Source organism: Pseudarthrobacter sp. B4EP4b (genome assembly GCF_006680095.1).
Taxonomy (GTDB): domain Bacteria; phylum Actinomycetota; class Actinomycetes; order Actinomycetales; family Micrococcaceae; genus Arthrobacter.
In genome coordinates, this window is the sequence record NZ_VHIJ01000022.1 from 1 (window position 1) to 56,835 (window position 56,835).

The window sequence follows — 56,835 nt, forward strand, 5'->3', positions numbered from 1 at the left end:
CAGTACCGGTGGCGGTGGTCCCTGAGGTGCCTGCAGGGATCGGACCGGTGGGGGTTGTGGTGGTGCGGGGGTTGGTGGCGGTGTTCATGACGGTGCTGAGGTGTTCGAACTGGTCCGTGCTGGCGAAGATTTCGATGTGGTGCAGGCCGTGGCGGGGTTTGCGGATGAAGGCGCCTTGGGTGTGGCGGAGGGCTTCTTCGCTGGGTTCGGTGCCGTCGGCGTCGATGGTGTCGGCCCAGCGGCGGGCGACGCGGGTGAGGAAGTCGGGGTCGGCTGTGGCCGCGGTGGTGGTGAGGTTTTCTTCGATCAGGGCCAGTTGTTCGGGTGTGGTGAGGTGCTGGAGCCGGTTCAGGGTCAGGGCGATGATCGTCCCGGTCCGGGACGAGACCGCCGGGCAGGCAGCGGCTGTGCCCTGCAGTCCGTCGCCGGCGCCCCCGGTGTCCTCGCTGCCGGGGCCAGTGCTGTCGTCGGTGCTGGTGCTGTCCTCGGTGTTGGGAGTGTCCGTGCTGGTGTTGGTGAGTGTGGGGTGAGGGCGGTGGCGAGGTGTTGGCGGGGTGCGGGGATGGTGTCGCCGGTAAGGGTGCTGGCCGGGAGGATATCTTTTGCCAGGGCGAGTCGGCGGTTGGCTTCGCTTTTGCTGATCCTCAGCCGCTGGCGGAGGAACTCTGCTGTATTGGCGCAGCCGTCATCGGCCGGTGAGGTGATCACCCGGTTCCGGCCGTCGGTGACACTCATGGTCCCGGTGTCACAGGGTGCAGATCCGGCGGGCCAATGGGCGTCTGTTTCGTTCAGGGTTTCGATGCCGTTGTCCCAGCCGGTGACCCAGCCTGTGACCCAGCCCTTGCCGGTGCCGGTGCGGGACCGGTTGGCGCGGGCGGTGTCCGCGGCGGCGATGGCCTGGGTGCGGGTCCGGTCCACGGTCCCGGCGGAGAGGACCTGTAGGTACTCCATGGTCCGGGAGAGATTCTCCACGTCACCGGCGTATGTGGCGGCTTCAAGGTAGCTGGCCCCGGCGAGTATCGACGGCGCGACCGCAGCAGCCTGCGCCACCAGCCTCCCGAGCTCCGCCAAACCCAGCGGCTCCCCGGCCGGCGAGGAATCTGCCGGAACCGGCCCTGTCGCCGGCCCGGTGAGTGCTGACGCAGCCTCTGCGGGTCCGGTCGGTGCGGAGTCAGTGTCCGCGGACGCGGCTGGTTCGCCATCAGCCGGCGTGGGCTCGGAGGGTACAGCGTGAAGGGGCCAGCCGGGACTAAGCGGGATGCCGTCGTAGTCAGCGTTGGCGTGGGGACTGGAAGCGGTGAAGGAACCGGAACCGACCGCCACGGGACCGTTGAAGCCCGAAGGGGTACCAGGGGTGGTAACCCCGGCCCGCCCGAGCACAACGACGTTACCGCCGTACTGCTCTGGCCGTTCCCCAATGGCTTCCATAGGTCAACTCTGCCAAAGGGCACTGACAAAAGTGGCTGGAACGGATGCTATGTGGAAAACTCCCGGGCGAACGCCACCCGCAGCACTTTCGGTCCAAGTTCCAGGCCAGGGAAGATGCCAGTAAAGGGCCCAGCCACTTGAATACACCCACCAGTTGAATACACCCACCAGTTGAAAACACCAATCGGGTTAAACGCCGCCGGCCGCCGCGTCCCCCAAGGATCGCGACGGCCAGCAAAACCATCTAGTTGTAGCACATGAGCGTGGCTCCTCCCTTGTCACACGGGGAATGCCACGTCATGAGCAGGCGCGTTGGCTACGCCTTGGACTGCGCTTCGCCGCTGGAGGTATCCAGGTTGAGCGTTTCCGGGTGCGTGCTGTGCGCCGGGATGTGGCTGTCGTCAAGGCCCTCGGCCGAGGCAGGAGTGCCTGCGGCACCAGCCGTGCCTGCCGCAGAAGCAGTCCCGGTGGTACCCGACGTGCCAAGCCCGCTGGAAGTGCCGGCGGGAGCACCTGCTGTGGTGCCGGCGTCGGACGTTGAGGACTTGACGTCGCCGGACGAGCCGTCACGGTGCATCGCGGAGCCGATCACGGTGCCTGCGCGGCGGGCCGCTTCAGTCAGCTGATCCGCGACTTCAGGGGCCTTTTCCTTGATGGCTTCGGTAGCAACGGTCACCTTGTCCTGGACAGGCTTGCTGTCCCAGATGCCGGCAGCCCGCGCCTTCAGCTTGTCGTAGGCTGCCCGGCCGGACCGGGATCCGAGAACGTACCCGGTGGCGATCCCGATACCCAAAAGAAGTTTGTTTTTCATGATGAACTCCTGCTCCGTGAGAAGGTTTTCAGTTCCGGCCTCGGAAACCCAGAAGCCGGGAAAGGGAAAACCGGCCCAGGGATGATGTCCCCAGGCCGGTTTCCCTGGCTTGCGCTCCGCTTAGCGGCGCGCGCCGCGGTTCGTGACCAGGCCGTAGACCAGCAGCACGATGAGTGCGCCGCCGATGGCCAGCAGCCACGTCTGCAGGGAGAAGAACTCCTGCAGTCCGCTGCCGAAGATCATTCCGCCGATCCAACCGCCGAGGAGTGCTCCAACGACGCCCAGGACGAGCGTGACGAGCCAGCCGCCACCCTGCCTGCCCGGAAGGATCGCCTTAGCGATCGCACCAGCAATAAGTCCGAGAATCAGAAATGCAATAAATCCCATTTTTCGTTCCTCTTCCTAAGTAAAGGAGGCCTCCGGATCCCGGAAGCACTTCATCCTTCTGCCTCAATAGTAATCATGCTTACTATCTGTTTGCCAACCCCGAAGATAACGAAAAGCGCAGTTCAGGCCTGTTTCAGTGCCCCGTCACGTCGGAATCATTGCCTGCCCCCGGCCCCTCGTCGAGGATGGCTAATTCCGCGAGATCCTGCGGATCCAGGGCGAAATCGAAGATGTCCAGGTTCTCGCTCATCCGGTCCGGATTCGCCGTTTTCGGAATCGTTACAAGTCCGTGCTGAATATGCCACCGCAGGACCAGTTGACCAGGTGTTTTTCCATGTTTTTCGGCCAGCTGGGACAGGATGGGAGCGCCGAGCAGGCCCGCCCCGGACCCACCCAGCGGGCTGTAGGACTCCGTGACAATTCCGTGCTTTTCGTGGAACTCCCGCTCGGCCGTCCGGGTAATGGCAGGGCTGAGCTGGATCTGGTTCACCGCCGGCACCACCTCGGTTTCGGCCATAAGCCGCTCAAGGTGGGCCGGCTTGAAGTTGGAAACGCCGATGGAACGCACCTTGCCCTCCGCCTGCAACCGCTCGAACGTCTTCCACGTGGACACGTATTCATCGCGCTGGGGGAGCGGCCAGTGGATCAGGAGCAGGTCCACGTAGTCGAGCCCCAGCCGCTCCAGCGCACCGTCCAGCCCCTCAATGGCGCGGTCGTTGCCCTGGTACTGGCCGTCCAGCTTGGTGGTGATGAACAGCTCTCCACGGTCCACGCCGCTGGCCCGGACACCGTTCCCCACACCACGCTCGTTGCCGTATTTCACCGCGGTGTCGATATGCCGGTACCCGGCTTCCAGGGCTTGTACGACGGCGGTGGCCGCCTGATCGTCGTCCAGCGGCCAGGTGCCAAGGCCCAGTTGGGGGATGGAGTTACCGTCATTGAGTTTGATCACGGGTGCAAGTGTCATTCCAACAGTCTCTCCCTTATCGGCTGAACCTAGCCCCCAAACGCCCGCAGAATATTTTCGGCGTTGTACGTCAGGGACACGCGGGCGGTGTCGGACACCTTGTCCGGGCCCTTCTGCTGGCCCAGGAAGTCAACGAAGCGCTTCAGCGCCTGCGATGCCTTGCCGGCATCGCGGTCTTCCACTGCTTTCGCCGCCTGCTGCACGCTCGCAGCCAGCTGGCTGCCCACCGGGCCGGCCACGTCTCCAGAGTCTACGAGGTCTTCCAGCACGTGCTGCAGTGCCTTTACGCTGCCGGGCAGCCAGGCCGCGCGCAGGGGAACTTTGCCGAAGTCCATGTCGGAGGCAAAGTAGAAATCCGTGTAGGCGGGCTGGTTGTAGGTGGTGTTTTGCCGGGCCACCTCTGCCCGGTACTGGGGGTCGTGCATCAGCGTGTAGAGCTTGTGGTTGGTCACCTCGGTGCTGAGGTACATCCGCAGGGCGGAGCTGTCCGCGGTCCGCACCAGCAGTTCCTCGCGCCAGTCGCCCACTACATCCGCCACCAGGCTCGGTGTGCCCTTGGTGCCGTTGTTGGTGCGGGTGTCCGTTGCGGTGAGGAGCCTGCCGCGCTTCCAGTCATCGATGGTGGGCGTCTGGTCCCCGGCGCCGTTGACGATCTGAGTGGTCATGTCCGCGGCCCATTTAATGCTCATGTTGGTGCCCGGAGTGGACGTGGAGAGCTTGTCGCCGTCGGCGGACTGCATGCCGATGGCCCAGTTCTCGATGCCGGGAACGGTGGGATCAACGTCGCCGATCATGCCGCGTCCTGTGTCCTTGCCGGAGTAGGCGCCGAAGAGGACCACACCGGTGGCGGCATCGCGCATGGCATAGCCGTAGGGGGCGAAGGCGGCACCTTCGTGAACAGTGAAGATTTCCTTGCCCGGACGGGCCGGGTCGATGTCCGTGACGTGCATGGCATCGCCGTGGCCCAGTCTCGCCTCTTCGCCGGGGGCGGCGCTGCCGGCCGGCAGGGTGTCGAACGAGCTGTACAGCAGTGACCCGTCGTCGTCGATTGTGGCCGAGCCGTAGACAATCTCCTGCTTGCCGTCACCGTCCACATCAGAGGCACTCAGCGAGTGGAAGCCTTGGGTGGTGAGCTTGCCGAACTCGGGATCGGTGCCGTCGCGGCCATGCGGGGAATCGTTGAACGGGTTGGTCATGGGCGTCCAGCCTGAATCCACATTCCACACGGGTGCGAGGTCTGACCCGTCCCAGGTGTAGGCAGCGAGCGTGCTGCGCGTGTAGTAGCCGCGGGCGAAAACCGCGGCCGGCTTCTTGCCGTCCAGGTAGGCGACGCCTGCAAGGAACCGGTCCACGCGGTTGCCCGGCTCGATGCGGGCCATGGCATAATCGCCCCACATCAGTCCGTCGTCGTGCCGGCCCGGCTTGTAGGCGACCGTCTTCAGTTCCTTGCCCGTGGCGCCCTCGAACACCGTGAGGTACTCGGGCCCGGAGACGATGAAGCCTTCAAAGGCGCGCAGGTTGTTCCGGGTGCTGCGCGACGGGGCGTAGACGTCCATGAAGTAGTCCGTCAGGGCTTCGGCGTCGGCCTGGGACAGCGGGTACTGGTACTTCTTCGCGATACCGAACGCTTCTTCGAGCGTGGCGGGCCAGTGTCCGGCCTTGACTTCGGGGTGCTCGGTCCAGCCCTGGAATGTCTTGACCATGTGCTGGTAGTAGTCGGCGGCGCTCATCCGGTAGTCGTCAGAGTTTGAGTAGCCGGCGTTGATGTCCTGCTGCAGCAGTGAAATGAAGTTCTCTGAGGCAACACTGCCGTCGGCGTTGAAGTTGGTGCTCTTGGTCCCGGGGGCGGTCTTCATCATCATCTCGGCCCGGCCGTCGCCGTCGAAATCGTTGACGAGCAACTGGGTGTAGTGCGCGCCCGAGCGGATGTTCACGCCCAGGTCGATCCTGTGGAGCAGGGTGCCGTCAGCTTTGTAGGTGTCCACGTAGGTGTTGCCGGTGTAGCCCACCTGCGAGACGTCCTTGGAGTTGTTCGGGTCCCATTTGACGACGAATTCGTACTGGCCGTCGCCGTCCACGTCGCCGATGGAGGCATCATTGGCGGCATACGTGTAGGCCTGGCCGGCGGGCGTGACGCCGTCGGCCGGCTTCTTCAGCGGAATGTCCTTGAAGTTGCCGCCCCAGGACGTGGCGGTGGCGCTGCGGTCCAGTTCAACGCCGCCGACGACGGCACGAACCTGGTACTCGGACGTCGCGGTTCCAGCCGTGTCCTGGAAGTTGGTGCTGTCCGTGACGGTGGCCAGCTTTTGGCCGTCCCGGTAGACATTGAAGTCCGTGCCGGTGACGCCCGTGGCGGAGGAGCCGGTGGCTTCGTGGCCGAGCAGGCGCCAGCTGAGGAACACTCCTTCTGATGTCTTGGCGGCCACCAGGCCGCGGTCCAAATGGTCCAGCTGGACGCCGGGCGTGCCCGGCTTGGGAGAGTGGCCGACGGCGGACGCCGGGGCTGCGAGGCAGCCGAACGTGAGGGCAATTCCGACGGCGGCGACGGACAGGAGGCGCGCAGGGGTACGGGTTGGATTCATCAGTGAATCCTTTCAATTCTTGAATGGGAAAACGCTTCCCCAGTAACCTAGTAGGAGGGGTACGCAGAAAACAAGCCCTTGCGGGCCGGCGCAAAAGGCGGTATTTAGAACGTTGTAGATCCAGTGCAAAAGCTCAGGTGCCGAGGCCAGTGGCGTGGATGCTCAGGCCCCGTCGCGGGCCCAGCCGGTCAACCGGTCGCTGAGGTCCATAAATTTCTGGTCCACCACCTGGAGATCAGGGTTGTGGTCATACCAGTCCACGATCTCGCGGGCCCCGTCAGCAAAGGGGATGGTGGCGCAGTAATCGGGTACCAGGGATTTGATTTTGGTGTTGTCGAAAATGACCGAGTGGGAGCGGTCGCCCAGGAGATTCGGGCCCAGCTCTTCGCTGTGGACGGCAATGGTTTCCGAGGCGACGTGGACCAGTTCCGGTTCCGGAACTCCAGCTGCGCGGGCAAACAGCTGGTAGATCTGGTTCCAGGGCAGGTATTCGTCCGAGGTGATGGTGTAGCTCTCGCCCACCGCTTGCGGGCGGCCCAGCAGCCCCACGAACGCCTTGGCGAAGTCCTTGCTGTGGGTCAGCGTCCAGAGCGAGGTGCCGTCGCCGTGCACCATGACCGGCAGTCCGGCACGCATCCGGTGGATGTCCGTCCAGCCGCCCACCATGGCGATCTTGGTCCGGTCATAAGTATGGGACGGCCGAATCACCGTGAGCGGAAAATCCTGCTCACGGTAGGCCTGGAAAAGCAGCTCCTCGCAGGCGATCTTGTCCCGCGAATACTGCCAGAACGGATTCTTGAGCGGCGTGGATTCCCTGATCGGCAACCGGGTTGGGGGCTTCTGGTAGGCGGACGCGGAACTGATGAAAACGTATTGTCCGGTGCGGCCGGCGAACAGGTCCAGGCTGGCCTTGGCCTGGTCGGGGGTGTACGTGATGAAGTCCGCGACGGCGTCGAACTCCCGGCCTGCCAACGCCTCCCGGACCGCTGAGGCGTCGCGGACGTCCGCGGAGAGGGTCTCCACCCCTTCCGGGACCGGCCTGGTGGACCGGCCCCGGTTGAGGATTGTCAGCCGGTGGCCCAGCGCGGCGGCGCGTTGTGCCGCCGCCGCGCTGATAACGCCGGTGCCGCCGATGAAAAGGATGCTTTTCGGCGCCACAGTATCGGCCTCGCGAACGAGTGGGTTCACCACGCGTAGTCTTCCGGCGCCGTCTTATGCCCGGGGAAGATGTCATCGAGCCGCTTGAGGGCATCGGCGTCGAGGGTGACGTCAAGGGCCCGGATCGCGGCGTCGAGCTGTTCCTGGGTCCGCGGCCCAACAATGGGGGCCGTGACGGCGGGCTGGTGCAGCAGCCAGGCGAGGGCGATGTCGCCGGGTTCCTGGCCCAGCTCATCGGCAAAATCCTCGTACTGCTGGATCTGGTCCCGGTGCTTTTTGAGCGTTTCGGCGGCACGGCCCTCGCTTCGCCGGACGCCCTGCTGCTCCTTCTTCAGGACGCCGCCCAGGAGTCCGCCCTGAAGCGGGGACCAGGGGATGAGTCCCAGTCCGTACTGCTGGGCGGCCGGGATGACTTCCAGCTCAACCTGCCGCATGAACAGGTTGTAGATGGATTGCTCGCTGACCAGTCCGGTGTAGTTCCGCCGCCGGGCAGCTTCCTGGGCCTGGGCGATGTGCCACCCGGCGAAGTTGCTGCTCCCTGAGTACAGGATCTTCCCCTGTTGCACGGCGACCTCGATGGCCTGCCAGATCTCGTCCCAGGGTGTGTCCCGGTCAATGTGGTGGAACTGGTAGATGTCGATGTAGTCCGTCTGCAGCCGCTTCAGGCTCGCATCCAGGGCACGGCGGATGTTCAGCGCGGACAGCTTTGATTCGTTGGGCCGGTCCGTCATTGTGCCGTACAGCTTGGTGGCCAGGACGGTGTGCTCGCGGCGCTCCCCGCCCTTGGCGAACCAGCGGCCGATGATTTCTTCGGTCCAGCCGCGGTGCCCGGCACCGCCGTACACGTTGGCGGTGTCGAAAAAGTTGATGCCGTTCCCGTGCGCGGAGTCCATGATGCTGTGGGCATCGCTTTCTTCGGTCTGCGGACCGAAGTTCATAGTGCCCAGGCAGAGCCGGGAGACTTTCAGGCCGGAGCGGCCGAGGTGGGTGTACTGCATGGGAAGTCCTTTGGTTAGGCGCTGCTACAGCTGGGTGAAGGAGGCGACGGCGGGATCGGAGCCAAGGCGTGCTCCGGACTCCAGGGCGGTGATCGACGCGATCTCCTCGCTGGAAAGCGTGAGGCCTGAAGCGGCGAAGTTTTCCCGGATCCGTTCTGCCCGGCTGGATTTCGGGATCACGATGTTCCCGGCGGCCAGGTGCCAGGCGAGGACCACCTGGGCAGTGGTGGCGTTGTGGGCATCGGCGATGGTGGTCACGGCATTGCCGTTCAGGTCCGCGCCGCGGCCCAGGGGACTGTAAGCCTCGACGGCGATGCCCAGGTTCCTGCACTTGTCTGCCAGTTCCGCCTGCTGGTAGCTGGGGTGGAGTTCGATCTGGTTCACGGCCGGAACAATTTCTGCGGACTCCAGCAGCTTGTCCAGGTGTTCGGCGAGGAAGTTCGAAACACCGATGGCGCGGATCTCGTTGTTTTCGTACAACCGCTCCATTTCCTTCCAGGCCTGGACATACAGGCCCTGTGAAGGGACCGGCCAGTGGATGAGGTACAGGTCCACGTAGTCCAGGCCGAGGGCTTTGCGGCTGTTCTGGAAGGCCGCCTGCGCCCGGTCCTGCTCGCCGTTCCGGAGCTTGGTGGTGATGAAGATGTCCTCGCGCGGGATGCCGGCGGCCGCGATGGCAGCCCCTACGCCTGCTTCGTTGCGGTAGGCCGCGGCTGTGTCGATGTGGCGGTATCCGGCTTCGAGGGCGTCCTCGACGGCCCGCTGGGTGTCCTCCGGCGGCACCTGGAAAACACCGAAACCAAGTTGGGGGATGGTGATGCCGTTGTTCAGTGTCAGCTCTGACATGGGGGCTCCTTGAATGATTCTCGGGTGGGTGCCGTGGACTCGACCATGAGAAAGCGGTTTCCGCCGGGCTCGCTATTGAGCCTATGCACTTTTGGCTGCCGTGTCAGTAAGCAAGGCTGATCTTGTTTTTCCTAGGACTGCCAGTCCTACCTTCGTTGTAGAAAGTGGGTGGCCTGCAGTAGAACCGGTCGGACTGCGCGGGTCACAATGGTCTGCATGGGTCAAAGCGCCGAGTTCGGAAAATTCCTCAAAGCCATGCGGTCCCGGCTGAGCCCGGAGGACATCGGGGCGGGGAGCACGTCCGGTGCCCGGAGGGTGCCCGGACTGCGCCGCGAGGAGGTGGCCCGGCTGGCGGGAGTCAGCACGGACTACTACGTCCGCCTCGAGCAGGGCCGGAACATCCACCCCTCACGCACGGTACTGGATTCCGTGTCCCGGGCTCTCCGGCTTAGCAGCAGCGAGCATGCGCACATGATGGACCTGCTGGAGAACTGCGCCGCGGCACCGCGGGCGGGCGGGCAACCGGCGCAGGCAGTCCGCCCGGCGCTGCGTCATCTGCTGGAAGCGGTGGGTGACGTGCCGGCCATGGTGCTGGGGCGCCGCAGCGATGTACTGGCCGGGAACCGGCTTGCCTTCCTCCTCTTCGCGGATTTCCCGGCGCTGCCGGCGGCGGAACGGAATCTCACCCGCTGGCTCATTCTCGACCCCTCCGCCCGGGAGCTGTTCCGCGACTGGAAGACGGTGGCCGCCGAAGCCGCCGGGGCCCTCAGGCTCGACGTCGGCCGGCATCCGAATGACCCGCAGGCCAACCAGCTGGTGGGCGAACTCGCGGTCAACAGCGAGCACTTCCGGCAGTGGTGGGCGGGCCACCGCGTGGCCAGCCGGTCGGCCGGGACCGTCCGCCTGCATCATCGCGCCGTGGGGGACCTCGAACTGAACTTTGAAAACCTTGTCCTCCCGGACGACCCCGACCAGACGCTCAGGGTCTATTCCGCCCGGCCCGGCTCGCCGTCGTCGGACGCCCTGGCCTTGCTGGGCAGCCTCGGCGCCGCAGACACCGGGGACGGGGACGGGCAGTCTCATTTTCCGCTGGCGGAGGCCCCGGCCGCCGTGGTGGAAACGGGCGAGTAAAAAGTCGCTGTACATTTGGCCAGCTCCGCCCGCTGATTCTGGCCAGGAGCCCATTGGGAAGCTGTTACCGCTTTCCTAGGCTGGAAGCACGAACTGCTTACCCAAGGATGGTCTCAACGATGAAACGCATCGCACTGCTCAAGGAACGCCAGGCCTCGCCCGCCGGCAATCCCTCCACCGCCACCGGCTCACACTGCCCCGTGTCCGGTCTCTGGAGCCCTGACCACGACCCCCACACGGTGCTGTCCTTCTTCGAAGGCCACGTGTTTCCGGCGTTCGACGGCGTCCCCACCGTGTGGCGTCGGCGTGCAGCCGGCACTGTCTCGGCCAACTAGTCCTGCTTAAACCCCAACTGACCCGCAGTTAACGTCCCCATTTCGGGTTTTCGCGACGTTTACTGCGGGTCAGTTGTGTGGAAATTACTGTTCTTCGAGCCGGAAGCCGAGCTTGATGGTCACCTGCCAGTCGGCGATCTTGCCTTCTTCGAGGTGCCCCCGGATTTCTTTCACTTCGAACCAGTCAAGGTTGCGCAGGGTCTGGGAGGCCTTGGCGATACCGTTGCGGACGGCGTCGTCCACTCCCTGATCCGACGTGCCGACAATTTCAGAAATGCTGTACGTGTGGTTGGACAAGTTCGCTCCTCGTGATTGCCTTGGGGCTCCCGGTTGCGGGCCGTTCTTGAAGACTAGTAGCAGTTCAAGAACGTTGGCCAGCCTTTATCCCGATGTTCCGTTGAGAACCGTCACGTTGGAGAAGGACACGTTACTGCCGGTGGTGCGCAGGACGTTGCCGCCTTGCGGGGTGTCTGACGTGACGGTCAGGTCCTTGATAACGGCGTGGTCAGCAGCCACAAGCAGGGTGACGCCCTCGCTGTTGGTCAGCACCACATCGGTGGCATTTCCGGTGACTCCCGCCAAGGTGACGTTGCGCCTGTCTCCCCAGATCACGGCTGGCTCGCGGTACGTGCCAGGCCGGATCAGCACCGTAACCGGACCGGGGTTGCGGGACGGGACCGCCCCGACGGCCGCCCGGATGCTTGCGTAATCACCGGTGCCGTCCAGCGCCACGGTGATGACGCGCGCGGCCACAGGTGCCGTCCCGCCCAGCGGCCCGGCAAAGCTGCGGACGAGTGAAGGCACCGCCGCTGTTGGCGTGAGCTCGTAGGAATACGCCGCCGATGGATCGAAGGCGGTCCCGCGCTCCTGGCCGGTGTTGCCGGTACACGCTTCAAAAATGTTGTCCCGCGCCACCAGTTCACCGCCCGCCCCCTGGTGATGGAGCGGATTCCGCACATCCCGGAAGTAGTTGCCCTCCACCACCAGCAGGGCCGCGTTGCGCCCCAGCATCCCGTAACTGGAAATGTCCTCCAGGTAGTTGTTGTAGACATGGGACGCCGCGGTGTTGTCCAGGCTGGCGTTGCGCTGATGGGTGTTCCGGATCCAGTTGTGGTGCAGGGTGAGCCGGGTGACCACGTTGGAGGTCCACCCTTCGCCCAGTGCTTTGTTGTGGTCCGAGAAAACGTTCCAGGACAGGGTGACGTTGTCACAGTCCTTGCGGATGTCCACCAGGCCGTCGCCCAGCCGGGTGAAGTGCATGTGGTCCACCCAGACGTGCGTTGAGGTGTCCATCTGGATCCCGTCCCGGTCATTGTCGGGGCGTTTTCCCTCGAAATCGCCCGCAATGTAGGAATCCCGCACAGTGAAGTTCCGGAACACCACGTTGGAGACGTTTACCAGCTTGAACCCGGCATTCACCACCGCAGTTCCAACGCCAGCCCCCAGGAAGGACTTGTTGGACGTCACCATCAGCTTCTCGTACTGCGGGAAGGCCAGTTCGCCGTGCAGGATCACCACCAGCGGGTCAGGGCTCTTGGCGAAGGTGCGGAGCTGGTCCGGGGTATAGGCGTGGACCAGCGCCCCTCCCGTCCCGCCGGTAGCGCCTTCGCGGCCATGGGCTGCGACGCCGGCATAGCCGGTGGGTGCTCCGGCCCAGGCGTTGCCGCCAAGAGCTTGGCCTACCGGAAGCCCGGCTTCGGCAAAGCCGTTGGAGCCGACGCCAGCATCCAGTCCCACAGGCCCCGCGGCCTTTGCAGCCGGGCCCAGCAGGCCGGACGCAACCACAGCGCCACCTGCCAGGCCGGCCGCGAGGAGGCTCCGCCGTCGGACGCTCATTCCTGATGCTTCAGCCATCTCAACCACGTCCCGCCGGGGTCCAGTCGCCGAGGAAGGTTTCCACGGTGAATTTTGCGGCCTCTTCCGGGCTGAGCTGCGGATGGAATTCATTGACGTAAGCGCCCGGGCCGGTGTTGTTGAATTCGGCGAACCTGCCTTCGGTCCAGGCATGTCCGCTCATGTCGGCCCAGCCGCGGACCGCGATGTGGCTGCCCAGCACGGAGTCCCGGATGACGGCCATCGGGTGAGCGTCCGGATCGCTGCTGGCGAACCAGGGGCGCCCGAGGCTGACGGTGCCCGGAGCGGCATCGGAGGTCAGGGTGCTGTTGGCGATCAGGATGCCGTACGGGTTGGAGTTCTTGGTGCTCGGGGCCACGATGTACCCGTTGTTGGTGTCGCTGCCGCGGTTCAGGGAATGGATAGTGCAGCCGTCCAGTACTGCAGTGCCGCGGCCGTAAATGAAGTCCACGTCGCCTTCGATGTAGCAGTTCTTGAGGTAAGTGCGGGCGGTGGCGTCGCGGCCGGTGGTGTCCGCCAGGTAGGTGTCCTGGTTGCCCAGGAAGCGGGTGCCGTCGAAGGATACCCGGTCGGCCACCGTGCGAACGGCGAGGGCCTGGCTTCCTCCGTTCGCGGCCTCGTCATAGGCGTTTTCCACGGTGAGGTTCCGGATGGTGGTTCCCTCGGCGAGGACGTTGAGCGTGGCACTGCCGCCCGCGCCCCAGGTGCCGCCGAAGAACTTGACGCCGTTGGCCGGCAGGTCGTAGCTGATCACGACGTCGGCCGGGTTGGCCGTTGCGCCCTGGATGGTGAGGTTCGGGCGGTCGGCCCAGATGTTCACCGATTCGCGGTAGGTGCCGGGTTTGACGGTGATGGTGCGGGGGAGCGTGCTGCCGCTGGGGATGGAGCCGATAGCGGCCTGCAGGCTGCCAAAGTCGCCGGTTCCATCAAGGGCAACGGTGATGTTGGTGGTGTTGTTCGGGGCATTGTTCTCCCGCGGCCCGGCACCGGCGGCAACGATCTCCGGAACGCGGGCAGCGTCGTCCTTCTGGTAGCTGTAGTTCTGCGATGGGTCAAAGGCGGCCCCCACGTTGTCCTTCCTGCCGCGGGTGCCGTTGAAGATGTTGTCCCGGTTGACCACTTCGGTGGCGGGATCCTTGGCCACAATCGGGTCCTGGACGGTGCTGAAGCTGTTGCCTTCCAGGACCACCTTGGCGGCGTTGCGGCCCATCATCCCGTACTGGCCGATGTCCTGCAGATAGTTGTTGTAGACGTGCGCCGCGGCGGTGTTGTCGAGGCTGAAATTCCGCTGGGTGGTGTTGCGGATCCAGTTGTGGTGGATGGTCATACGGGTTACGGCGTTGGCTGTCCAGCCCACGCCCAGGGCCTTGTTGTTGTCCGCGAACACGTTCCAGGAGTAGGTGACCAGGTCCGAGTCCTTGCGGGTGTCAATCAGGCCGTCGCCCATGCGCTGGATCTTCATGTGGTCCACCCAGACGTGGTGCGTGGTGTCCAGCTGGATGCCGTCGCGGTCATTCTGTGGGGTCTTGCCGTCCCAGTCGCCTGGAATATAGGCATCGCGGATGGTGAAGTTCCGGAAGATGACGTTGGAGGTGTTGATGAGTTTGAAGCCGGCGTTCACCACCTCCGCGCCCGCGCCGGTGCCGATGAAGCTCTTGTTGGCGGCCACCGGGATTTTGATGTAGTCCGTGGCTTTCAGGCTGCCGCTGATGAAGATGACCAGGGGTTCGGGTGCCGCGGCAAAGTCCTTGAGCTCCTGGATGGTGGACGCGGTGACAATCCGGCCCGCCTGCCCGCCCGTGGTTCCGGCCAGGCCGTAACCGGGCAGTGCGGCGAAGCCGTCCGGCGTCTGCTTCCACATCGCCTCGGCCGTGTTTTCAGCAGACGGGGCCGGGGTGGTGGGCAAGGCGCCTGATTGTTGCAGGGTGTTGGGCGGGGCAGCGGTGGCGGCGGGAACTGCCGCCAGGCTTCCCAGGAGGGCGACGGCGGTGGCCGCGCCGAGAAGGCGTCGCAAACTCATACAAAACTCCTTTGTTTTGTGCCCGGGCAGCCTCCAGCCCGGGCACGCGCAATCACGGATGGTTGATGTGCTGATGATGCATGCGGAGATGGTGCCGGACTGGCTTCAGTCCGTTGCCGGTTCGGATGGCGCTGCTGCAGGCCTGCAGTACTTCCGGCTGCCCTGCTTCAGGCCTGCATTACTTCAGGCCGGTGGTGGCGATGCCGTTGATGAGGTACTTCTGCCCGGCGATAAAGAAGCCGATGATGGGGGCAATGGACACCACGGACATGGCGAACATGGGACCCCACATGCTCTGGCCTTCGGAGTCCATAAAGGCCCGCAGTGCCAGGGGAACGGTGTAGAGGTCCTGGTTCTGGATGTACAGCAGGGGACCAAAGAACTCGTTCCAGGTGGAGATGAACGTGAAGATGGCGGTGGTGGCCATCGCCGGAACGCAGAGCGGCAGGATGACCCGCAGGAAGGTCCGGAAGGGGCCGCAGCCGTCAATCTGGGCGGCGTCGTCGAGTTCCCTGGGCAGCGCCTTCATGAACTGGACCATCAGGAAAATAAAGAACGCGTTGGTGGCCATGAAGTTGGGAACGATCAGCGGCAGGTAGGTGTCCAGCCAGCCGAGCTGCGAAAAGATGATGTACTGCGGCACCAGGAGCACGTGGCCGGGGAGCATGAGGGTTCCGAGCATCAGCGCGAAGAACAGCTTCCGGCCGGTGAACTCCATCCGGGCGAAGGCGTAGGCGGCCAGGGCGCAGGAGAAGATGTTGCCCACGATCGAGAACACCACCACGATCAGTGAGTTGATCAGGTACACATGGAAGGGCTGGTCCAGGGCGGTCCAGCCTTGGGCGTAGTTGCTGAAGTCCCAGTTTTCGGGCCACAGCCCCAGTTGCCGGAAGATGTCGTTGCTGGGCTTAAACGAGCTTGAGATCAGCCACAGCAGCGGGTAGAGCATCACCAGGCCAACCAGGCACAGGATGAGGTGCCGGGAGAATCGGGTGCCCGTGGTGCCGGTTAAGGCATCTTCCGCGGGTGCGTCCTTTTTCTGCTTGTTTTTGAGGGGTAGTTCGAGGAGAGCCATAGCGGTGCCTTAATTGTCGTAGAAGACCCAGAACTTGGATGCGATGAAGTTGATGGCAGTGAAAACCGCGATGATCATCAGGAGCAGCCATGCCATGGCGGAGGCATAGCCCATCTCGAACTCCGTGAAGCCCTTTTGGTACAGGTACAGGTTGTAGAACAGGGTGGAATCCGCCGGCCCGCCGGTGCCGCCGCTCATCACATAGCCCTGGGTGAAGGTCTGGAAAGACCCGATCAGCTGCATGATGAGGTTGAAGAAGATGATGGGGCTGATCAGCGGCAGGGTGATGCTGCGGAACTGGCGCCACCGCGATGCGCCGTCAATCGCTGCGGCCTCGTAGTACATGGCGGGGACCTGCCGGAGCCCTGCAAGGAAGATCACCATGGGAGAGCCGAAGGTCCACACGTTCAGGACGATCAGGGTCCCCAGGGCGAATTCCGGGTCGGTGACCCAGGCCGGGCCCTGGATTCCCAGGAGGCCCAGGAAACCGTTGACGATGCCTTCGTTGCCGAAGATGTAGCGCCACAGCATCACGATCGCCACGCTCCCGCCCAGCAGGGACGGCAGGTAGTACACGGAGCGGTAGATCGCCAGGCCCTGGAGGCCGCGGTTAAGTACCAGGGCTATCAGCAGGGCCACTGCCAGCGAGATGGGCACGGAGACGAACGTATAGATAAACGTGACTTTCAGGGACTGCAGGAGGCGCGGGTCCTCGAACATGGCCTGGAAGTTGGCCAGGCCCACGAAGTTCGGCTCGGTGAAGAGGTTGTAGTCCGTAAACGCCAGGTAGAGGGAGGCGAAGAACGGGATGATGGTGAACAGCATGCCGATGAACCACGGCAGAAGGAAGAGGTAGCCCGAACGCTGGTTCTTGCGCTTGAGGCGTGCCCGGCCGGGTTTCCCGCCCGGGGCGGCCAAGGTGGCGGCCGCGCCCGGGGCTTGCTTGGTCAGCACTGACATGGCGCCAGGCTCCTATCGTCGGATGTGCCGGTGTTGGATGTGGCGGCTTCGGATTGTGAAAGGAGGCCCGTGCGCCTACTTGTTGATGGCTGCATTGCTCTTCTCGAGGAACGTCTTCGCGGCATCGGCCGGGGTGACACGGCCGAATTCCACCTCGGTGGCCAGTTGCTTGAGGGTGTCCGCCACAACGCTGGCACCCTTGGGGTAGACGTAAGCCGGGGCGAGATCGTCCTTCTGGATCCCGGCCATCAGGTCGACGAACTTTTTGTCGTCCTCACTGAGTTTGGAGGTGATGGACCCGGCAACCTCGGGGTTGACCGGAACGCCGCGCTGCGTCAGCGTGTGCGCGGCGCCGTCGGCGTCGTTCGTCAGGAAGTCCAGGAGTTTGGCAGCCTCCTTGGGGTGCTTGGATTTGGCGGCGATAGACCACAGCATGGTGGGGTCGGCAGAGTAGCCCCGGCGCTCGCCGGAAGTCTCACCGGGGATACGCAGCAGCACCACTTCTCCTTCAACAGCGTCGTTGTAGCCCTTGTAGTTGTTGATGGGGATGATTTGTGAGGCCACCGTGCCCTTGGCCAGGTAGGACTGGGCGGGGGAACCGCCAATCTGTTCGAAGAATCCCGCCGGCGGGTAGCCCCCGGCCTTGCGCAGGTCGACGCTGTACTGGAACCAGTCGCGGATGGTCTCCTCGCTAACGCCTAGCTTGTTGTCTTTGGTGTAGAAATCCTCGCCGCGCTGCCTGGCAAGCATGATGGGCCCGGTCTCGGTGGACACGTCGTAACCCGCGCCATAGACCTTGCCGCCGGTCTTCTGCGTCACCTCGGTGGCGAACTTCGCGTAGTCTTCCCAGCTCCAGGTCTTGTCGTCCGGAATGGTGACGCCGGCCTGGTCGGTGATGGTCTTGTTGACCACCATGCCAATGGTGGTGACGCCGGTGGCAAGGCCATAGAGCTTGCCGTCTACTTCGCCACGGCTCAGCACCGTGTCCGGGACGTTGCCGAGATCCAGTTCCTTCAGGCTCTTCAAGTCCGCCAGGGTGCCGCGCTGGGCGTACTCCAGAAGGCTGCGGTTGGCCATGGCGAGCACGTCCGGCGGGTTTCCACCGGCGAACCGGGTGGCCAGCTTGTCCGCGTAAGGGCCGCTGTCCTGGTATTCGGTTTTCACCTTGATGCCGGGGTTTTTCTCCTCGAAGATCCGCAGCGCCTCCTCGGTCACTTTGGCACGGTTAGCATCTCCCCAGAAGACGAAGTTGAGCTCCACATCGCCGCCGGCCGACGGGGTTGCACCTCCTCCGCAGCCGCTCAGGGCCAGTCCGGCGGCCGTGATGGCTGCGCCCAAAACCAGCCTGCGGGAGATGGGTGTGCCAACTGTCTTCATCATTGAATGACGCCTCTCTAAAGGGTTTCCACCACAACCGCTGGGTGGTGGTTTCGGTGCGGGATGTCCGGAAAGTTTCTGGAATGGCAAGCGCTCCAACGTGACTGCGGGTGCCAACCGTTCCAAGCGGTACCGTCCATAAAGCGAAACTCAGTAAACGATTTCTAACAAGAGAACGCTGTGACTGTCAACACGTTTTTGGAAACTTGTGTGGATGGCAAGACTCGGAAAGTTTCTGAACTGCTTGCCGATCTATTTCTGATCTGCGTATGCTGATGCCCACATCCTAGAACTGCCCCTCACCGGAGGTCCGCTTGGCCATTCCCATCGATACCCCTGCAGCGGCACGTGGCGTTGCACCGCAGAAGCGTCCTCTTGCCACCCACAACACTTCACTGCAACAACCCGCGCGCTTGTCGCCCCGGCCTTATCTCCACCCGCTGCGGTCAAAGGGGGGTGTGGCTGTCACCGGCGCCGAACCCGCGGACCACCCGCACCATCTCGGGCTGTCCATCGCCTTTTCCGACGTCAACGGAACCAACTTTTGGGGCGGTTCCACCTACACGGCAACCAACGGCCCAATGCAGCTGCCCAACCACGGAAAGCAGGTGCCGCACGGTTGGCAGTCCCCATCGCAGGAAGGCGGCGAGGAACACAGTGAGGAGGAATCAGGCCGGGTCTCGTGGCTCACGGAGGGCGGCCGGGATTTAGCCGTCGAACACCGCCGCATCCAGTATTTCAGCAATACCGGGCCCTCGAGCTGGGCCCTTTCGTTGTCCTCGGTGATTGTCCCGGCGGTGGGCGTACAGCGGCTGGAGGTGTCGTCGTCGGCCGTTAAAGGCAGGAAGGGAGCCGGGTATGGCGGCATTTTCTGGCGCTTTCCGCCAGCAGCCCGCGAGCCGCTGGTCCTGTCGGAGGCAGGGAGCGGCGCAGGCCCCGCCCACGGTTCCGGCTCGCGCTGGCTGTCCATCGGTATGGTCATCGACGCCGCACCCGTGACGGTGATCCTCGCCCAGGATGCCGGCCACATCCTGCCGTGGTTCGTCCGGGCTGAGGGCTACCTTGGTGCCGGGCCGGCAGTGGCGTGGGCCAAGCCCGCCGTCGTGGACCACCACAACCCGCTGAAGCTGGCGCTGCACGCCGTTATCCATGACGGACACGTCCACACGCCCGCCCACGCCCTGGAACTTCTGGACCAGCACCCCCTAATCAACCCCGGCTCTCCCGACAGGACACCATGACCACCCGGATCCCCGCCCCCGTCTACCGCAATCCCATCCTCAACGCCGACTGGCCGGACCCCGACGCCGTGCAGGTCAACAGCGTCTACTACCTCATTGCCTCCAGCTTCAACCGCGTGCCCGGGCTGCCGGTCCTGCGCTCCCGGAACCTGGTGGACTGGGAGCACATCGGCCACGCGCTGACCCAACTGCCGCAGGCCAGCCACTATTCATTGGTGCGGCACGGCAGCGGCGTGTGGGCCCCGGCGCTGCGCCACCACAACGGGCGCTTCTGGATTTTCTACCCGGACCCGGACCACGGCATCTTCGTCCTGAGCTCGGAAAAGGCCGAGGGCCCGTGGACTCAGCCGCACCTGCTCTATGCCGGCCGCGGCCTCATTGATCCTTGCCCCTTATGGGATGACGACGGCCAGGCGTACCTGGTGCATGGCTGGGCGCAGAGCCGGATCGGGGTTAAGAACCGGCTGACGGTCCACCGCATGAGCCCGGATGCCAGCAGGCTCCTCGACAACGGAACCCACGTGATCAACGGGGCTGACCTGCCCGGTTACACCACCCTGGAGGGGCCGAAGTTCTACAAGCGCGAGGGCTGGTACTGGATTTTTGCCCCCGCCGGCGGTGTGTCGACGGGCTGGCAGTCAGTGTTCCGCTCCCGGTCCCCGTTCGGGCCTTATGAGGAGCGGCGCGTCCTGGAACAGGGGGACACCGTGGTCAACGGGCCGCACCAGGGCGCGTGGGTCACCAGCCCCCGCGGCGAGGACTGGTTCCTGCATTTCCAGGACCGCGGGCCATACGGCCGTGTGGTGCACCTGCAGCCCATGGGGTGGACCGGGGACGGCTGGCCCTGGATGGGGGAGCAGGATCCCGACGGCGGACCGGGCACCCCGGTGCCCGCCCACACCTACCCTTTGGGTACTTTTGCCCAGGACGTGTCGCCTCCGGCCAGCGACGACTTCTCCTCACCGAAGCTGGGGCCGCAATGGCACTGGCAGGCGAACCCACAGGAGGACTGGGCGCACCAGTGCGGGGGAGGGCACCTGGTTTTGAAGCCGAAGGCCAACGATCCGGTGAACCTGCGCGAGCTGCCCAACATACTAGGGCAGATCCTGCCGGGCACACCGTCCACCTTCACCACCTCCCTGGAGTTGCAGGATGTGCCGGTGGGGACCCGGGCAGGAGTGGTGGTGCTGGGCCTGAAGTACGCCTGGCTCGGCATCATCCGGACAGCTGAGGGCTATGTCCTCGGTGATGGCAGCGGGGGTGAGGGTCCGCACGAGCAGCGGCTGGGCCGAAGGATTGCGTTGCCGGGCCCCGGGATAGAGCTGCAGATCCGCACCGACGGAACGCCGCGCGCCACTTTCGCCTGGCGTTCCGGACCAGGGAAACCGTGGGAGGTCCAGGGCTGGGACTTCCACGTGGTCAAGGGCCAGTGGATAGGCGCCGAACTGGGCCTTTTCGCCACGTCTCCACTGGGTTCGGAGGAAAGCGGAAATGTTATCGTGGGACCCGTGCGCGTGGACGTTTCGCCCGCCCGCCGCACCACTGCACCGCAACTCGCCGCCGCAACCCCATGACCCCGAGGACTGCCCCCGTGACCGCCACCCCGCGTCCCAAGATCGCTGACGTCGCGGCCGCGGCAGGTGTATCGGTGCCCACCGTTTCCAAGGTGCTCAACGGCCGGACCCATGTTTCCGACGCCACCCGCGCGAGGGTGCAGCAGGCCCTGGAGGACTTGGACTACTCCAAACGCGCCGTTCCAACCACCCAGCCGGGCCTCCTGCAACTTGTGGTCAACAACTTCGATTCCCCCTGGGTGCTGGAACTGATGGAAGGGGTGGAAGCGGCGGCAGGCCGCCTGGGATATGCAGTGGCCTATGCCCGGGCCGAGCATGTAACGCCGGAGCGGTGGCGCAAGCTGCGGGAGCCATCAGTGAACCGGCTCGACGGCGTGCTCCTGCTGGCTCCGCGGAAGGGCTCCCGCCTGGTAAGCATGGTGCGGACCCTGAAGATTCCCGCCGTCGCCATCGACCCCGAGGGCGCGGAAGGACTCGCCATCCCCAGCGTCAGCCCGGCGTCGTTCTCAGGCGCCCTGGCTGCAGTCGGCCACTTGCTGGGGCAGGGCCACCGCCGGATCGGCATCATTACCGGCCGCAAGCACAGTCCCGGACATGGCCGCGCGCGCTATGCCGCCTATGCTGCTGCGTTGCACGAGGCCGGGCTGCCAGTACTGCCCGAGCTGGTACAGGACGGCGATTTCAGCACCGAATCGGGGATGCGGCTCGGCGGGGAATTGCTGGACCTGGCTCAACCGCCCACCGCGATATTCACCGGAAGTGACCTTCAGGCCCTTGGTGTGATGAACGCGGCGGCGCAGCGCTCGCTGCACGTTCCGCAGGACGTCAGCATTGTGGGTTTTGACGATATTTCCCAGGCCGCGTTGACGTCGCCACCACTCACTACGGTGCGGCAGCCCTTGGCTCAGCTGGCTTCCATGGCGGTGGGGATGCTGACCGAACAGCAGGACCAGCCCGGTTCCGCCGCCCCGACTGCCCTGGAAGTGGCAACTGAACTGGTGATCCGCGGAACCACTGCCGCGCCCGCGGACTGACCCCCGTCAGTTGACTCCGGCTCCTACTTCGCCTCGAGTACCAGGTTCTTCAGGTCGTCCAGGGTCTGCTGCATGTGCGCGTCCATCGCTTCGCGGGATCGCGCCGCGTCCCGGGATTCGAGAGCTTCGGCGATGGTCTGGTGATGTCCGATGGCGTGTTCCTGGATCTGGGGCACGGCCGAGGTTTCGGTGCGCCGCTTCTCCAGCACCCTGTGCAGCGGCTCGAACAAAACGGCAACAAAAACATTCTCGGAGGCATGCAGGATCAGGTCGTGAAAGGCGAGGTCCGCTTCCACGAATGCGGCGACATCATTCACCTCATGGGCGGCGCGCATGGCGGCCACGTACCCGAAGAGTGCCTGGATATCACTGTCGCTGATTCGTCCGGCCGCCAGCTCGCACGCGCCGGTTTCCAGCATGCGGCGGAGTTCGATGAGCTGGACGGAGGCTTCGGCTTCGTTTTTGCCCTCGGAGGCTGCCCGCAGCACTGCTTCCAATGATGCCCACCGGTTGAGCGGGTTGACGAACGTGCCGCGGCCGCGTTCCACGCTGAGGATGTGCTGCGCCTGCAGGGTTTTCATGGCTTCGCGGACGGTCATGCGGCTGACTTCGTGCCGGGCGCTGAGTTCGTGCTCTCCGGGGACGAGTGAGCCCGGCGGGAATTCGCCTGCAATGATGCGGTCCAGGAGCTCATCGGCCACCTGGCCTACCAGCGACTTCCTTGCCATGCTGCTGCCCCCATTACTGCCTTTGCGGATATGTCAGACAAGTCTACTTGCGCGTCTTTATGTCCTGTGCCACACTAGCATTCAAATGCAAGATGTCAGACATCTTACAGTTCCATCAGGTTCCGAGGACCCATACACAACGGAGTGCACCGTGAAGCTTGAAGCAGACGTTCTGGCCGCTTACCCGGCCGAGGTCCGGATTCCCGCCAAAGTGGTGGCCAATGTCTTGGCCGCCTCCAATGCGGAGACCCCGCGGGTGCTGGTAGTGCTCGACGACGACCCCACCGGAACCCAGTCCGTGGCAGATCTGCCCGTGCTCACCCGCTGGGACGTCGAGGACTTCATCTGGGCCTTCGGCCAGTCAAAGCCCGCCGTCTACGTCCTGACCAACACCCGCAGCCTGGACCCCGCAGAAGCCGCCGCCCGCAACGAAGAAGTGGTCCGCAACGCCCTCGCCGCCGCCGGGTCTCCCGCTGAACTCCGGCTCGGCTTCGTCAGCCGCAGCGATTCCACCCTTCGCGGCCACTACCCGCTGGAGCCGGACGTCATCGCCGCCACCGTGGCCGACGTCAGCGGGGAAAAGACCGACGGCGTGGTGCTGGTCCCGGCCTTCCCCGACGCCGGGCGGGTCACCATCGGCGGCGTCCACTACATGCGCGGCACCGGAGAGGCAGCAGGCACCCTCACCCCGGTATCCGAGACCGAATTCGCCAAAGACGCCACCTTCGGCTTCACCACCTCCGTGATGGCCGACTACGTCCAGGAGAAGTCCCAGGGACGCCTCGCCGCCGGATCCGTGATCGTCCTGGACCTCAACATCATCCGTGCCGGGGCAGCCGCCCAGGATCCTGGCGCCGGTGCACAGATAAGCGCCAACGCCATCGCCGACGCCATCGAAGCCGCCACGGACTCCACCCCCATCGTGGCCGACATCGTGACCGAAAATGACCTCCGCGCCCTGTCCCTCGGACTGGAAGAAGCCGAACGCCGGGGCAAGAAGCTCCTCTACCGTGTGGGCCCGCCGTTCGGCCGCGCCCGCATCGGCCAGGAGATCCGTGTCGAACTCAGCGGTGCAGAAGCCTACGCCGGCAACACCCCGTCCGAAGCCGGCGGCCTCATCGTCGTCGGATCCCACGTGGGCGTCACCACCCGCCAGCTCAAAGCCCTGACCGAACAGCACAGCGCCGCCCGGATCGTGGAGATCGACGTCGAAAAACTCCTCGGCGATACCGCGGAGGAACACCTGGACCAGACCGTGGGCACCGTCGTCGACGCCCTCCGCGGGGGCGACGTCATCGTCCATACCAGCCGCCTGCTCATCAAGACGGACGACCCCGCCGAAAGCCTGCGGATCGCACGCACGGTGTCGGCCGCCGTCGTCGCCGTGGTGAACCGGACCCTGAAGACTTTCCCGCCGCGGTTCGTCATCGCCAAGGGCGGCATCACCTCCTCCGACGTCGCCGCGCACGGCCTGGAAATCCGCCACGCCATCGTCCGCGGCCCCATGCTCCCCGGAATCGTGAGCCTGTGGGAACCGGTGGACGGCCCCGCCAAGGGCATCCCCTACATCGTCTTCGCCGGCAACGTGGGAGACGACCAGTCCCTCGCCGACGTCACCCGCAAGCTCAGCAACACCTTCTAGCCGGTGGTTGAGCTTGTCGAAACCTGGATTTCGACAGGCTCAATCCCCACCCGCCACAATTCCCGCAAAAATTCAATGGAGAACACCATGACCAGCAATTACACCGTCACCGTCCTGGGCCTCGGCGCCATGGGCCTGCCTATGGCCACCCGCCTCGCGTCCCAGCTGACCGTCCACGGCTTCGACATCGCCGAGCCCCGCCTCAAGCTCGCCGAAGAAGCCGGTATTGCCACGTTCAGCACCGCCCGCGAAGCCGCCAAGGGTGCCGACGCCGTGCTCCTGGCCGTCCGCAACGGCGAGCAGCTCAACGACGTACTGTTCGGCGAAAACGGCGTGGCCTCTGTGCTCGAGCCCGGCGCCGTCGTGATCCTCGGCAGCACCGTAGGCACCGAAGCTATCCCGGCCACCGTCGCCAGGCTGGCGGAATATGGCGTAGAGCTGGTGGATGCACCCCTGTCCGGCGGCCCCAAGCGCGCCGGCGAAGGCGACCTGCTGATCGTCGTCGGCGCTTCTCCCGAAGCCCGGGAAAAGGCCGCCCCCGCGCTGGAACTCCTGGCTTCCACCCTGACCGTGGTAGGCGACAAGCCCGGCGACGGCCAGGCACTCAAGACCGTGAACCAGCTGCTCTGCGGCGTGCACATCGCCGCTGCGGCTGAAGCCATGGCCCTCGCCGACGCCCTGGGACTGGACCAGGCCAAGACGCTTGCCGCCCTCGAAGCCGGTGCTGCCGGCTCCTTTATGCTCTCCAACCGCGGCCCCCGCATCCTGGAGGCTTACAACGAGGAAGGCGCCGAGGTCCTCTCCCGCCTGGACATCTTCGTCAAGGACATGGGCATCGTGGGCAAAGCCACCCGCGCCGCCGGCCTGGCTGCCCCGGTTGCCGCAGCCGCGGAGCAGCTCTACCTCCTGGGCCAGGCCCAGGGCCTCGCCGCCGCCGATGACTCCGCGGTCATCAAGGTGGTCGCCCCCACCAAGCGCACCAACTAGCGCCGCCCTCCAGGGAGGTACGACGACGGCGGTCCCCCCTCCGCCGTCGCCGTACCTCCCGGCAGTTCCCCAGCAGTCCCCAGCGTTCCCCTTAGAAAACCCCAGCGCCTGATTGCCCGTCTTCTGGAAGACTGGCTCGTCAAAGGAGACACCCATCATGAACCACCTCATGAGCCCGCTTATAGTGCGGGCGGCTGATGCCCCGGCCATCAAACCCGCAGTGGAGCTAGGCACCCCGCTGCTGCTCACCATCGCAGCCATCGGCATTGCCGTGCTGCTGGTGATGATCATCCGCTTCAAGATCCAGGCTTTCGTTGCCCTGCTCACGGTCAGCATCATGGTCGCCGTCGCCGCGCAGATACCGCTCAAGGACGTCTTCACCGTTGTGGCCAACGGCGTGGGCAGCACCATGGGCAAAGTGGCACTGCTGATCGCCCTTGGGGCCGTCCTGGGCCGCATGATCGAAGTATCCGGCGGCGTCCAGTCGCTCGCCGCACACTTCACCGAGAAGCTCGGAGCCAAGCGCGTGGCCGTGGCCCTCACCGCCGTCGGCTTCCTGGTGGCCATCCCCGTGTTCTTCGAGGTGGGCGTCATCGTCCTGGTCCCCATCGTGTACGCCTTCGCCAAGATCGCCAAGGTCCACCCGGTCAAGTTCGGCCTTCCCATGGCGGGCATCATGCTGGCAATCCATGTGGCAGTTCCGCCGCACCCCGGCATCGTGGCAGGTGCCGGCGTTTTCGGCGCCGACATCGGACTCATCACCCTGATCTCCCTGGTCATCTGCGTTCCGCTCGGCTTCCTGTCCTACTGGGTTGCCAGCATCATGAACCGCAAGGACTACGAACTGCTCCCGTCCGTCAAGGCACAGGTTGAGGAATTCGGCTCCGACTCGCTGGTGAAGGTGGGCCACGACGGCCCCGGTGCCGCTGCCATCGCTCCGCCGCGTCCGGGCCTGATCATCTTCCTGATCGCTGCTCCCATCGTGCAGATCCTGATCGGCACGATGGGTACGCTCACCATTCCCAAGGACAACTCCTGGTACGGCCTGGCGGCCTTCGTCGGCAACCCGTTCTTCGCCCTCCTCGTCGCCGTCGCCCTGTCCTTCTTCCTGCTGGCGGTCCGCCGCAACTGGTCGCTGAAGGAGACCGGTGAAATCTTCGAAGGCGCGCTGCCTCCCATCGCCTCCATCCTGATGGTGGTTGCCGCCGGCGGCGTGTTCGGCGAAGTCCTGCGTACCTCCGGCATCGGGGCCGCCCTGTCCCAGACCCTGGACCACCTCGGCCTGCCCATCATCGCGCTGGGCTTCGTGATCTCCCTGGCCCTTCGCGCAGCACAGGGCTCGGCCACCGTTGCCATTGTCACCACCACGGGCCTGCTCACCTCCGCCGTCGCCGAAGGCGGCTACACCCCGGCACAGATCGCGGTGATCGTTATCGCCATCGGGTTCGGTGCTCTGGGCCTCTCCCACGTGACCGACGCCGGATTCTGGACCGTAGTCCGCTACTACGGCCTCACCGTCTCGGACGGCCTGAAGACCTGGACCGTCCTCACCACCATCCTCGGACTGGCCGGCTTCGCCCTGACCTTCGTGGCCTGGATCCTGGTGGGAGGCCTGGGCGTCTGATGCGCACCCGACTGGACCACCTGGTCACCTCCGCCCTCCAGCATCGATCCGCGGTCCCGGCCTTCACCTGCTACGACTTCACCACCGCACTGGCCGTGGTGGCCGCGGCGGAGGAAGCCGGCCGGGGCGTCATCCTGCTGGTTGCCCCCAAAACGGCAGCCACGCCCAACGGCCTGCGCCTTATCGGAGCCCTTCGCGGCCTCGCCGATGCTGCGGCCGTTCCCGTTGCGGTGCAGCTTGACCACGCCACTGACCTTAAAGTCATGGCCGACGCCGTTGCGGCGGGTGCGGATTCCGTCCTCGCCGACGGTTCGTCCTTTCCTTACGAGGAGAACATCGCGCTGGTCCGTGCAGCCCGGGAACTCCTGGGACCCGACGTGGTGCTGGAAGCAGAACTGGGCGGCCTGGCCGGCGACGAGGACCGCGCCTTCGGTGCTGACCAGTCCGGCGTGCCAGTGGCCGGGCTGACGGATTCGGCCCAGGTGGAGGACTTCGTGTCCCGGACCGGCGCGGAACTGCTGGCCGTCGCCGTCGGCAACGTCCACGGCAGGTACAAGGGCGAGCCGCAGCTGCGCTGGGATGTCCTGCAGGACATCGCCGTGCGGACCCATATCCCGCTGGTGCTCCACGGCGCTTCCGGCATCCCTGCTGAAGAGCTGGTGAAGGCGGCGTCCATGAACGTGGGCAAGGTCAACTTCAACACGGAGCTCCGCACCGGTGTGCTGTCCACCTTGCAGGAGCAGCTGCCGGCCCACCGGTCCGACGGTGAAAACCTCCAGGGGCTCCTGGGCCACTGGAACCACTCGGCGGCCAGCTTCGCCAGCACCACGCTGGCCACGCTCTCACGCTGACGTTTTCCGTCAAGGGGAGGCTAGGATCAAGCAATGATCCTGGCCTCCCTCCTTTTTGCCTTCCTGGCCGCCGCTCTCCATGTCTACATCTTCATCATGGAGTCGGTGACCTGGACCAGGCCGGCCACCTGGAAGCGTTTCGGTGTGGGCTCGCAGGCCGACGCTGAAACCACCAGGCCGTTGGCCTACAACCAGGGCTTCTACAACCTGTTCCTGGCCATTGGAGCTTTCATTGGTATTGGCCTGGTGGCGGTGGGCAACGGGGGATCGGCCCAGTCCGTGGCCGGCTGGACCCTGGTTTTCTCCAGCTGCGGTTCCATGCTGCTGGCCGCCGCAGTGCTGGCCGGAACCGGCAGGAAGTACCTCCGGCCTGCAGCCACCCAGGGCACCCTGCCGCTGCTCGCCGTCGTGCTGGGCATTCTGGCCCTTGTTATGACCTGACTTTCCCAGCCCCTTCTTCAATCCGGAAGCGCCGCAGGGGGACAATGGAGCTGTCAGCAGCGAGGTCTTTTCGTGAGGCAGCATGGTGGGCGGCGTCAGGGAGCGTATGGCATCCCCGGGACCCGGCACGGCAACCGGCCGTGACCCCGTCATCGACCTTGTCCGGTTCTTTTGCCTCGCGCTGGTAGTGGTGGGCCATTGCATGATGGTCAGCCCGGTGTTGCACGCGGACGGCACCGTGACCACGGAAAACACCCTTGCGGAGCAGGACTGGTTTGTGCCCGTCATCTGGATTTTTATGGTCATGCCGCTCTTCTTCGTCACGGGCGGCGCCACCGGCCTGCAGTCGTGGCGGCGGCTCAAGGCCGCCGGCGGCACGGCAGCCCAGTTCGTCCGGCTCCGGCTGCTGCGCCTGGTGCGTCCCGCCATGGCACTGCTGGCCGTGATGTTCCTGGGCCTCGGCGCCGCCGGGCTGATGGGGGTCCACCCGCAGGTGGTGCAGCTGATGGTGGCGGGCGCGGCGATGCCGTTGTGGTTCCTGGCCGCCTACCTGGCGGCGCAGCTGAACATTCCGCTGCTGGCCGCCTGCCACACCCGGGCGCCTTGGCTCACCACGGCCGCCCTGTCGGCGCTGGTGGTGGCAGTGGACTGCCTGCGGGGCGCCCTGCCTGCCCTGGCCTGCGCCAACCTGGTTTTCCTCTGGTGCGCCGTGCAGCAGCTTGGCTTCCTGGCGGCCGACGGGTGCTGGTACAGGGTTTCGCGGTCCGGCCTCGTGGGCATTGCCTTGGCGGCGAATCTTGTCCTGGGAACCGTGACGGGCCTCGGGCTGTACCCGGGCAACATGCTGGTGAACCTCAATCCGCCCACCCTTTGCCTCCTCCTGCTGGGAGTGTCACAGGCTGCCATCCTGGAACTTTCCCGGCCGGCGCTGGCACCGCTGTGCGCCGTGCGGTGGGTGCACGGCCTGCTGTACCGGGCCGGAGTCCGCTCGCTGACCGTGTACCTCTGGCATCTTCCGCTGCTGGTGGGAATGTCCGGCCTGCTTCTCCTCACCCCGGTCCCCAAGCCCCCATCCGGCACGGCTCCATGGTGGTGGGCCAGGCCCGTGGTGCTCCTGGCCCTGCTCCTCCTGCTGCTCCCGGTGGTGGCGGTCTTTGGCCGCCTGGAGGAACGTCCGACGGCGGTCAGCACTTCCCGCTGCCGCGCGCCTGCCGTGGCGGCCGCCGTCGTCGTAACTTTCCTTCCCGTCGCAGCGGCCGCGTTGGGCGGGTTGACGCTGGAACTGCTGGGAGCCGGTGCTGTGTGCTTTGCCATTGCCGTCCTGGTGCTGCGCGGAATTCCGGGCAGGGTGTCCGGTCCTGCGGCGTCCACGTCCCGGGATCCCCGCAGGAGGGGGCACCCGGGCATTGCCAGCGGGGTGAAGTAGTGCCAGTGTCGAACCATGACCGAGAACATGATGTCCACCGAGGATAGGTATACCCCCGACGTCACGCTGCGGCGCAATGACGCGCAACACCGCTACGAGCTGCTGGTGGGCGGCAAGCTTGCCGTGCAGTCCTTCTACCAGGACCTGCCCGGCCATATCGACTTCAGCCACACCGAAACCTCGCCGGACTTCGAAGGCCAGGGCCTGGGCAAGGTCCTCGCCCACTTCGCCCTGGATGACGTTGTGGCAGCAGGAAAGCGGATCATCCCGCACTGCCCGTTCATCGCCGCTTACCTTCGCAAACACGAGGGCTATGAGCAATGCGTGGACTGGCCGGAACGGCCGGCCCGGACCGGCCTGGGAGCGTGAGACGGCGCCAGTAGCCGCTGCTCCTTCCCCTCCAGTCTGCGCCGATCCCGGCCTGCGCGTTATTCTGCCGGGGGGGCAGGGTAATTCCTCCTGAGCGCGGTCTTGCAGAGGGCGCGCGCATAGTGAATGCGCACGCTTCTACAGTGCTGCGCACGCCGGGAAGGAACCGGGGATGGACCACCTCGGAGAACTGTTCGATGTTGCCGTCATAGGCGGCGGGCCGGCCGGGCTGAGCGCCGGAGTTGCCCTCGCCAGGGCGCTGCGCTCAGTGGTGGTGATTGACGCCGGCGGGCAGCGGAACCTGCGGGCGGAGGGAGTGCACGGCTTCCTGACGCGCGAGGGAATGAGCCCCCGGCAGTTCCTTGCTGCCGGACGCGCAGAACTGGAGGGCTACGGCGGGACGGCCGTGACCGGGCTCGTCAACTCCGCCGTACGCGAGGACGGGAACTTTGTCCTTTCGCTCGACGACGGCTCCACCTGCACAGCCCGCCGGCTGCTGATCACGTCGGGCAGTGAGGATGAGCTTCCGGACCTGCCAGGTCTGCGCGAGCGCTGGGGCCGGGACGTTTTGTACTGCCCCTACTGCCACGGCTGGGAGATCCGGAACCAAGCGGTAGGGGTCCTGGCTTCCAGTTCCCATGCCGTGCTCCAGGCCCTGACCTTCCGGCAATGGAGCCGCGACGTGACACTCCTGCTCAACGGCGAACTGACCCTCAGCCCCGGTCAGAGGGAACAGTTGGACGCCCGGTCCGTGAAGGTGGCCGATGGCAGGGTGCGCGGGCTGGTGGTCCAGGATGACAAGCTCAGGGCGGTCACGCTCGACGACGGTTCGGCGGTACCGCTGGAGGTGCTGGTGGTTAATCCGGCAACAGTCAGCAAAACCAACATGCTCGAGGTCCTGGGGCTGGAACCCGACAGCCTTGAAGAGGGGCCGGGGACCCGCCTGCACACCGACGACTCCGGCCTGACATCCTGTCCTGGAGTGTGGGCCGCAGGCAATGTCACGGATGTGTCCGCGCAGGTGATGACGGCCGCGGCCGCTGGGCTGAAAGCTGCCGCCGCCATCAACGCGGACCTGGTGCTGGAGGATACCCGGCTGGCGGTGGAGGCTGCCCGGGCTCCCGCACGTTAGCGGGGCCGGGCAATTCTTTTCGAGTAGGTAAGAGGCGGCGAGGCGACCCGTGGTTGCCCGCGGCCGGCCGCGTTGGCAGGGGCTACAGTGGCGCCGGGGGCGTCAGCTGGCCAGGGCGTGTGCCTCGGCCACGGGAACATCGATGGTGAAGCCGCAGGCGCAGCGGTAGGTTTCCACAGCGGGTGACGGACCCGCCGGGGACACGGCGGCCGGTGACGGGGCGCCGACAGGAATGACCGTGGCGCCATCCACCCGCACCGGCTGGAAGAGGGGCGTCTCAGCCGGATCCACACGCTTCATCGGCGTCCGGCAATGCATCCTTGAGTTCAACGTCTCCAGCAAACCCAGGTCCACAGGACGGATGGAGCCAACGGGAGCTCCTGCTTCTGCTGCTGTTCCCATTGGGGCCGCGAGGTGGTCTTGTGTTGCGGTGGTCATGATGTTCGTCCTTGGGCTTCTTACGGTCCTGCCGGCGTTGGCAGCCCGCCGCGGTTGCTTGCGGAGGTTCATTTACCCCATAAGCAAAGCATGCTTACTAATCCCGAAACAAATCCGCATGTTCCCCAGGTCACATATCCGGTTCCCCTGGATGAGCCCTAGTGCCCGGGGCATGCCTTCGCTGCCACTGGTGCGCGTGCCAGAACAGCAGGCCAATGATGGCGATGATGCCGCTCAATACCGCGTGCGGGGCAAAGGTGTAAATCACAAAGGATAAGGGCATCGCCCCACTTGAGGGCCCTATCGTGAAGTTGGCGTTGAGGAAAGCCAGGATTGCACCGCCCAGCAGTGCTATGGCAAGTACCCACAAGACGGCGATAAATGGGTTCACGGCGGCAAGAAGGCGTCCTTCAGGCTGATTCTCCGCCATGGCCGGATTAGCCTCGGCCCCCACCGGATTTCCGTCCTGGTCCACTTCCCGGAAGCCGATCGCACCGGCTGGCTGCTCCATGTTTCCCCCCTGATGGATCCGCGGCCTGGCGGGCCGCCCGTACCCCCACCCTAGTCCGCCGTCATTCCCTTTTGGGTTGGCCGTGACGGGAGGCGACGGCGGGGCATTCTGCAGCCGGAGGAGCAGGGCGCCTGGCCAACCCGTTGACCCGGTTCGGCGGGTAAGGCGACGGAAGAAGGACTGGCAAAAGGCGCCAGGTGCACGGCTAGGCTGGCACCATGACCTCAGATATCACTTCGATTTCCGGAACTACAGCCCTGGTCACCGGTGCCAGTGCAGGCCTGGGTGCGGAGTTCGCACGGCAGTTGGCGGAACAGGGCCACAACCTGGTGCTGGTGGCGCGGGACCGGGCCCGCCTCGAGGAAACGGCGGCGGGCCTGGAACGGCGTTACGGAATCACGGCTGAGGTGCTGCCCGCGGACCTGACGGACGATGCAGACGTTGCCGCCGTCGTCGGACGCTTGTCCGATGCCCGGCGGCCGGTGGGAATCCTGGTCAACAACGCCGGCATCGGGCTGCTGCACAACTTCGAGGACAACCCCGTCTCCGAGGAGAAACTGCACCTGAAGCTGCATGTGGAAACGTCCATGGTGCTGGCGCATGCCGCCCTGAAGGGCATGCTGGACCGTGGCGAGGGACGGATCATCAACGTGGCCAGCATCGCCGCGTTCCTGCCGCGGGGCACGTATTCCGCGGCGAAGGCGTGGATGCTGAGCTTCAGCCGGTGGGCCAACCTGGCCTACGGTGCCCGGGGCGTGAAAGTCACGGCGGTCTGCCCAGGCTTTGTCCACACGGAATTCCATGAGCGCATGGGCATGGACAAGTCCGTGGTTCCATCGTGGACCTGGCTGCGTCCGGGGCGCGTGGTCCGGGAGGGGCTGGCGGACAATGCCAGGGGCAAAGCCGTTTCCATCCCCACCAAACGCTACAAAGTGGTGGCTGCGCTGGCGCGGATCGCCCCGGCGAAGCTAGTGGCGGGCCCGCCGCGGAAGCCCAAGGAGGGCAGCAACGGTCCGTGACCCTGCCCGCCGCACCGCTACCACCACCGCAATGCCCACCAGCGCGCCCACCAGGGTCTCCACACCGCGTTCCAGGATCAGGACCGCGGGGTCGATGGGTGCGGCAAGCTGGGTCATCAGCAGGATCACCGGCGTAAAGGAAACCATGGCCAGGCCGTAGTGGCGGGCCATAAACAGCTCGGTGGTGAACTGGAACAGGATCACCAGGACGGCCAGCAGCACGGCCTGCTGCCCCGGGAACAGGCCCGCAAGGGTCCACGGCCCGGGAATAAGGACGACGGCGGTCACGGCCAGTCCCACGAACGTTCCCACGATGCGGTGGATGCCCCGCCGGACGCTGCTGGGCAGGTCGGCGCCGGCGAGGGGAACGGCTGCTGCGGCCATCGCCCAGTGCGGATGGCCGCTGCCGCTGAGGACCCCCACGGTACCGGCCGCCCCCACGGCGAGCACGTACCGGGTGGCGTGCACCAGCACCTCGCGCCGGCCGGCGGGCTGCAGCGCGGCCGCCGCCCGGGCGGCACCCCGGTGCCAGGATCTGTGCCGGACCCAGCCGCCGAAACCCACCAGCAAGGAAAAAGCAGCAGCCCCTGCCGCAACGAGCAGGGCCAGGTACCAGGGAACTGGCACCGGGACCGAGGCACACGCTCCAAGCGCCAGGATGCCAAAGAACGGGCCGTTTGGCTTGAGCCGCACCCGGTCGGCGAAGACGGATCCCACCCCGGCCAGGACAGCTTCCACGCCCACAAGCCACCAGGACTGCAGGTGGTTGACTGACAGCAAGAGGCCGGCAGTCACGCCGCCCAACAGGACCACCGCGGCCTGGCACTGGTGCAGAAAGCGGAGCTGGTGCGGCTCCGAGCGCCCGTACATCCCGGTCAAGGCGCCAAAGACGGCGTACATGATGAGGTCGGTCCGGCCCACGGCCAGGAGCAGGAGCGAGGGGACGGCGACGCTAATGGCCACGCGCAGGGCGGCGAGGTGGTCCCGGTTTGCGGGTTCCAGCCGGTGGAGGGCACGCACCTGCTCCATCAGAAGCCTCATGCCGCACCGTCCCTGCCTATACCCCGGATCCCCTTCAAGGTCCCTTTGGAAAGTACCATCGGACCCCGCCGGACGGCATGTCCTGGAGCCTCGTGGGGAAACAAAACGACATGGGCGGCCGCACGGCAAAGGCCCGCCCCGCGCGCTTTTTATGGAAGCTGCGCGGGACGGGCCTTGGGAGCGTGGGCTGCTGGTCTGCCCGGTCCGGACTCTGCGGGCCCGGATGGCTAAATCTGGTTTGGCTACATCTGGGCCGCTAGACCTGGGCTGGAACCTTTTCGGCACTGGAATCGGTGATGTCCTGGGTCTCGAACGGGAGCTCGTCCAGGTCGATCAGCGGGTTCTCGTCCTGGGTGGCCACCAGTTCGCGGGCCTCAGCCTGGGTGTCCACGCTGGGCATGGAGCCGGGGAGGGGACGCTGGGCCGATTCCTTCAGGAAGTAGATGGCCACGGCGCCTACCAGCGAGGTGCCCATGAGGTAGTAGGCAGGCATCATGTCGTTACCGGTGGCGCTGATCAGGGCTGCCACGATGAACGGGGTGGTGCCGCCGAAGATGGCCACCGAGAAGTTGTAGGCGATACCCATGGCGCCATAGCGGCTGGACGTGGGGAACTGGGCCGGAAGGGCCGAGGCCAGGTTGGCCACGTAGAAGGTCACCGGGAACGCGATGAGTGCAAGGCCGGCCAGCGTGGACCAGATCTCGCCGACGCCGATGAGCATAAAGGCCGGCGCGGCCAGGACAACTGTGCTCAGCGCACCGATCCACAGCACGGGCCGGCGGCCGATCCGGTCGGACAGCTTGCCGGTCAGCGGGATGCAGAGGCTCATCACCACCAGGACGGGGATGGTCAGCAGCGTGCCGTGCACCTCGTCGTAGCCCTTGGCCTCGGTGAGGTAGGTCGGCATGTAGGACGTCAGCGCATAGCCGGCGGTGTTGGCTGCGGCCACCAGGACCATCGCCACAATGATCGAGCGCCAGTAGGCCTTCACGATTCCTACCGGGCCCTTTGCCGTTGCCAAGTCAGTTGCGGCGGCGTGCTTGGCGAGGTCTTCCTGCGCGTCCAAGGTGGCCTGGAATTGGGGGGATTCCTCGATCTTGCTCCGGAAGTAGATGGCGATCAGGCCCATCGGACCGGCCACCAGGAACGGGATGCGCCAGCCCCACTCCTCCATAACGCCCTGGCCCAGGGTCAGCTGCAGCACGGAGACCAGCGCTGCGCCCAGGGCAAAGCCGAAGTAGCTGCCCATATCCAGGAAGCTGGCGAAGAAGCCGCGGCGCTTGTCCGGAGCGTACTCGCTCACGAAGGTGGTGGCGCCGGCGTATTCACCGCCCGTGGAGAAGCCCTGGACGATCTTCAGCAGGACCAGGAGGCCGGCGGCCCACAGCCCGATCTGCGCGTAGCCGGGGAGGAGCCCGATGGCGAACGTGCTTGCTGCCATGATCATCAATGTGGTGGCGAGGATCTTCTGCCGGCCGACCTTGTCGCCAAGCCAGCCGAAGATCACACCGCCGAGCGGCCGGGCGATAAACGTTGCGGCAAAAGTTCCGAGCAGGAACAGCGTCTGGGTGGTGGGATCGGATTCAGGCAGGAAGACCGGCCCCATGGTGGTGATGAGGTAGCCGAAAACGCCTACGTCGTACCACTCCATGGTGTTACCCACGATGGTTCCGCCCAGTGCTTTCTTAAGCATGGGCTGGTTCACCACGTTGACGTCCGACTCCTTGAGCCGGCGGCGCCCGAGTTTTATCGGCTTCCGTGGTGCTTTGGCAGCCGCGGGTGGGGTGCCCGGGGGTGTTGCTGGGTTGGTTCCGGAGGCGCTGTACGTGCCTGCGGAAGAGTCGGTGATGCTTCGGTCTGTGGGCATTTGGGCAACTCCTGTGGAGGTCATTTGCTTGCGACTTATAGCTGCCCCGCTCCGGGCAGGCCTTCAATTTTACGCGAAACCCATGGCGCCCGCCGGTTTAATCCCGTAGGATCAACCCTTTTCGGCACTTTTCATGGCGACTTCACTGAGATCTTTTCCCTGCTTTTCCCGCGCCAGCACTGGGATCGGCACGGTGCAAGGCAATCGTTACCGAATTTTTTCCCGATAGTGCCCCGGAGGGCTGCTTTTAGCACGCGCCGGGAAGCGAATTGTGACGCCGCCCACGGCCTTACGGAGGCCGCTTCATGGCGGGGGTTCACAGGTGCCCGGCGGTTCCCTAAGGTGGTGCCATGGGAACACTTTCTTAGGGCAGGCGGACGCCTGCGGCCTGGCGGTTGCCGGCCACCCACAGTCGCACGGGCCTTGCCGGGCCCCACTTTGGTAACACTTCATTTCATTGCGGAAAGGAAGAACAAATGGCTGACGAAATCACCCGAAAAAACCTTGCGCCTGAAGTCGCTGACCACCTGGCGGAGGCAATGAAAGCCCCCGATATGCCAAGCGCGGAGGCTCCGGCCGTCTCCATGGACTCAGGTGCAGCGGGCTCCTGGCCCGATGGCAACGGGAAGCGGCGGCACCCCAAGGAACGCGGGGCCGGTCACGGACGCATGGGGCAGGGGGCAGCCGTAACGGCGGTCCACCGCACCAGCCGGCCGCAGATGCCGCACTCGTCCTAGGAGCACGCGCGTTTAGGACACACGTCCATAAGGGGAAACGGCCGGGCGACACCCACATTTCGGGGTTGCCCGGCCGTTTCAGTCTCCTGGAATGCGGATCGCCGCGCGGACCTACGCTTCCGGCACCACCTCAGATGGTTCCTTATCGAGCCGCCAGCCGCGCCATACGGGGTGCCTCAGCCGCCCGGTCCCGGTCCACTCGCTGTAGGTCACCTCACCCACCAAGCGGGGACTGACCCACCGGGCATCGGCAGCATCTTCACGGGGGACGTCCTGGAAGGGCGACGTTTTCCGGGCCAGCCGGTCCACGGTTTGCCGGAGCTCGGTGAGTTCACGCCAGCTGAAACCGCTGCCCACCCTGCCCACATAGCGCAGGTTCTGCCCGTCCGGGATGCCCACCAGCAGCGATCCCACCGACCCCGCGCGGGCGCCCTTCCCGGGCCGCCAGCCGCCCACCACCACTTCCTGGGTCTGGTCGAGCTTGAGCTTGATCCACGTGCGGGTCCGCTGTCCACTGACGTAGCGGCTGTCGGTGCGCTTTGCCATCACGCCTTCGAGGCCAAGTTCCCGCGCGCTCTCGAGGATGTGTCCCACCGGCTCATCAAGGACCATCGACAGGTCCACCGGGCAGTCCGAAGGACTGAAGAACTTCTCCAGCCGGGCGCGCCGCTTGGCGAGGGGCAGCGTGCGAAGGTCCGTCCCGCCGTCGTACAGCAGATCGAAAAGCATCAGCCGGACCGGGATGGCCCTGCGGGCTTTGGCGACGTCGGCGGGCCGGGTGAGCTTCATGCGGCCTTGCAGCAGGCCGAAGTCAGGCCGGCCGGAAGGTCCGACGGCGATAATCTCGCCGTCGGCGACGAACGGCTGGGGCGGCCAGCAGCCCCTGTCCGTGAACTCGGGGTAGGTCCTGGTGACGTCGTTCCCGTTGCGGCTGAAGATACGAATGGTCTGTTCGTCGGCCACGAGGATGGCGCGCACCCCGTCCCACTTGAGCTCGAACTGCCAGTTGCTGCCCTGCAGGTCCGCTGCTTTCCCGGACGTAGCCATCATCGGCCTGAAATCTTCAGGTGATGCTGCAGCGGCGGGGGCTTTTTCACCGGGCTGCCCGGATTCGCTGTCCGGCTCCACAACGGACTCCTCCGCAACTTCCCCTGCCACACCCTCCGGGCTGGCCGCAGTCTCCTCATGGTCCGGCTCTTCGTCCCCCTCCTCCGGCTCCTCCGGCACGGCGGCAGGCCGGTGCCTGCTCGGCCGGTCTTTGTCCATGAGGTGGATCAGCCACTGGCCTTCGGCATCCTTGCCCTGGCCGCGGCCGGTATGGATGAGAGCCACCTTCTTCGTCCCGCCCAGGCCGCCGCCCTCGGAACCGTACAGGGTAACAATCACTTCCCGCCCATTGATCCACTTGTGCAGTTCATAGGTTCCGTGATCCCAAATGGTCATTTCGCCGGCACCGTACTCTCCCTTGGGGATGGTCCCGTGAAAGGTGAGGTAGTCCATCGGATGGTCCTCTGTCTGGACCGCCAGGTGGTTCGTGCCGCCGCTTTCAGGGACGCCTTTCGGCAGCGCCCAGGACACCAGGACGCCGTCGTGCTCCAGCCGGAGGTCGAAGTGGAGCCGGCTGGCGTGGTGCTCCTGGATGACAAACGCGTCCCCGCTGCCGGCCATGCCGCTGAACGGTTCCGGCGTGGCGTTGGGATCACGCATGGAGCGGTACTTGCCCAGGCGCGGGTCGCCGTCGTGATGCTTGTCCGGTACGTCAATGCTTTGGTCCGAGGCGCGGAAATTCGAGGCGCGGACGACGGCGGCAAACGGGTCAGTGCCGTCCTGCACCCGGCGCAGCACGGCCTGGTAGTCCAGATGCTTCAGTCCCGGCGAACCGATCTCCTCCCACATCCGGGGAGCGGCCACCATCGGAGTGGGGCGGCCGCGCAGCGAATACGGCACGATGGTGGTTTTGGCGGCGTTGTTCTGGCTCCAGTCCACCAGCACCTTGCCCTTGCGCAGTGTTTTTTTCATGTCACTGACGGCCAGGTCCGGATGGTCCGCTTCCAGGGCGCGGGCCAGTTCGCGGGCGAACGCGGAGATCTGGTCGGAGGTCTGGCTCCGGTCAAGAGCGGCGTAGAGGTGGATGCCTTTGCTGCCACTGGTCACCGGGACCGGGTCCAGTCCCACGTCCTCGAGGATGCCGCGAGCCAGCAAGGCGACTTCCACGCACTCCTCCAGTCCGGCGCCCGTGCCGGGATCGAGGTCCAGGACCAGCCGGTCCGGATTCAGCTGGTTGCCGTGCGAATCCACCTGCCATTGGGGGACGTGGATTTCCAGGGAGTTGATCTGCCCGAACCAGGTCAGCGTGGCGGGATCATTCACCATGGGGTAGTGGATGGTCCGGTCCTTGTGGGTGATGGCCGCACGGGGAAGCCAGCCGGGGGCGGAGTCTTCCAGGTTTTTCTGGAAGAAGACCTCGCCGGGCTTTTCTTCCGTTCCGACGCCGTTGACCCACCTCTTCCGGGTGGCCGGCCGGTTGGCTGCGGCGGGGATCAGAACGTGTGCCACGGCGGCGTAGTAGGCGAGGATGTCCGCCTTGGTGGTGCCGGTCTCCGGATAGATGACCTTGCCCAGGTTGGTGAGGGTCATTTCCCTGCCGGCAACCCGGACACGCTCCTTAGCGGCGGCCACAGGTCTTCACCTCCGGCGCTCCTTGCTGTTGACTTAGGGAATGAGAGCCATCTGGAAAGGTGCCATCGCGTTTGGCCTGGTCAACGTACCCGTGAAGGTCTACAGCGCAACCGAAGATCATGACATCAGTCTGCACCAGGTCCACAACGCCGACGGCGGCCGGATCCGCTACCAGCGCAGGTGCGAGGTGTGCAGCCAGGTCATCGATTACTCGGACATCGAGAAGGCCTACGAGGAGGACGGCAAGACCGTGGTCCTCTCCAAGGACGAGCTCAAGGCCATTCCGGCCGAAAACAGCCACGAGATCGAAGTGGTCCAGTTCGTCCCTTCTGAGCAGCTTGAACCCATGATGTTCGAGAAGAGTTACTACCTGGAGCCGGACTCCAAGTCGCCCAAGGCCTACGTGCTGCTCAGGCGCGCGCTCGAGGACACGGACAGGGTGGCCATCGTCCAGTTCGCCCTGCGCGAGAAGACCCGGCTGGGGGCGCTCCGCATTAAGGACGACGTCCTGGTGCTGCAGTCCCTGCTCTGGCCGGACGAGGTGCGCGAAGCGAACTTCCCTTCGCTGGACGTATCCATCAAGATCTCTCCGCAGGAGCGGGACATGTCCGCGGCCCTGGTGGAATCCATGGCCGCCGATTTCGACCCCGAGCACTTCACCGACGACTACCAGGTGCAGCTGCGCCAGCTCATCGAGGCCAAACTCGAGCAGGGCGATGCCCTGGACACCGACGAGACCTTTGGTGTGGAGGCCGGTGAAGGCGGCAAGGGTGAGGTCATTGACCTGATGGAGGCGCTGAAGCGGAGCCTGGACCGGAAGCGCGGGGGAGGGGCTGGAACTGCTGCCGGCGGCTCCGATGACACAGCCGGCTCCACGGAATCCGAGGACGACGAAGAGGCAGCTGCCAAGCCGGCGCGCAAGCGGGCTGCGGCCGGCAAAGCGACGGAAAGCAAGTCCGCTGAGACCAAGTCCACGGCCGGCAAGACCACCGCGAGCAAGAGTACCGCGAGCAAGAGCACCGCCAAGTCCACGGACAGCAAGTCCGCTGCCAAGACCGGCGCCACCAAATCCACCGCTAAATCCACGGCGAGCAAAACTGCCGACAAGCCTGCCGCGAAAACCGCCGCCGGCAAGGCAACGAGCACCAGGACGCGCAAGCCGGCGTGACCATCGCGGTCCCGCCAGGAGCGCTGCCTGGGTGCGTGCCATAGCTATGAAACTACTGAGCGTTCCGGCTTTGCGATAGCGGGTGTTCCCGTTCGTTGCCCCTGGCGCAGTGCCCGTTTCAGCTGTCCCTTTACAGCGAACGCGGGCGCGTCCACAATGAGTCGCATCACAGCCTCCGCTGTGCCGGCAGCGCGCTGTTACTCACTGGGAACATTCACAGTAGGGAGGCACAGTCATGACTGAACAGGCTGATGTTCTGGAAGCGGACCGGGCGCTCAAGCAAAAGCACCGCGCCATGTGGGCCTCTGGGGACTACCCTGCGCTCGCGAGTGAGTTGCTCCCTGAGCTGGGGGCGATCCTCGTTGAAGCCTGCGGCATCACGTCGCGCCAGCGTGTCCTGGACGTGGCCTCCGGCGCCGGGAACGCCGCCATCCCCGCCGCGATGATGGGGGCGAAGGTAGTAGCGAGCGACCTCACCCCGGAGCTGTTCGACGCCGGCCGCCACCAGGCCGCCGACCGCGGCGTTGAGCTGGAATGGAAAGAGGGGGACGCCGAGGCCCTGCCGTTCGGCGACGAAGAGTTCGATACCGTGATGTCCTGCCTTGGTGTGATGTTCGCGCCGCACCACCAGGCCGCAGCGGACCAGCTCCTGCGCGTCTGCAAGCCGGGCGGCACCATCGGGCTGCTCAGCTGGACGCCGGAAGGGTTCATCGGCAAGATGTTCGCCGCCTTGAAGCCGTTCGCCCCGCCGCCGCCACCGGGTTCGCAACCGGCGCCGCTGTGGGGGAGCGAGGATCATGTACGCGAACTGCTTGGGAGCGGGGTCACCGACGTCAAGGCCCGCAAACAGTCCCTGGCGGTCCGCAGTTTCCACCAGCCCGAGGATTTCGTGCGCTACTTCAAATCGCACTACGGCCCCACCATCTCCGTGTACAAGTTCATTGCGGAGGACAGCGCCAGGGTCAAGGAACTGGACGCTGCGCTGATCGAACTTGCTGAGTCCTTCGGCGATGCCCACGGTGATTCCCCGTTCCAGATGGAATGGGAGTACCTGCTGTTGACGGCGAAGAAGGCCAAGTCCAATGCCCGGTGACTACCTTGCGGCGTCGGCCGTCACCATCGAGGCCCCGCCCGGCCGGGTGTGGGACGTCATCACGGATCCGGCGGCCACGAAGGAGTTTATGTTCGGCGCCGATCTCGCCACGGACTGGAGTGTTGGCGGACCCATCACCTGGCAGGGCACCTGGGAAGGCAAGGAGTACCAGGACAAGGGAGTGGTCCTCGACGTGGAACCCGGCCGGCGGCTGGTGTACACGCACTTCAGTCCGCTCACGGGCCAGGAGGACAAGCCGGAAAACTACCACACGCTCACCTGGACGCTGCAGGACCAGGGCGGCCGGACGCTGCTGACGCTGTCCCAGGACAACAACCCCACAGCGGAGGCGGCAGAGCACTCGCAGGGTATGTGGGACAAGCTGGTGGCGGACGTCAAGAGGCTGTCCGAGCGCGGCTGACCCGCCCCCGCCCAACTAAGTAGCGCTAAGTGTCGTTATGAACGCTCATAACGACACTTAGCGCTACCTACTTGGACCGCTTAACGCCGGCAGCCGCCGTCGGACACCTCCCGGGGAAGGGAAGTCCGACGGCGGCCGCGCGGCTTTGGTGCCTGTGGCAGCGGGGCTGCTACTCGGCGTCGTGATCCGTTTCGAGGATCTGGACCAGGTGGTCCAGGGCGGTCTCAGCGCCGTCGCCCTCGGCCCGGAGGACCACTACGTCGCCGTGGGAGGCGCCGAGGCTCATGAGGGACAGGATGCTGGCAGCGTCCATCGCCTCGTCGGCCGGCTCGCCTTCGCGGGCGATGGTGATGTCCAGGTCGTACTCGCCGGCTGCCTCGGCAAAGATGGCGGCGGGGCGGGCGTGCAGGCCCACGCGGCTGGCGACGGTTGCTGTGCGTTCTGGCATTTTTGCTCCTTTGTCTTCCGGCGGGATGGTTGGACGCCGGGTAGCGGTAGTGGGTGGGGCAGGGTCAGACGGTTGCTGGAACGGTCTCCACCGTAGCAGCGGTCTTCGGGGCTGCCCAGCGCTTGAGGGCCACTACGGCCAGCGCGCTGACGATGGTTCCGGCGATGATGGACAAGACGAACATCAGCAGGTTGCCGATCGCGAAGAACACGAAGATGCCGCCATGGGGTGCCTGCGAGGTGACGTTGAAGGCCATGCAGAGCGCGCCGGTGAGGGCGCCGCCCACCATGCTGGCAGGAATCACGCGCAGCGGATCTGCGGCAGCAAACGGGATGGCGCCTTCGGAGATGAAGGAGGCACCCAGCAGCCAGGCGGCCTTGCCGTTTTCACGCTCGGCCAGGCTGAAGAGCTTCTTGTCCAGGACGGTGGCCAGGGCCATCGCCAGCGGGGGCACCATGCCTGCGGCCATGACGGTCGCCATGATCTGCCACGGCGCCTGGTTGGTGGCGCTGCCTGCACTGAGACCGGCCACAGCGAAGGCGTAGGCCACCTTGTTGACGGGTCCACCAAGGTCGAAGCACATCATGAGGCCGAGGATGATACCCAGGACCACGGCGGAGGCGCCGGTCATGCCGGTGAGCCAACCGTTGAGCGCGTTGGTGAGGCCGGCGATGGGTCCGCCGAGTACCAGGAACATCAGGCCGGAGGCAACAATGGAGGCAAGCAGCGGGATAATCACCACGGGCATCAGGCCGCGCAGCCAGCGGGGCACCTGCCAAGTGCCGATGAGGTGCGCGATGTAGCCGGCCAGCAGGCCGCCCACAATGCCGCCGAGGAACCCGGCGCCCATGAAACCGGACACGGCACCGGCAACGAAGCCGGGGGCGATGCCGGGACGGTCAGCGATGGCGTAGGCGATGTAACCGGCCAGTGCGGGGACCAGGAACCCCATGGACAGGGCGCCGATCTTGAACAGGACCGCGCCAAGGTAAATGGCCAGGCCGCCCTCGGGCAGGTTCCCGAAGTTGTTGGCCAGGACTACCTTGTCCGCCACGCTGGTGATGTTGTATCCGCCCAGCAGGAAGCCCAGGGCGATCAGCAGCCCGCCGCCGGCGACGAACGGAATCATGTAGCTGACACCGGTGAGCAGCGCGCGCTTGAGCTTCTGGCCGATGTGCTCGCCCTTTTCCTCTGCATCGTGCTCTGCCTGCTCTTCAGCCCCGAAGTGCGGGACACGGCGGGCGTTGGGGTTGTCGGCGGCGGCGAGGGCCTCCTGGACCATCTTGGCCGGCTCGTCGATGCCACGCTTGACAGGTGCATTGATGACGGGCATGCCGGCGAAGCGTTCCTTGCCGCGTACGTCCACGTCCACGGCGAAGATCACGGCGTCGGCGGCGGCGATGACGGCGGGGTCCAGCGGCTTGGCGCCGGAGGAACCCTGGGTCTCCACCTGCAGGTCAACGCCGGCTTCCTGTGCGGCCAGGACGAGGGAGTCGGCTGCCATGTAGGTGTGGGCGATGCCGGTGGGGCACGCGGTCACGGCAACGAGGCGCTTGGGCCCCCGGGCTGCCGAAGCCCCGGTGGTTGAGCTTGTCGAGACCGAGCCCGCCGAAGAAGAACCTGCCGAAGCGCTGGCGGCAGCGCCGGCTGCAACACCGGCAGCAGCTGCAGGCGCGGCGGCGTGTGCCGCAGGCTTGTCAGCCAGCGCACCGTCCACCAGCTCAACGATCTCCTCGCGGGAGGTGGCGTTGCGCAGTGCTGCGGTGAAGTCCTTTTTGATCAGGGACCTGGCGAGCTTGGAGAGCAGCTTCAGGTGCGCCTGGTCCGCGCCGTCCGGGGCTGCGATAAAGAAGACCAGGTCCGCCGGGCCGTCCTTGGCGCCGAAGTCCACCTTGGGGTCCAGGCGTGCCATGGCCAGGGTGGGTTCGGTGACGGCCGCGGAGCGGCAGTGCGGGATGGCTATACCGCCGGGAATGCCCGTGGCGGTCTTCTGCTCGCGGGCGAAGGCATCGGCGAAGAGGCCTTCGACTTCTGATGCGCGTCCGGTGGCAGCTACTTTGCTTGCCAGGTGCCGGATCACCGTCTCGGGGGAATTGCCCAGGTTCTGGTCGAGCTCGACCAGTTCCGTGGTGATGAGCTGGGTCACTGTCAATCCTTTCGAAGGGCCGTGATGGTTACGGCATCCGGGGTGGTTTGGTGAACTGCCGGGACCGTGGAGCCCGGCAGGGAGGCGGCTGCGGCACCGTGGGCCACCGCCTGACGAAGGCAATCGGCCGGGGCGGCGCCCTGGCCTTGGGCGAGCAGGTAGCCTGCAAGGGCTGAATCGCCCGCGCCGACAGTACTGACCGCGGCGACCGGCGGGTGCGTGGCCAGCCACGCGCCGTCGGCCGTTACCAGGACAGCTCCCTTGGAACCGAGAGTTGCCAGCACAGCACCCACACCGGAACGTACGATGGCGGCGGCTGCTGCTGCGGCAGCAGCCGGGTCCGCTTCCAGTTCGTCAGCGGTGGCCGGTGAAGCGAAACCGGCTGCGGCAGCCAGTTCAGCCAGTTCTTCGGCGTTGGGTTTGAGGAGGTCCGGTTTTCCCGAACCAGTGCCTGCCCCCGCCAGGCCGTCGCCGGACGGACTATCGCTGGAGACGGCGGCGGCAAGAGGGGCGCCCGAGGAATCCACCGCGATCTGCGGGGCGGTTCCATCAGCGGCGGAACGCAACCGGCGCGCCGCCGTGGCGTAGAAGTCGGCGGGGAATCCGGGAGGCAGCGAACCGGCCAGGACCACCCAGCTGGCGCCGCGGGCGCTCTCCACCAGCAGCTTGATCAGGGCTTCCTGCTGGTTTTCATCCAGCAAGGGGCCTGGTTCGTTGATCTTGGTGGTCACGCCGCCGGGTTCGGTGAGCGCAACGTTGGTTCGCAGGGGCTCACCGATGGGCAGGGAAACGAAAGGCACCCCGCTTTCGCGCAGGCCGGCCAGGACAGGATCGCTGTCCGCGCCGGGGAGGACCGCAAGGGATTCGAGGCCGGAGGCCACCAGGGCACGGGAGACGTTGACGCCCTTGCCGCCGGACTCCTGGCTGACGGAGACGGCGCGCTGCACTTCGCCCCGTTCCAGCGGGCCGGGAAGGGCCACCGTCCGGTCGAGGCTCGGGTTGGCCGTGAAGGTGACGATCATGCGATCACCACGTCCACGCCGGCGTCCTCAAGGGCGGCTGCGAGTTCCGGGCCGGGTTCGCTGTCTGTAATCAAGGTGTCCAGATCTTTCAGGGAGGCGAACTGGACCAGGGTTTCCGTGTCCAGCTTGGAGGAGTCGGCCAACACCACGATGCGGCGGGCCGAATGGACGAAAGCTGCCTTGACGGCGGCTTCCTCGGGGTCGGGAGTGCTGAGGCCAAAGGATGCGTGGATACCGTTGGTGCCGATGAAGGCGATATCCGGGCGGATCCTGCCGGCGGCTTCCACGGTTGACTGGCCGACGGCCACCTGCGTGATTCCGCGGACGCGTCCGCCCAGGATGTCGAGGGCGATTCCGGGAATGCTGGAAAGCCTGCTGGCAATTGGAAGGGCGTGCGTGACGGCCACCAGATCGGCCCGCTGCCCGGTTCCGTCGGAGGGTTCGACGGCGGTACGCCTGGCGAGCAGGTCTGCCAGTACTTCGGTGGTGGTTCCGCCGTCGATCAGGACGCTGCCGGGGGAGGTCCGGGGGATGAGGGCCAGGGCGGCCTCGGCGATGCGGATCTTCTGGTCCGGCCGCTGGATGGCCCGTTCGGTGACGCTTTCCTCGGTGGTGCTGAACCGGTCCGCGGCGACGGCGCCACCGTGTACACGCCGGACGGTACCTGCGTTTTCGAGGGTGGCGAGATCGCGGCGGACGGTTTCGGTGGTGATGCGGAAGCGCTCGGCCAGGTGGGTCACGCTGACCCGGCCGGTGCCGGCTACAAGCTCGGCAATCTGTTGCTGGCGCTCCTCGGCGAACACGTACCCTCCGTTGCGTAAGGCTTGCTGTCAGTGACTGGCATCACATGATGTTGAGTTACTTGACTTTATCTTTGCTTCTGTTGGTTTGTCAATGGAAACCAACATGAAACAAAATCCAGGCCCAAGGTTGGAAGCCGAAAGGCCCTCGGCCGAAGGCTCCCCAGGGGATGCGAACCGTTTTGGGGAAACAAAAAAGCCGGGCGGGACCAGTTCGCAGTGGTTCCGCCCGGCTTCCCGGGTTGTACGTGTTGGGGGCTGGTTAGAGACCGCCGTCCCGGCTTTCGTTCCTGGTGATGCGCTCGCCCGTATTCGGATCCACTACCGAGCGCGATTCGCTGACGCGGCGGCTGCGGCCGGGGGAGGCCAGGATCAGTGAGGCGATGAGTCCGATCACGCCCACCGCCATCAGGATGTAGCCGATGAGTACCTGATCCACAAACGGGATAAGGCCGGGAGCAACCGCCCAGGCGAGAATGGCGCCGAGGGCGATGAGGAAGATGGAGGATCCGATTCTCATATGGTGCTCCTGTTGTGAGTGGGGGGCACTTTCCTGGCCCCGCGGGAATTGCTAAGCATGCTGTCAAGCGTCACGCTACAGCTCCGTGGAGCGGTATTCAATGGTTCGAACGGGGCTTTCGGCGCTGATGCGGTTGGTGCTGGTGTGGTTCCCGTTGCCTTTCCGGGCATTGTCCTGTCCTTGGCGCCCTTGTATGACCGGCCGGCCCACTCCGGATGGATCGACGGCTGCAGCATGCCGCTTAACAGCTTCGCTCCGCCGGCGCGGCACGGCTTCAGGCTGCTTGCCATTCCGCCTCGCTAGGCTGGTCCGATGGAAACAGTGGTGTGGTCAAAGCCGGAGGGCGAGCGGGCGGGCACTCCGTTGCTGGTGATGATGCACGGCTACGGCACCGACGAGTCCCGGATGGTCCGGCTGTTTGAGTATCTGCCGGCCGAATTCACGTGCGCAGCACTCCGGGCTCCCATGAACATTGGCGACCATTACGGCTGGTTCCTGCTGGACTACTTCCTGGCTAACGACTTCGCTGACGTGATCAAAGCAGCCAATGCCGTCCAAACCTGGATTAACAGCGTCAAGGGCGAGCACACCAGCGTCAGCCTGCTTGGTTATTCCCAGGGTATGGCCATGGCCAGCACCCTGCTGCGCCTTCATCCCAAGGACTACCCTGCCGTTGTGGGCCTGTCCGGCTTTGTTCTCGAAAACGAACTCCTCTCGCTCACCGAGTCCTTTGATGCCCCGCCGCCCTTCTTCTGGGGGCGGGATAAGGCGGACCTGGTGATCAACGATGACGCGGTGGCGTACACCGAGGAGTGGCTCCAGGCGAACACGCTTCTCACCGCCAGGACCTATCCGGGTATGGGCCACGCCATGTCTAAAACGGAAATGGTGGATGTCAGCGCCTTCCTCCGCCACTACGTGCTCCGCCCCGGCGGTTCCGCCGGCTCTTAGCACTTGCGGGACCCACATAGCGAGACTTGCGTCACAAAGAGGGCTGAAGAAAAAACAGTTGCCAGCCAAATTTGTAAGCGCTTACACTCGTCTTCGGCCGCGTGCGCGGCCGTGAACTGGGCAGACACGGAAGGTGGTGCGGTGCGGATGCTTTGCGGCAGCCCGTTCAGGCGCATCATTGGTGGCTACTGCGGCAGCGCCGGACGTCCGGCCGGCTTGTCCGGCGGCCCGAAACAGGCCCATGATGGTAGGAACAGATGGATCAGCAGGGCGCCGGCAAGGCTCCCCGGCGGGATGACAACCGGGACAACCTGGACAGCAGTTGGGACACCACCGCTGCGTATGTAAGGCCGGCCGGCCCGCCGACTCTGCAGAGGATCCGGGCACCGAAGCCACCACACCCCAGAAGCAACCCCGCCTTCGAGGCTGCCCGCCGTCTGAAAGGACACCGCACCACGCATGAGTGAAAACACCGCCACAGACCATCCCGTCAACAGCCTCACCGCCTGGACGGGCGCCTCGGCCATCCTCTTTGACCTGGACGGCGTCCTGACCCCCACCGCAACGGTGCATGAACGGGCATGGCAGGAGTTGTTCGAAAGCTACCTCTCCTCCCGGCCGGAGGTCACGGGCTACAGCGAGAGCGACTACTTCGACCACATCGACGGCAAGCCGCGGTTTGACGGCGTCCGCGATTTCCTGGCTTCACGCGGGATAGTCCTTCCCGAAGGCCCCACAGATGACGACCCCGCCAACACCACGGTGCAGGGCCTGGGCAACCGCAAGAACCGGATTTTCAACGACATTGTCAGCACGGGCGTGGAACCGTTCGAAGGCTCCGTCCGCTTCCTGGAAGCCGTGCTGGAGCGCGGACTGAAGGTCGCCGTCGTCTCCTCCTCACGGAACGCGCCCGCAGTCCTGGAAGCAGCGGGGCTCAGCCACCACTTCCGTGTAGTGGTGGACGGCGTGGTGGCTGCCGGGCAAGGCCTGCCGGGCAAACCCAGCCCCGCCACGTACCAGTACGCTGCCCAACTGCTGGGCCTGCCCAGTGAGGAATGCGTGGTGGTGGAGGACGCCGTGTCCGGTGTCCAGGCCGGAGAGGCCGGTTCGTTCCACTCGGTGATCGGTGTGGACCGCGGCGCCGGACGGCAAACCCTGCTGGACGCCGGAGCAACCGTGGTGGTCAACGACCTCGACGAACTCCTCTGACCCCCGGGCCCAGCCGCTTCCCCCCATCCCGGCACCCGGACCCAACGAACTACTTAAGCACGCAGTAAAGCAGCACCCAAGCTGCCGCGCCCGCCCCAGGCCAACGACAGCTGCCCCAGCACCCGCCTAAGGACCCCAACACCATGGCTATCATCTCCGCAGACCGCGAGCGGTTCCCCAACACCCCCTGGCAACTCGTCGAAACACGCCACGAGCCGGGCGTCGAAGGCACCTTGGAAACCCTCTTTGCCCTCGGCAACGGGCACCTTGGAATCCGGGGTGCCCACTGGGCGGCGGCAGACTCCGACCTGCCGGGCAGCTTCATTAACGGCTTGCACGAGATCTGGGACATCAAGCACGCCGAAAACGCCTTCGGCTTTGCCCGGACCGGCCAACGCATCCTGTACATCCCGGACGCCAACAACTTCACTGTGGTCATCGACGGCGAGTCGCTCACCCTGGCCGAATCCGAGGTCCTGGACTACCGCCGTTCCGTTGACTTCGCTACCGGAGTCTACGAATGCCGCATCACCTGGCAGTGCCGCTCCGGGGCCGCCGTCACCACCACGGAACGCCGCGCCGTCGGCTTCGCAACCCGCGGCGCCCTCGGCATTTCACTCGAGGTGGCCACCGACCGCGAGATCTCCGTGGACGTCACGTCCTCGGTGATCAACCGCCAGGACCAGCCCGTGGAGGACCACTCGGTCCATGACCCCCGCCGGGCAGGCCGCCACGCCGGACGCGTGCTGCTGCCGCTGCGCCTCGATGGTGGCGACGGCTCGCTCCGCCTTGCCTGGGAAGCAGCGGAATCCAAGCAGCGGGTGGGCGTCGCGGTGGACCACTGGACCTCGGCGGGCCACCAGCCGTTCGATACCCTCGTGGACCAGGACGACAGCAGCGTCCGCTATGTGCTGGCAGTGGGCCCGGATGAGCCGTTCCGCCTGGAAAAGACCGTCAGCTACGCCGCGGGCGCCGGAATCCAGGACCCCTCCATTGATGCTGCCGCCGTCGCAGAAGCCGGCTTGAAGCCGGTTGCTGACATCTTCGCCGAAAGCGAGGCGCACTACCGCGAGCACTGGTCCACCTCGGACATCGTGGTGTCCGGCGGTACGCCTGAACTCCAGCAGGCCATCCGCTGGAACCTGTTCCAGCTGGCCCAGGCAACGGCCCGCGCGGACGTGGCCGGGATCCCCGCGAAAGGCGTTACGGGCTCCGGTTACGAGGGCCACTATTTCTGGGACCAGGAGGTGTACCTCCTGCCGTACCTGACCTACACCAACCCCGTGGGCGCCCGCCGTGTCCTGGAGTTCCGCCACGCCATGCTCCCTGAAGCCAAGATCCGGGCCAAGGAACTGAGCGTGGAAGGCGCGTTGTTCCCGTGGCGCACCATCAACGGGCTTGAGGCCAGTGCGTATTACGCCGCCGGCACGGCCCAGTTCCACATCGCCGCCGCCATCGCCTTCGCCACCAACCGGTTCGTCTGGGCCACGGGGGACGTGGCGTTCCGTGACAGCATCGGTGCCGACCTGTTGATCGAGACGGCCCGGATGTGGATTTCACTGGGCTTCTTCGGCAAAGACGGCATGTTCCACATCCACGGCGTCACGGGTCCTGACGAGTACACGGCAGTGGTCAATGACAACCTCTACACCAATGTCATGGCCCGCTTTAACCTGCGCGCCGCCGCTGCCCTGCGGCACGCCGGCATCAGCCAGGAAGAGCGGCAGCTGTGGGAGGCAGCAGCGAACCGGATGCAGCTGCCGTTTGATGAGCGCATGCAGGTGTATTCGCAGGACAACGACTTTATGACCCTGGAGTCCTGGGACTGGACCACGCCCCGGTCCAAGTACCCGCTGCTCCTGCACTTCCACCCGCTGGTCATCTACCGCCACCAGGTCCTGAAGCAGGCCGACACCGTCCTGGCCATGTTCCTGCAGTGGCAGGATTTCACCGCCGAGGAAAAGCACCGGGCCTTCGACTTCTACGATCCGCTGACCACCGGAGACTCAACGCTTTCCGCCTGCGTGCAGGGCATCATGGCCGCCGAAGTGGGATACTCGCGCGAAGCGCTGGAACACTTCACCAACGCGGTGTTCATCGACCTGGATGATACGCATGGCAACACCATCGACGGCGTGCACATCGCTTCCACCGGCGGGGTGTGGAGCTCGCTGGTCTGCGGCTTTGCCGGCCTGCGGGACCAGGGCCCTGTTCCGTTCTTCGATCCGCGGCTGCCTGCCGAGTGGGAGGGGCTCACTTTCCACCTCAAGATCCGCGGCCGGCTGCTGCGGGTCCAGCTCGACGCCGGCGCGCTCACCCTGGCCATCCAGGAAGGCGATCCGCTCGACGTGGACGTCCGCGGCCAGTTGGTGACTGTGGGCGCTGAACCGGTCCGGGTGGGACTCGCGCCGGTTCCGGTGCCGGAGTCCACGGTGTTCCCGAGCGGACATCCGACGGCGAGCATCCCGGTAGTGCACGCCAACAGCTAAGGCGCGCCTTCCGGAAGTTCAGCCGCGCACCTGGCCTTCGCCCGCCGTCGTCCTTTCCACCTCAGGTGACCGGTCCAGCGGGTGGGCCAGTTCGTCGTCGGGCATCCGTGCCACCCTCATGGCGATGACCGCCATGATGGGGCACACGCCCCCTGCCACCACGAAGATCAGCCAGATGGGCAGGACTTCGGCGGCGGGTCCGGCCAGGGCCATTGACACCGGCATCAGGGCGAGCGAGACGAAGAAGTCCAGGCTGGATACCCGGCCCAGGAGGTGGGGCGGAACGCGCCGCTGGAGCAGCGTGCCCCAGATCACCATGCCCACGCTGCCGGTGGCGCCGAAGATGAACAGGGCGGCCGCGATGGCCCAGAAGGTGTCCATGAGCCCGACGGCGGCCAGGGGCAGGCTGCCCGCGCCCCAGCTCACCATCATCACCGTGAGGTAGCGCCTGGGCAGCCGCAGGGAGGCCGTGAGCAGCGAGCCGAGGGCCGCGCCCACACCCATGACGGCGAGCAGGAACCCGAACATGCTGGAGTCTCCACCCAGCTGGTCGCGGACCACAAACGGCAGCAGCACCTCGATGGGGCCGATCAGGAAGAGGACCGAAATGCACGCCCAGATCAGGGTCCAAAGCAGCCACGGGGTCCGCAGCGTGTAGCTGACCCCTTCGCGCAGGTCCTGGACAAAGGACGACTTGCGGCTTGGGGTGCCACCGTCCTCTGTGCCGTTGGCCGGCGCAGCCAGTTCGTGCCGGCCCAGGAAGTTCAGGATGATGAAGGCCGAAAGGTGGCACAGCGCCACAGCCGTCACGGCGTGCGACGGCGACAGGGCAGCCACCACAACACCTGCAACGGCCGGCCCGGCGGAATGCTGGAGGACCGGCCGCATGGATCCCTCCATCCCGTTCGCGGCCAGCAGGTCCTCTGCCGGAAGGATGCGCGGCAGGATCGCGGAGTAGGCGGGGAAGAAGAAGGCAGCCCCGACGCCGAGCACAAAAGCGCCCGCGGCAACGTGCCAGAGCTGCAGCCAGCCGGCGAGCGCCAGTCCGCTGATGGCGGCGATAACGGCCAGGTTGGCACCCTCGACTGCAATGATCAGGCGGCGCTGCGGAATCCGGTCGGCCGCGATGCCGCCGGCCAGGACAAAGGCCACCAGGCCCACGCTGCCGGCCGCGGCCACCAGGGACAGCTCCAACGGTCCACCGCCGAGATGGATCACCTGGTAAACCATCGCAACGGCCCACATGCCGGAACCGAAAATGGAGATGGCCAGTGCCGAAATCAGTACCCGGTACTCGCGGTGGACAAAGGGCCGCAAAGCTTTGGGAGCGGGCATAGGGTAAGTCTAGGCTTCGGCCGGACAGGCGGCACGCGGTTGATACCGTGAAAACCGACTGGGGCCAGCCACCATGCGTGGCCTAATGTTAAGCAAGCTTAGTATCAGGAGGGCCGCAACCAACGCGGCCGGCGAGACCAACAGAGGTGACCATGGCCAGGCGCAGCAACCCCGCAGTACGAATCGCAACCGAAACCGCCCATAATGCAGTGTTCGACGCCGACGGCAAGCCCAAGCCCGGAGTCCACAACGCGCTCCTGAAGGCAGTGGAGATCCAGCGCCCGCTGGTCCTGGCCTACATCCGCCGGCTGCAGAAAAAGCACCCGCGCGCCACCGCCGCCCAGCTGGCAGACATCCTGGAGCGGGACTACCTGCGTGCCGTCACCGGAGGCGGCGCAATCGTGGGGGCCACCGCCGTCGTTCCCGGCGTTGGCACGGTGGCGTCCCTGGGACTGTCCGCTGCGGCGACAGTAGGGTTCCTCGAAGCAACCGCGCTGTACGCCACCTCCCTCGCGGAGCTGCACGGCATCCGCCTCACCAACCCGGAAAAGGCCAGCACCATGGTGATGGCCATCATGCTGGGCGAGGAGGGCACGGCCCTGCTCGGAACGCTCGGCGGACAGGCGGCCGGCAACGGCACGAACGCCACCAGGGCCTGGGGCAATGTCCTGTCCAAATCCATGTCGGTGCCCGGCTTCGGTTCGGTCCGCAACCGCATCCAGAAAGCCTTCCTCAAGAACCTCCTCAAACGCCAGGGAACTGCCCTGTTCGGCCGGGCGCTGCCGTTCGGCATCGGCGCCGTGGTGGGCGGAGCCGGTAACCTCATGATGGGGCGGGCAGTGGTGGGGAACGCGAAGGAAGCGTTTGGTCCCATGCCGGATACGATTCCCGGCGAGCTGAACGCTGCCGCACCGGACCACCTGACGCTGGAAGGCAACAACCTTGGATCTCAACGCTGACCTCGGCGAATCATTCGGCTCCTGGACCATGGGGGAGGACGCCGCGATGTTCCAGCTGGTCACCAGCGCCAACGTTGCCTGCGGATTCCACGCCGGCGACCCCGTCACCATGCTGGACAGCTGCCGCGCCGCCTATGAGCTTGATGTAACTGTCGGTGCGCACGTGGGCTACCGCGACCTCGCCGGTTTCGGCCGCCGCTCGCTGGACACTTCCTTCGATGAACTGTTCGGCGATGTGCTGTACCAGCTGGGCGCGCTCGACGGCGTGGCGCACGCCGTGGGCGCCTCGGTGGACTACGTGAAGCCGCACGGGGCGCTGTACAACAGGCTGGTGCACGACGCCGAACAGGCCTCTGCGGTAGTGTCCGCCGTGAACTCCTACGATCCCGGCCTGCCCATCCTTGGCCTGCCAGGGTCTGAGTTGTTGAAGCAGGCCAAGGAAGCGGGACATCCGGTCTTCATCGAAGCCTTCGTGGACCGCGCCTACCAGGGCGACGGCAGCCTGGTGCCGCGCTCGCAGGAAGGCGCCGTCCTGCACGACGTCGACGCGATCGTCGAGCGTGCGGTGCGCCTAGCGACTAAAGGCGAAGTGGTGGCACTGGACGGGACAGTGGTCCAGGTGCGGCCGGACTCCCTGTGCATCCACGGCGACACCCCCGGTGCGGTGGAAATGGCTTCGGCCGTCCGCGCCGGGCTGGAGGCCGCCGGCGTTGAACTGGAAGCGTTCGCCTAGGTCGGGCCTTTTGCAGCAACGCGGGGTCACTCCTGGCCCATGAACGGCCGTTTATTGGGCGTTTTGTGACCCCGCGTTGCTGTGAAAAGTAGCTGGGCTCACCCGAAAATCAGGTGCGCCACCGTAAAGATCGCCAGACCGGCCAGGGAGCCCACCACGGTGCCGTTGATCCGGATGAACTGCAGGTCCTTGCCCACCTGGAGCTCGATCTTCTGCGATGTTTCCTCAGCATCCCACCGGGCAACGGTATCGGTGATCACCCCGGCAATGTCCGAGCGGTAGGTCCGCACGAGATATCCCGCGGCGTCGCCAATCCAGGCGTTGACCTTGCCGGCGAGTTCGGGATCGTTGACCAGCCTGGAGCCGAAGTCGCGTACGGCCGCCTTGAACTTGACGGTCAGCTCGCTGTCCGGATCCTCCACTGCGCCGAGCAGGGCGTTCTTCACCGTGCCCCAGGTGCGGGAGGCAAGCTCGCGCACTTCCGGATCGCCGAGGACCTGTGCCTTGATGTCCTCCGCGCGGGCGATCATCACCGGATCGTGCTGCAGGTCCTGGGCAAGATCGTTCAGGTACTTGTCGATGGACTGCCGGACCTGGTGGTTCGGATCGGACTGCACGGCCCGGACGAACTTCAGGAACTCGATGTAGACCTTGTCGCCCACCAGCCCGTCCACGAACTGCGGAACCCAGGTGGGCGAACGCTCCGAGACGAGCCGGCTGACCGTTTCATGGTTTTCGCTGACCCAGTCGGCCGCCCGGTCCACCAGCAGGTCCACCAGTTTGTGGTGGTGCCCGTCGTGGAAAATCCGCTCCGCCAGCTTGCCCACGGGGGGTCCCCACGGCGGAGTGAGCAGGTGCTTGCGCACCATTCCTTCGATGACCGCCTGGACGTCGTCGTCGTTCAGGACCTTGAACAAGCCCCGGATAACGGCCGCGCCCTCCTTGGCCACACGGTTGGCACCGGCCGGGGTGGCAAGCCACTCGCCGGCCCGGCGGGCGATGTTCACGCTTGCCAGCTTGTCCTGGACCACCTGCTCGGACAGGAAATTCGTCTCCACGAACTCGCCCAGCGAGGCGCCGATCTGGTCCTTGCGGCGCGGAATGATCGCCGTGTGCGGGATCTTGATGCCCATGGGGTACTTGAACAGCGCCGTGACGGCGAACCAGTCGGCCAGCGCACCCACCATGCCGCCCTCCGCGGCCGCCCGCACGTATTGGAGCCACGGGTACTCCCGTTGGAGGGCGAACGCGAACACAAAAACCACGGCCATGGCGATGAGCAGTCCCAGCGCCACAAGCTTCATTTTCCGCAGCGCTGCCGCTTTTTCGGCATCGCCGGCCGTGAGTTGCTGGCGGACGACGGCGGGACGCGCCTGTTCTCCGGATGGCCCGGTGGGTGCCGGCCTGGTGGGTGCTTCGCGGGTAGTTGGCTCAGAGTTCACCTGCATGTGCCAAGCCTATCGCCGCAGTCCTGGCCGGGTCGGCTACCGTGGCTGCATGACTACTGAAGAGTCACTGCCGCAGCGGCCGCTGGTCTTTGCCCACCGCGGCTCGAGCGCCGCCTTCGCCGAGCACACCCGCGCCGCCTATCTGCAGGCGTTGGTGGACGGGGCGGACGGCGTGGAGTGCGATGTCCACCTCACCCGCGACCAGCACGTCGTCCTCCTGCACGACGCCAACCTGGACCGTACTTCAGACGGAACCGGGCCGGTGGCGGAACGGACGCTGCGTGAACTGCGCCGCCTGGACTTTTCGTCCTGGAAGGGTGTGCGCATTCCGGAAATGTACGGGGCGCGGTCGGAGCAGTTCCTGACGCTTCCGGAACTGCTGGAGATCCTCGGCGCTGCCGGCCGGCCCGTGCGGCTCGCCATTGAACTGAAGCATCCCAGCCCCTACCAGCTCAAGCTGGAGGACCGGGTGCTTGAGGTCCTGCGGGCCTCGGGCTGGGGTGCGGCGGACTCTTCCATCGGCAATGTCTCGGTGACCTTCATGAGCTTCAGCCCCGAATCCGTCCGCCGGCTGCTCCGTTCAGTTCCGGCGCAGTACGTCTGCCAGCTGGTGGATGACGTGGACGTGCGCGAACTCCGCGAGGAACTGGGCCTGGGGCTGATTACCGGGGGAGCTATAGCCAACGTGATGAAAGCTGCCCAGCTGGAAGGCGAACGGATCCTGGACGCCGGCGAAGCCGGATTGGCCGGTCCCGGCGTCGAGTACGTCCGCCGGCATCCGGGCACCATCCTGCGGTGGCAGGAGCGGGGCCGGCGCCTCCGG

General features: G+C 65.6%; 51 protein-coding genes (1 of these 51 only partly in view). 24 read left to right on the top strand and 27 right to left on the bottom strand.

Translation table 11 applies throughout. From position 1 onward, the window contains the following. Positions 1 to 354: 354 nt before the first annotated feature. From FNL14_RS23270 to FNL14_RS07830, 8 genes are all read right to left on the bottom strand, one after another. Positions 355 to 1,428, bottom strand: a complete 1,074-nt coding sequence (locus FNL14_RS23270) for a hypothetical protein (RefSeq protein WP_181762569.1) — start codon at positions 1,426 to 1,428, stop codon at positions 355 to 357. Between the two features lie 316 nt (positions 1,429 to 1,744). Beyond that, a complete protein-coding gene (locus tag FNL14_RS07800) occupies positions 1,745 to 2,239 on the bottom strand; it encodes a hypothetical protein (protein ID WP_142059028.1) in 495 nt (164 codons plus the stop codon). Positions 2,240 to 2,359: 120 nt separating this feature from the next. Next, positions 2,360 to 2,626, bottom strand: a complete 267-nt coding sequence (locus tag FNL14_RS07805; RefSeq protein ID WP_091423653.1) for a GlsB/YeaQ/YmgE family stress response membrane protein — start codon at positions 2,624 to 2,626, stop codon at positions 2,360 to 2,362. Between the two features lie 133 nt (positions 2,627 to 2,759). Then, positions 2,760 to 3,593: an aldo/keto reductase gene (locus tag FNL14_RS07810; RefSeq protein WP_142059030.1), complete on the bottom strand. Its 834-nt coding sequence runs from the start codon at positions 3,591 to 3,593 to the stop codon at positions 2,760 to 2,762. Positions 3,594 to 3,622: 29 nt separating this feature from the next. Further along, positions 3,623 to 6,175 carry a rhamnogalacturonan lyase gene (locus FNL14_RS07815; RefSeq protein ID WP_142059032.1) on the bottom strand — a complete coding sequence of 851 codons (2,553 nt, stop codon included), beginning with the start codon at positions 6,173 to 6,175 and terminating at the stop codon, positions 3,623 to 3,625. A gap of 162 nt (positions 6,176 to 6,337) precedes the next feature. Next, positions 6,338 to 7,366 carry an SDR family oxidoreductase gene (locus tag FNL14_RS07820; protein ID WP_142059034.1) on the bottom strand — a complete coding sequence of 343 codons (1,029 nt, stop codon included), beginning with the start codon at positions 7,364 to 7,366 and terminating at the stop codon, positions 6,338 to 6,340. Next, a complete protein-coding gene (locus tag FNL14_RS07825; RefSeq protein WP_091423641.1) occupies positions 7,360 to 8,331 on the bottom strand; it encodes an aldo/keto reductase in 972 nt (323 codons plus the stop codon). Before FNL14_RS07825 ends, FNL14_RS07820 begins: the two co-directional genes overlap by 7 nt. A gap of 24 nt (positions 8,332 to 8,355) precedes the next feature. Continuing rightward, complete coding sequence (locus tag FNL14_RS07830; RefSeq protein ID WP_142059036.1) at positions 8,356 to 9,177, bottom strand: aldo/keto reductase; 822 nt, start codon at positions 9,175 to 9,177, stop codon at positions 8,356 to 8,358. Between the two features lie 216 nt (positions 9,178 to 9,393). Between FNL14_RS07830 and FNL14_RS07835 the strand changes: the two genes are divergently transcribed. After that, a complete protein-coding gene (locus FNL14_RS07835; protein ID WP_142059038.1) occupies positions 9,394 to 10,308 on the top strand; it encodes a helix-turn-helix domain-containing protein in 915 nt (304 codons plus the stop codon). Positions 10,309 to 10,427: 119 nt separating this feature from the next. Next, positions 10,428 to 10,643: a hypothetical protein gene (locus FNL14_RS07840; protein ID WP_091423635.1), complete on the top strand. Its 216-nt coding sequence runs from the start codon at positions 10,428 to 10,430 to the stop codon at positions 10,641 to 10,643. 84 nt (positions 10,644 to 10,727) lie between these two features. Here FNL14_RS07840 and FNL14_RS07845 read toward each other — a convergent pair whose 3' ends face one another. From FNL14_RS07845 to FNL14_RS07870, 6 genes are all read right to left on the bottom strand, one after another. Next, entirely contained in the window at positions 10,728 to 10,940 is a 213-nt protein-coding gene (locus FNL14_RS07845; RefSeq protein WP_091423633.1) for a dodecin, read from the bottom strand. Between the two features lie 84 nt (positions 10,941 to 11,024). Next, positions 11,025 to 12,479: a pectinesterase family protein gene (locus tag FNL14_RS07850; RefSeq protein WP_255470738.1), complete on the bottom strand. Its 1,455-nt coding sequence runs from the start codon at positions 12,477 to 12,479 to the stop codon at positions 11,025 to 11,027. A gap of 19 nt (positions 12,480 to 12,498) precedes the next feature. Beyond that, a complete protein-coding gene (locus tag FNL14_RS07855) occupies positions 12,499 to 14,517 on the bottom strand; it encodes a pectinesterase family protein (RefSeq protein WP_142059042.1) in 2,019 nt (672 codons plus the stop codon). A gap of 178 nt (positions 14,518 to 14,695) precedes the next feature. Continuing rightward, positions 14,696 to 15,592, bottom strand: a complete 897-nt coding sequence (locus FNL14_RS07860) for a carbohydrate ABC transporter permease (protein ID WP_142059044.1) — start codon at positions 15,590 to 15,592, stop codon at positions 14,696 to 14,698. Between the two features lie 9 nt (positions 15,593 to 15,601). Continuing rightward, a complete protein-coding gene (locus FNL14_RS07865; RefSeq protein ID WP_142059046.1) occupies positions 15,602 to 16,552 on the bottom strand; it encodes a carbohydrate ABC transporter permease in 951 nt (316 codons plus the stop codon). 75 nt (positions 16,553 to 16,627) lie between these two features. Further along, positions 16,628 to 17,932 (bottom strand): ABC transporter substrate-binding protein, encoded by a 1,305-nt coding sequence (locus FNL14_RS07870; RefSeq protein ID WP_142059048.1) that lies wholly within the window; start codon positions 17,930 to 17,932, stop codon positions 16,628 to 16,630. A 311-nt stretch (positions 17,933 to 18,243) separates the two neighbouring features. Between FNL14_RS07870 and FNL14_RS07875 the strand changes: the two genes are divergently transcribed. The 3 genes from FNL14_RS07875 to FNL14_RS07885 are packed head-to-tail and all read left to right on the top strand — an operon-like array spanning position 18,244 to position 21,778. Then, positions 18,244 to 19,170, top strand: a complete 927-nt coding sequence (locus FNL14_RS07875) for a DUF6807 family protein (RefSeq protein ID WP_142059050.1) — start codon at positions 18,244 to 18,246, stop codon at positions 19,168 to 19,170. Beyond that, a complete protein-coding gene (locus FNL14_RS07880; RefSeq protein ID WP_142059052.1) occupies positions 19,167 to 20,744 on the top strand; it encodes a glycoside hydrolase 43 family protein in 1,578 nt (525 codons plus the stop codon). The genes FNL14_RS07875 and FNL14_RS07880 overlap by 4 nt, the downstream gene beginning before the upstream one ends. A gap of 17 nt (positions 20,745 to 20,761) precedes the next feature. Next, complete coding sequence (locus FNL14_RS07885; protein WP_255470739.1) at positions 20,762 to 21,778, top strand: LacI family DNA-binding transcriptional regulator; 1,017 nt, start codon at positions 20,762 to 20,764, stop codon at positions 21,776 to 21,778. 23 nt (positions 21,779 to 21,801) lie between these two features. Here FNL14_RS07885 and FNL14_RS07890 read toward each other — a convergent pair whose 3' ends face one another. Then, a complete protein-coding gene (locus FNL14_RS07890) occupies positions 21,802 to 22,506 on the bottom strand; it encodes a FadR/GntR family transcriptional regulator (protein ID WP_142059056.1) in 705 nt (234 codons plus the stop codon). 151 nt (positions 22,507 to 22,657) lie between these two features. On the opposite strand from FNL14_RS07890, the gene FNL14_RS07895 reads away from it, so the two are divergent. The 8 genes from FNL14_RS07895 (at position 22,658) to FNL14_RS07930 (ending at position 30,978) form a co-directional block, all read left to right on the top strand. Beyond that, complete coding sequence (locus FNL14_RS07895; RefSeq protein WP_142059059.1) at positions 22,658 to 24,148, top strand: four-carbon acid sugar kinase family protein; 1,491 nt, start codon at positions 22,658 to 22,660, stop codon at positions 24,146 to 24,148. An 87-nt stretch (positions 24,149 to 24,235) separates the two neighbouring features. Beyond that, complete coding sequence (locus tag FNL14_RS07900) at positions 24,236 to 25,135, top strand: NAD(P)-dependent oxidoreductase (protein WP_142059061.1); 900 nt, start codon at positions 24,236 to 24,238, stop codon at positions 25,133 to 25,135. A gap of 157 nt (positions 25,136 to 25,292) precedes the next feature. Continuing rightward, complete coding sequence (locus tag FNL14_RS07905; protein ID WP_142059063.1) at positions 25,293 to 26,759, top strand: GntP family transporter; 1,467 nt, start codon at positions 25,293 to 25,295, stop codon at positions 26,757 to 26,759. Then, complete coding sequence (locus FNL14_RS07910; protein ID WP_142059065.1) at positions 26,759 to 27,610, top strand: class II fructose-bisphosphate aldolase; 852 nt, start codon at positions 26,759 to 26,761, stop codon at positions 27,608 to 27,610. Before FNL14_RS07905 ends, FNL14_RS07910 begins: the two co-directional genes overlap by 1 nt. Positions 27,611 to 27,643: 33 nt before the next feature. Then, a complete protein-coding gene (locus FNL14_RS07915) occupies positions 27,644 to 28,051 on the top strand; it encodes a DUF1304 domain-containing protein (protein ID WP_142059067.1) in 408 nt (135 codons plus the stop codon). 106 nt (positions 28,052 to 28,157) lie between these two features. After that, entirely contained in the window at positions 28,158 to 29,477 is a 1,320-nt protein-coding gene (locus FNL14_RS07920; RefSeq protein ID WP_142059069.1) for an acyltransferase, read from the top strand. Between the two features lie 15 nt (positions 29,478 to 29,492). Next, entirely contained in the window at positions 29,493 to 29,846 is a 354-nt protein-coding gene (locus FNL14_RS07925; RefSeq protein WP_091423600.1) for a GNAT family N-acetyltransferase, read from the top strand. A 172-nt stretch (positions 29,847 to 30,018) separates the two neighbouring features. Further along, the gene (locus FNL14_RS07930) at positions 30,019 to 30,978 is read left to right on the top strand and encodes an NAD(P)/FAD-dependent oxidoreductase (RefSeq protein ID WP_142059071.1); all 960 of its coding nucleotides are present in this window, start codon (positions 30,019 to 30,021) and stop codon (positions 30,976 to 30,978) included. Between the two features lie 102 nt (positions 30,979 to 31,080). Here FNL14_RS07930 and FNL14_RS07935 read toward each other — a convergent pair whose 3' ends face one another. Together FNL14_RS07935 and FNL14_RS07940 are read right to left on the bottom strand one after the other, a co-directional pair. After that, positions 31,081 to 31,416 (bottom strand): hypothetical protein, encoded by a 336-nt coding sequence (locus tag FNL14_RS07935; RefSeq protein ID WP_142059073.1) that lies wholly within the window; start codon positions 31,414 to 31,416, stop codon positions 31,081 to 31,083. 130 nt (positions 31,417 to 31,546) lie between these two features. Beyond that, entirely contained in the window at positions 31,547 to 31,927 is a 381-nt protein-coding gene (locus FNL14_RS07940; RefSeq protein WP_142059075.1) for a hypothetical protein, read from the bottom strand. 218 nt (positions 31,928 to 32,145) lie between these two features. Here FNL14_RS07940 and FNL14_RS07945 point away from each other — a divergent pair, with 218 nt between their 5' ends. Further along, a complete protein-coding gene (locus FNL14_RS07945; RefSeq protein WP_142059077.1) occupies positions 32,146 to 32,946 on the top strand; it encodes an SDR family oxidoreductase in 801 nt (266 codons plus the stop codon). Here FNL14_RS07945 and FNL14_RS07950 read toward each other — a convergent pair. Continuing rightward, on the bottom strand, positions 32,896 to 33,987 hold the full coding sequence (locus FNL14_RS07950) for an FUSC family protein (protein ID WP_142059079.1): 1,092 nt from the start codon (positions 33,985 to 33,987) through the stop codon (positions 32,896 to 32,898). The two genes, FNL14_RS07945 and FNL14_RS07950, sit on opposite strands and share 51 nt — an antisense overlap. A 256-nt stretch (positions 33,988 to 34,243) precedes the next feature. Continuing rightward, positions 34,244 to 35,854: an MFS transporter gene (locus FNL14_RS07955; protein WP_142059081.1), complete on the bottom strand. Its 1,611-nt coding sequence runs from the start codon at positions 35,852 to 35,854 to the stop codon at positions 34,244 to 34,246. Between the two features lie 476 nt (positions 35,855 to 36,330). On the opposite strand from FNL14_RS07955, the gene FNL14_RS07960 reads away from it, so the two are divergent. Then, entirely contained in the window at positions 36,331 to 36,591 is a 261-nt protein-coding gene (locus FNL14_RS07960) for a hypothetical protein (protein ID WP_142059083.1), read from the top strand. A gap of 111 nt (positions 36,592 to 36,702) precedes the next feature. Here FNL14_RS07960 and FNL14_RS07965 read toward each other — a convergent pair whose 3' ends face one another. Next, positions 36,703 to 39,228 carry an ATP-dependent DNA ligase gene (locus FNL14_RS07965; protein ID WP_370455825.1) on the bottom strand — a complete coding sequence of 842 codons (2,526 nt, stop codon included), beginning with the start codon at positions 39,226 to 39,228 and terminating at the stop codon, positions 36,703 to 36,705. 82 nt (positions 39,229 to 39,310) lie between these two features. On the opposite strand from FNL14_RS07965, the gene FNL14_RS07970 reads away from it, so the two are divergent. From FNL14_RS07970 to FNL14_RS07980, 3 genes are all read left to right on the top strand, one after another. Continuing rightward, entirely contained in the window at positions 39,311 to 40,438 is a 1,128-nt protein-coding gene (locus FNL14_RS07970) for a Ku protein (protein WP_142059086.1), read from the top strand. Between the two features lie 235 nt (positions 40,439 to 40,673). Beyond that, entirely contained in the window at positions 40,674 to 41,531 is an 858-nt protein-coding gene (locus FNL14_RS07975) for a class I SAM-dependent methyltransferase (protein WP_142059088.1), read from the top strand. Further along, complete coding sequence (locus FNL14_RS07980) at positions 41,521 to 41,952, top strand: SRPBCC domain-containing protein (protein ID WP_091423582.1); 432 nt, start codon at positions 41,521 to 41,523, stop codon at positions 41,950 to 41,952. The genes FNL14_RS07975 and FNL14_RS07980 overlap by 11 nt, the downstream gene beginning before the upstream one ends. 169 nt (positions 41,953 to 42,121) lie before the next feature. On the opposite strand, the gene FNL14_RS07985 is transcribed toward FNL14_RS07980, so the two are convergent. From FNL14_RS07985 to FNL14_RS08005, 5 genes are all read right to left on the bottom strand, one after another. Further along, positions 42,122 to 42,400, bottom strand: coding sequence for an HPr family phosphocarrier protein (locus FNL14_RS07985; protein ID WP_091423580.1), 279 nt, complete (start codon positions 42,398 to 42,400; stop codon positions 42,122 to 42,124). A 64-nt stretch (positions 42,401 to 42,464) separates the two neighbouring features. Beyond that, complete coding sequence (locus tag FNL14_RS07990) at positions 42,465 to 44,546, bottom strand: fructose-specific PTS transporter subunit EIIC (RefSeq protein ID WP_142059090.1); 2,082 nt, start codon at positions 44,544 to 44,546, stop codon at positions 42,465 to 42,467. 2 nt (positions 44,547 to 44,548) lie between these two features. Continuing rightward, positions 44,549 to 45,568: a 1-phosphofructokinase family hexose kinase gene (locus FNL14_RS07995; protein WP_142059092.1), complete on the bottom strand. Its 1,020-nt coding sequence runs from the start codon at positions 45,566 to 45,568 to the stop codon at positions 44,549 to 44,551. Further along, complete coding sequence (locus FNL14_RS08000) at positions 45,565 to 46,371, bottom strand: DeoR/GlpR family DNA-binding transcription regulator (RefSeq protein WP_142059094.1); 807 nt, start codon at positions 46,369 to 46,371, stop codon at positions 45,565 to 45,567. The genes FNL14_RS07995 and FNL14_RS08000 overlap by 4 nt, the downstream gene beginning before the upstream one ends. A gap of 259 nt (positions 46,372 to 46,630) precedes the next feature. Further along, positions 46,631 to 46,888: a DUF6458 family protein gene (locus FNL14_RS08005; RefSeq protein ID WP_050056600.1), complete on the bottom strand. Its 258-nt coding sequence runs from the start codon at positions 46,886 to 46,888 to the stop codon at positions 46,631 to 46,633. A 312-nt stretch (positions 46,889 to 47,200) separates the two neighbouring features. Here FNL14_RS08005 and FNL14_RS08010 point away from each other — a divergent pair, with 312 nt between their 5' ends. The 3 genes from FNL14_RS08010 to FNL14_RS08020 all read left to right on the top strand — a co-directional run bounded on the left by FNL14_RS08010 (position 47,201) and on the right by FNL14_RS08020 (position 51,537). Beyond that, positions 47,201 to 47,839, top strand: coding sequence for an alpha/beta hydrolase (locus FNL14_RS08010; protein WP_142059096.1), 639 nt, complete (start codon positions 47,201 to 47,203; stop codon positions 47,837 to 47,839). A gap of 459 nt (positions 47,840 to 48,298) precedes the next feature. Next, positions 48,299 to 49,048, top strand: coding sequence for an HAD family phosphatase (locus FNL14_RS08015; protein ID WP_142059098.1), 750 nt, complete (start codon positions 48,299 to 48,301; stop codon positions 49,046 to 49,048). Positions 49,049 to 49,191: 143 nt separating this feature from the next. Then, entirely contained in the window at positions 49,192 to 51,537 is a 2,346-nt protein-coding gene (locus FNL14_RS08020; protein ID WP_142059100.1) for a glycoside hydrolase family 65 protein, read from the top strand. An 18-nt stretch (positions 51,538 to 51,555) separates the two neighbouring features. On the opposite strand, the gene FNL14_RS08025 is transcribed toward FNL14_RS08020, so the two are convergent. Further along, on the bottom strand, positions 51,556 to 52,872 hold the full coding sequence (locus tag FNL14_RS08025) for an MFS transporter (RefSeq protein WP_142059102.1): 1,317 nt from the start codon (positions 52,870 to 52,872) through the stop codon (positions 51,556 to 51,558). Positions 52,873 to 53,024: 152 nt separating this feature from the next. Here FNL14_RS08025 and FNL14_RS08030 point away from each other — a divergent pair, with 152 nt between their 5' ends. Beyond that, positions 53,025 to 53,831, top strand: a complete 807-nt coding sequence (locus FNL14_RS08030) for a hypothetical protein (RefSeq protein ID WP_142059104.1) — start codon at positions 53,025 to 53,027, stop codon at positions 53,829 to 53,831. Continuing rightward, on the top strand, positions 53,815 to 54,564 hold the full coding sequence (locus FNL14_RS08035; RefSeq protein WP_142059106.1) for a LamB/YcsF family protein: 750 nt from the start codon (positions 53,815 to 53,817) through the stop codon (positions 54,562 to 54,564). Before FNL14_RS08030 ends, FNL14_RS08035 begins: the two co-directional genes overlap by 17 nt. A 98-nt stretch (positions 54,565 to 54,662) precedes the next feature. On the opposite strand, the gene FNL14_RS08040 is transcribed toward FNL14_RS08035, so the two are convergent. After that, the gene (locus FNL14_RS08040; protein WP_142059108.1) at positions 54,663 to 56,012 is read right to left on the bottom strand and encodes a DUF445 domain-containing protein; all 1,350 of its coding nucleotides are present in this window, start codon (positions 56,010 to 56,012) and stop codon (positions 54,663 to 54,665) included. A 49-nt stretch (positions 56,013 to 56,061) separates the two neighbouring features. Between FNL14_RS08040 and FNL14_RS08045 the strand changes: the two genes are divergently transcribed. Next, a protein-coding gene (locus tag FNL14_RS08045; protein ID WP_142059111.1) for a glycerophosphodiester phosphodiesterase family protein crosses the window boundary here: on the top strand, positions 56,062 to 56,835 show its 5' portion. The gene runs 126 nt beyond the window's last position; 774 of the gene's 900 nt are visible here — the first part of the coding sequence; its start codon is at positions 56,062 to 56,064; the stop codon falls past the right edge of the window.

Coding starts and splice junctions, on each gene's coding strand:
- FNL14_RS23270 (WP_181762569.1), bottom strand. CDS start 1,428: ATGGAAGCCATTGGGGAACGGCCAGAGCAGTACGGCGGTAACGTCGTT.
- FNL14_RS07800 (WP_142059028.1), bottom strand. CDS start 2,239: ATGAAAAACAAACTTCTTTTGGGTATCGGGATCGCCACCGGGTACGTT.
- FNL14_RS07805 (WP_091423653.1), bottom strand. CDS start 2,626: ATGGGATTTATTGCATTTCTGATTCTCGGACTTATTGCTGGTGCGATC.
- FNL14_RS07810 (WP_142059030.1), bottom strand. CDS start 3,593: ATGACACTTGCACCCGTGATCAAACTCAATGACGGTAACTCCATCCCC.
- FNL14_RS07815 (WP_142059032.1), bottom strand. CDS start 6,175: ATGAATCCAACCCGTACCCCTGCGCGCCTCCTGTCCGTCGCCGCCGTC.
- FNL14_RS07825 (WP_091423641.1), bottom strand. CDS start 8,331: ATGCAGTACACCCACCTCGGCCGCTCCGGCCTGAAAGTCTCCCGGCTC.
- FNL14_RS07830 (WP_142059036.1), bottom strand. CDS start 9,177: ATGTCAGAGCTGACACTGAACAACGGCATCACCATCCCCCAACTTGGT.
- FNL14_RS07835 (WP_142059038.1), top strand. CDS start 9,394: ATGGGTCAAAGCGCCGAGTTCGGAAAATTCCTCAAAGCCATGCGGTCC.
- FNL14_RS07840 (WP_091423635.1), top strand. CDS start 10,428: ATGAAACGCATCGCACTGCTCAAGGAACGCCAGGCCTCGCCCGCCGGC.
- FNL14_RS07850 (WP_255470738.1), bottom strand. CDS start 12,479: ATGAGCGTCCGACGGCGGAGCCTCCTCGCGGCCGGCCTGGCAGGTGGC.
- FNL14_RS07855 (WP_142059042.1), bottom strand. CDS start 14,517: ATGAGTTTGCGACGCCTTCTCGGCGCGGCCACCGCCGTCGCCCTCCTG.
- FNL14_RS07860 (WP_142059044.1), bottom strand. CDS start 15,592: ATGGCTCTCCTCGAACTACCCCTCAAAAACAAGCAGAAAAAGGACGCA.
- FNL14_RS07865 (WP_142059046.1), bottom strand. CDS start 16,552: ATGTCAGTGCTGACCAAGCAAGCCCCGGGCGCGGCCGCCACCTTGGCC.
- FNL14_RS07870 (WP_142059048.1), bottom strand. CDS start 17,932: ATGATGAAGACAGTTGGCACACCCATCTCCCGCAGGCTGGTTTTGGGC.
- FNL14_RS07880 (WP_142059052.1), top strand. CDS start 19,167: ATGACCACCCGGATCCCCGCCCCCGTCTACCGCAATCCCATCCTCAAC.
- FNL14_RS07890 (WP_142059056.1), bottom strand. CDS start 22,506: ATGGCAAGGAAGTCGCTGGTAGGCCAGGTGGCCGATGAGCTCCTGGAC.
- FNL14_RS07900 (WP_142059061.1), top strand. CDS start 24,236: ATGACCAGCAATTACACCGTCACCGTCCTGGGCCTCGGCGCCATGGGC.
- FNL14_RS07905 (WP_142059063.1), top strand. CDS start 25,293: ATGAACCACCTCATGAGCCCGCTTATAGTGCGGGCGGCTGATGCCCCG.
- FNL14_RS07910 (WP_142059065.1), top strand. CDS start 26,759: ATGCGCACCCGACTGGACCACCTGGTCACCTCCGCCCTCCAGCATCGA.
- FNL14_RS07915 (WP_142059067.1), top strand. CDS start 27,644: ATGATCCTGGCCTCCCTCCTTTTTGCCTTCCTGGCCGCCGCTCTCCAT.
- FNL14_RS07920 (WP_142059069.1), top strand. CDS start 28,158: ATGGCATCCCCGGGACCCGGCACGGCAACCGGCCGTGACCCCGTCATC.
- FNL14_RS07925 (WP_091423600.1), top strand. CDS start 29,493: ATGACCGAGAACATGATGTCCACCGAGGATAGGTATACCCCCGACGTC.
- FNL14_RS07930 (WP_142059071.1), top strand. CDS start 30,019: ATGGACCACCTCGGAGAACTGTTCGATGTTGCCGTCATAGGCGGCGGG.
- FNL14_RS07935 (WP_142059073.1), bottom strand. CDS start 31,416: ATGACCACCGCAACACAAGACCACCTCGCGGCCCCAATGGGAACAGCA.
- FNL14_RS07940 (WP_142059075.1), bottom strand. CDS start 31,927: ATGGAGCAGCCAGCCGGTGCGATCGGCTTCCGGGAAGTGGACCAGGAC.
- FNL14_RS07945 (WP_142059077.1), top strand. CDS start 32,146: ATGACCTCAGATATCACTTCGATTTCCGGAACTACAGCCCTGGTCACC.
- FNL14_RS07950 (WP_142059079.1), bottom strand. CDS start 33,987: ATGAGGCTTCTGATGGAGCAGGTGCGTGCCCTCCACCGGCTGGAACCC.
- FNL14_RS07955 (WP_142059081.1), bottom strand. CDS start 35,854: ATGCCCACAGACCGAAGCATCACCGACTCTTCCGCAGGCACGTACAGC.
- FNL14_RS07960 (WP_142059083.1), top strand. CDS start 36,331: ATGGCTGACGAAATCACCCGAAAAAACCTTGCGCCTGAAGTCGCTGAC.
- FNL14_RS07965 (WP_370455825.1), bottom strand. CDS start 39,228: ATGACCCTCACCAACCTGGGCAAGGTCATCTATCCGGAGACCGGCACC.
- FNL14_RS07970 (WP_142059086.1), top strand. CDS start 39,311: ATGAGAGCCATCTGGAAAGGTGCCATCGCGTTTGGCCTGGTCAACGTA.
- FNL14_RS07975 (WP_142059088.1), top strand. CDS start 40,674: ATGACTGAACAGGCTGATGTTCTGGAAGCGGACCGGGCGCTCAAGCAA.
- FNL14_RS07980 (WP_091423582.1), top strand. CDS start 41,521: ATGCCCGGTGACTACCTTGCGGCGTCGGCCGTCACCATCGAGGCCCCG.
- FNL14_RS07985 (WP_091423580.1), bottom strand. CDS start 42,400: ATGCCAGAACGCACAGCAACCGTCGCCAGCCGCGTGGGCCTGCACGCC.
- FNL14_RS07995 (WP_142059092.1), bottom strand. CDS start 45,568: ATGATCGTCACCTTCACGGCCAACCCGAGCCTCGACCGGACGGTGGCC.
- FNL14_RS08005 (WP_050056600.1), bottom strand. CDS start 46,888: ATGAGAATCGGATCCTCCATCTTCCTCATCGCCCTCGGCGCCATTCTC.
- FNL14_RS08010 (WP_142059096.1), top strand. CDS start 47,201: ATGGAAACAGTGGTGTGGTCAAAGCCGGAGGGCGAGCGGGCGGGCACT.
- FNL14_RS08015 (WP_142059098.1), top strand. CDS start 48,299: ATGAGTGAAAACACCGCCACAGACCATCCCGTCAACAGCCTCACCGCC.
- FNL14_RS08020 (WP_142059100.1), top strand. CDS start 49,192: ATGGCTATCATCTCCGCAGACCGCGAGCGGTTCCCCAACACCCCCTGG.
- FNL14_RS08025 (WP_142059102.1), bottom strand. CDS start 52,872: ATGCCCGCTCCCAAAGCTTTGCGGCCCTTTGTCCACCGCGAGTACCGG.
- FNL14_RS08030 (WP_142059104.1), top strand. CDS start 53,025: ATGGCCAGGCGCAGCAACCCCGCAGTACGAATCGCAACCGAAACCGCC.
- FNL14_RS08040 (WP_142059108.1), bottom strand. CDS start 56,012: ATGCAGGTGAACTCTGAGCCAACTACCCGCGAAGCACCCACCAGGCCG.